General features: G+C 64.3%; 59 protein-coding genes and 1 riboswitch (1 of these 60 only partly in view). Of the genes, 26 read left to right on the top strand and 33 right to left on the bottom strand.

All coding sequences use genetic code 11. The annotated features are described in order from the left end of the window. The 3 genes from CDE01S_RS09170 to CDE01S_RS09180 all read right to left on the bottom strand — a co-directional run. Positions 1-844: HAMP domain-containing protein (locus CDE01S_RS09170; protein WP_157077088.1), on the bottom strand; the 844-nt coding region annotated here is incomplete at its 3' end. Positions 845-867: 23 nt separating this feature from the next. Further along, on the bottom strand, positions 868-1380 hold the full coding sequence (locus CDE01S_RS09175) for a chemotaxis protein CheW (RefSeq protein WP_084382824.1): 513 nt from the start codon (positions 1378-1380) through the stop codon (positions 868-870). A gap of 272 nt (positions 1381-1652) precedes the next feature. Beyond that, a complete protein-coding gene (locus CDE01S_RS09180; RefSeq protein ID WP_157077089.1) occupies positions 1653-2435 on the bottom strand; it encodes an IclR family transcriptional regulator domain-containing protein in 783 nt (260 codons plus the stop codon). Positions 2436-2605: 170 nt separating this feature from the next. On the opposite strand from CDE01S_RS09180, the gene pobA reads away from it, so the two are divergent. The 4 genes from pobA to CDE01S_RS09200 all read left to right on the top strand — a co-directional run bounded on the left by pobA (position 2606) and on the right by CDE01S_RS09200 (position 8071). After that, on the top strand, positions 2606-3790 hold the full coding sequence (pobA, locus tag CDE01S_RS09185; protein ID WP_066706274.1) for a 4-hydroxybenzoate 3-monooxygenase: 1185 nt from the start codon (positions 2606-2608) through the stop codon (positions 3788-3790). Between the two features lie 142 nt (positions 3791-3932). Next, entirely contained in the window at positions 3933-5048 is a 1116-nt protein-coding gene (locus tag CDE01S_RS09190) for a sensor histidine kinase (protein WP_066706277.1), read from the top strand. Further along, positions 5045-5419 carry a response regulator transcription factor gene (locus CDE01S_RS09195; protein ID WP_066706280.1) on the top strand — a complete coding sequence of 125 codons (375 nt, stop codon included), beginning with the start codon at positions 5045-5047 and terminating at the stop codon, positions 5417-5419. Before CDE01S_RS09190 ends, CDE01S_RS09195 begins: the two co-directional genes overlap by 4 nt. Positions 5420-5467: 48 nt before the next feature. Then, on the top strand, positions 5468-8071 hold the full coding sequence (locus CDE01S_RS09200) for a PAS domain S-box protein (protein ID WP_066706282.1): 2604 nt from the start codon (positions 5468-5470) through the stop codon (positions 8069-8071). Between the two features lie 41 nt (positions 8072-8112). On the opposite strand, the gene CDE01S_RS09205 is transcribed toward CDE01S_RS09200, so the two are convergent. Together CDE01S_RS09205 and CDE01S_RS09210 are read right to left on the bottom strand one after the other, a co-directional pair. After that, entirely contained in the window at positions 8113-8739 is a 627-nt protein-coding gene (locus tag CDE01S_RS09205; RefSeq protein ID WP_066706285.1) for a response regulator, read from the bottom strand. 157 nt (positions 8740-8896) lie between these two features. Beyond that, complete coding sequence (locus CDE01S_RS09210) at positions 8897-9682, bottom strand: HD-GYP domain-containing protein (protein ID WP_157077090.1); 786 nt, start codon at positions 9680-9682, stop codon at positions 8897-8899. 106 nt (positions 9683-9788) lie between these two features. On the opposite strand from CDE01S_RS09210, the gene CDE01S_RS09215 reads away from it, so the two are divergent. Beyond that, positions 9789-10658: a CoA transferase gene (locus CDE01S_RS09215; protein ID WP_066706288.1), complete on the top strand. Its 870-nt coding sequence runs from the start codon at positions 9789-9791 to the stop codon at positions 10656-10658. A 60-nt stretch (positions 10659-10718) separates the two neighbouring features. Here CDE01S_RS09215 and CDE01S_RS09220 read toward each other — a convergent pair whose 3' ends face one another. After that, a complete protein-coding gene (locus CDE01S_RS09220; RefSeq protein WP_066706291.1) occupies positions 10719-13061 on the bottom strand; it encodes a YgiQ family radical SAM protein in 2343 nt (780 codons plus the stop codon). A 128-nt stretch (positions 13062-13189) separates the two neighbouring features. Between CDE01S_RS09220 and CDE01S_RS09225 the strand changes: the two genes are divergently transcribed. From CDE01S_RS09225 to CDE01S_RS09240, 4 genes are all read left to right on the top strand, one after another. After that, positions 13190-14608 (top strand): coniferyl aldehyde dehydrogenase, encoded by a 1419-nt coding sequence (locus CDE01S_RS09225; protein ID WP_066706294.1) that lies wholly within the window; start codon positions 13190-13192, stop codon positions 14606-14608. 67 nt (positions 14609-14675) lie between these two features. Beyond that, positions 14676-15251 carry a chromate transporter gene (locus CDE01S_RS09230; RefSeq protein WP_066706297.1) on the top strand — a complete coding sequence of 192 codons (576 nt, stop codon included), beginning with the start codon at positions 14676-14678 and terminating at the stop codon, positions 15249-15251. Beyond that, positions 15248-15826 carry a chromate transporter gene (locus CDE01S_RS09235; RefSeq protein WP_066706299.1) on the top strand — a complete coding sequence of 193 codons (579 nt, stop codon included), beginning with the start codon at positions 15248-15250 and terminating at the stop codon, positions 15824-15826. The genes CDE01S_RS09230 and CDE01S_RS09235 overlap by 4 nt, the downstream gene beginning before the upstream one ends. A 14-nt stretch (positions 15827-15840) precedes the next feature. Further along, positions 15841-16674 carry a Rossmann-like and DUF2520 domain-containing protein gene (locus tag CDE01S_RS09240; protein ID WP_066706302.1) on the top strand — a complete coding sequence of 278 codons (834 nt, stop codon included), beginning with the start codon at positions 15841-15843 and terminating at the stop codon, positions 16672-16674. A gap of 28 nt (positions 16675-16702) precedes the next feature. On the opposite strand, the gene CDE01S_RS09245 is transcribed toward CDE01S_RS09240, so the two are convergent. The 5 genes from CDE01S_RS09245 to CDE01S_RS09265 form a co-directional block, all read right to left on the bottom strand. Continuing rightward, positions 16703-17152: a DUF2721 domain-containing protein gene (locus CDE01S_RS09245; RefSeq protein WP_066706305.1), complete on the bottom strand. Its 450-nt coding sequence runs from the start codon at positions 17150-17152 to the stop codon at positions 16703-16705. Between the two features lie 9 nt (positions 17153-17161). After that, a complete protein-coding gene (locus tag CDE01S_RS09250) occupies positions 17162-17371 on the bottom strand; it encodes a DUF3820 family protein (RefSeq protein ID WP_066706308.1) in 210 nt (69 codons plus the stop codon). Position 17372: 1 nt separating this feature from the next. Then, entirely contained in the window at positions 17373-17735 is a 363-nt protein-coding gene (locus tag CDE01S_RS09255; RefSeq protein ID WP_066706311.1) for a translation initiation factor Sui1, read from the bottom strand. A gap of 4 nt (positions 17736-17739) precedes the next feature. Then, on the bottom strand, positions 17740-17994 hold the full coding sequence (locus CDE01S_RS09260; RefSeq protein ID WP_066706314.1) for a hypothetical protein: 255 nt from the start codon (positions 17992-17994) through the stop codon (positions 17740-17742). Positions 17995-18057: 63 nt separating this feature from the next. Further along, complete coding sequence (locus CDE01S_RS09265) at positions 18058-18333, bottom strand: hypothetical protein (RefSeq protein WP_157077091.1); 276 nt, start codon at positions 18331-18333, stop codon at positions 18058-18060. Positions 18334-18636: 303 nt separating this feature from the next. On the opposite strand from CDE01S_RS09265, the gene CDE01S_RS09270 reads away from it, so the two are divergent. Genes CDE01S_RS09270 through CDE01S_RS09280 form a run of 3 tightly spaced genes read left to right on the top strand, consistent with a single transcriptional unit; the run spans position 18637 to position 21708 of the window. After that, a complete protein-coding gene (locus CDE01S_RS09270) occupies positions 18637-20604 on the top strand; it encodes an HD domain-containing phosphohydrolase (protein ID WP_066706318.1) in 1968 nt (655 codons plus the stop codon). Positions 20605-20648: 44 nt separating this feature from the next. Beyond that, positions 20649-21107, top strand: a complete 459-nt coding sequence (locus CDE01S_RS09275) for a nucleoside deaminase (RefSeq protein ID WP_066706322.1) — start codon at positions 20649-20651, stop codon at positions 21105-21107. Positions 21108-21111: 4 nt separating this feature from the next. Continuing rightward, complete coding sequence (locus CDE01S_RS09280) at positions 21112-21708, top strand: 3'-5' exonuclease (protein WP_066706325.1); 597 nt, start codon at positions 21112-21114, stop codon at positions 21706-21708. A 7-nt stretch (positions 21709-21715) separates the two neighbouring features. On the opposite strand, the gene CDE01S_RS09285 is transcribed toward CDE01S_RS09280, so the two are convergent. Further along, on the bottom strand, positions 21716-22018 hold the full coding sequence (locus CDE01S_RS09285; protein ID WP_066706327.1) for a hypothetical protein: 303 nt from the start codon (positions 22016-22018) through the stop codon (positions 21716-21718). 140 nt (positions 22019-22158) lie between these two features. Here CDE01S_RS09285 and CDE01S_RS09290 point away from each other — a divergent pair, with 140 nt between their 5' ends. The 3 genes from CDE01S_RS09290 to CDE01S_RS09300 are packed head-to-tail and all read left to right on the top strand — an operon-like array spanning position 22159 to position 23389. After that, the gene (locus tag CDE01S_RS09290; RefSeq protein ID WP_245636149.1) at positions 22159-22353 is read left to right on the top strand and encodes a hypothetical protein; all 195 of its coding nucleotides are present in this window, start codon (positions 22159-22161) and stop codon (positions 22351-22353) included. Between the two features lie 31 nt (positions 22354-22384). Then, on the top strand, positions 22385-22648 hold the full coding sequence (locus tag CDE01S_RS09295; RefSeq protein WP_066706336.1) for a DUF4389 domain-containing protein: 264 nt from the start codon (positions 22385-22387) through the stop codon (positions 22646-22648). Between the two features lie 15 nt (positions 22649-22663). After that, a complete protein-coding gene (locus tag CDE01S_RS09300; RefSeq protein WP_066706337.1) occupies positions 22664-23389 on the top strand; it encodes a DNA alkylation repair protein in 726 nt (241 codons plus the stop codon). A 10-nt stretch (positions 23390-23399) separates the two neighbouring features. On the opposite strand, the gene CDE01S_RS09305 is transcribed toward CDE01S_RS09300, so the two are convergent. The 6 genes from CDE01S_RS09305 to CDE01S_RS09330 all read right to left on the bottom strand — a co-directional run bounded on the left by CDE01S_RS09305 (position 23400) and on the right by CDE01S_RS09330 (position 29989). Further along, on the bottom strand, positions 23400-23798 hold the full coding sequence (locus CDE01S_RS09305; RefSeq protein WP_066706339.1) for a hypothetical protein: 399 nt from the start codon (positions 23796-23798) through the stop codon (positions 23400-23402). A 162-nt stretch (positions 23799-23960) separates the two neighbouring features. Beyond that, positions 23961-26036, bottom strand: coding sequence for an NADPH-dependent 2,4-dienoyl-CoA reductase (locus CDE01S_RS09310; protein ID WP_066706342.1), 2076 nt, complete (start codon positions 26034-26036; stop codon positions 23961-23963). 80 nt (positions 26037-26116) lie between these two features. Then, a complete protein-coding gene (locus tag CDE01S_RS09315; RefSeq protein WP_157077092.1) occupies positions 26117-26488 on the bottom strand; it encodes a hypothetical protein in 372 nt (123 codons plus the stop codon). A gap of 39 nt (positions 26489-26527) precedes the next feature. After that, positions 26528-26863 carry a hypothetical protein gene (locus CDE01S_RS09320; RefSeq protein ID WP_066706347.1) on the bottom strand — a complete coding sequence of 112 codons (336 nt, stop codon included), beginning with the start codon at positions 26861-26863 and terminating at the stop codon, positions 26528-26530. A gap of 115 nt (positions 26864-26978) precedes the next feature. Beyond that, positions 26979-28169: an aminotransferase-like domain-containing protein gene (locus tag CDE01S_RS09325; protein ID WP_066706354.1), complete on the bottom strand. Its 1191-nt coding sequence runs from the start codon at positions 28167-28169 to the stop codon at positions 26979-26981. A gap of 125 nt (positions 28170-28294) precedes the next feature. Continuing rightward, entirely contained in the window at positions 28295-29989 is a 1695-nt protein-coding gene (locus CDE01S_RS09330; RefSeq protein ID WP_066706357.1) for an alkaline phosphatase family protein, read from the bottom strand. A gap of 161 nt (positions 29990-30150) precedes the next feature. On the opposite strand from CDE01S_RS09330, the gene CDE01S_RS09335 reads away from it, so the two are divergent. From CDE01S_RS09335 to CDE01S_RS09345, 3 genes are all read left to right on the top strand, one after another. Beyond that, the gene (locus tag CDE01S_RS09335) at positions 30151-30957 is read left to right on the top strand and encodes an HDOD domain-containing protein (RefSeq protein ID WP_066706359.1); all 807 of its coding nucleotides are present in this window, start codon (positions 30151-30153) and stop codon (positions 30955-30957) included. Between the two features lie 54 nt (positions 30958-31011). Beyond that, entirely contained in the window at positions 31012-31650 is a 639-nt protein-coding gene (gene nth, locus CDE01S_RS09340) for an endonuclease III (RefSeq protein ID WP_066706362.1), read from the top strand. A 77-nt stretch (positions 31651-31727) separates the two neighbouring features. Then, positions 31728-32864, top strand: coding sequence for a GGDEF domain-containing protein (locus CDE01S_RS09345; protein WP_084382826.1), 1137 nt, complete (start codon positions 31728-31730; stop codon positions 32862-32864). A 13-nt stretch (positions 32865-32877) separates the two neighbouring features. Here CDE01S_RS09345 and CDE01S_RS09350 read toward each other — a convergent pair whose 3' ends face one another. The 15 genes from CDE01S_RS09350 to CDE01S_RS09420 are packed head-to-tail and all read right to left on the bottom strand — an operon-like array spanning position 32878 to position 47441. After that, the gene (locus tag CDE01S_RS09350; protein ID WP_066706367.1) at positions 32878-33423 is read right to left on the bottom strand and encodes a histidine phosphatase family protein; all 546 of its coding nucleotides are present in this window, start codon (positions 33421-33423) and stop codon (positions 32878-32880) included. Beyond that, a complete protein-coding gene (locus CDE01S_RS09355) occupies positions 33420-34217 on the bottom strand; it encodes an adenosylcobinamide-GDP ribazoletransferase (protein ID WP_066706370.1) in 798 nt (265 codons plus the stop codon). Before CDE01S_RS09355 ends, CDE01S_RS09350 begins: the two co-directional genes overlap by 4 nt. Positions 34218-34253: 36 nt before the next feature. Continuing rightward, entirely contained in the window at positions 34254-35306 is a 1053-nt protein-coding gene (cobT, locus tag CDE01S_RS09360; RefSeq protein WP_066706372.1) for a nicotinate-nucleotide--dimethylbenzimidazole phosphoribosyltransferase, read from the bottom strand. 23 nt (positions 35307-35329) lie between these two features. Beyond that, positions 35330-36799 carry a cobyric acid synthase gene (locus CDE01S_RS09365; protein ID WP_066706373.1) on the bottom strand — a complete coding sequence of 490 codons (1470 nt, stop codon included), beginning with the start codon at positions 36797-36799 and terminating at the stop codon, positions 35330-35332. Beyond that, complete coding sequence (locus tag CDE01S_RS09370) at positions 36796-37815, bottom strand: aminotransferase class I/II-fold pyridoxal phosphate-dependent enzyme (protein ID WP_066706375.1); 1020 nt, start codon at positions 37813-37815, stop codon at positions 36796-36798. Before CDE01S_RS09370 ends, CDE01S_RS09365 begins: the two co-directional genes overlap by 4 nt. Further along, positions 37812-38804: an adenosylcobinamide-phosphate synthase CbiB gene (gene cbiB / locus CDE01S_RS09375; protein ID WP_066706377.1), complete on the bottom strand. Its 993-nt coding sequence runs from the start codon at positions 38802-38804 to the stop codon at positions 37812-37814. Before cbiB ends, CDE01S_RS09370 begins: the two co-directional genes overlap by 4 nt. Beyond that, a complete protein-coding gene (bluB, locus tag CDE01S_RS09380) occupies positions 38804-39502 on the bottom strand; it encodes a 5,6-dimethylbenzimidazole synthase (protein WP_066706380.1) in 699 nt (232 codons plus the stop codon). Before bluB ends, cbiB begins: the two co-directional genes overlap by 1 nt. Before the next feature lie 7 nt (positions 39503-39509). Continuing rightward, positions 39510-40079 carry a cob(I)yrinic acid a,c-diamide adenosyltransferase gene (cobO, locus tag CDE01S_RS09385; RefSeq protein WP_066706384.1) on the bottom strand — a complete coding sequence of 190 codons (570 nt, stop codon included), beginning with the start codon at positions 40077-40079 and terminating at the stop codon, positions 39510-39512. Positions 40080-40090: 11 nt separating this feature from the next. Then, positions 40091-40861, bottom strand: a complete 771-nt coding sequence (locus tag CDE01S_RS09390; protein ID WP_066706387.1) for an ABC transporter ATP-binding protein — start codon at positions 40859-40861, stop codon at positions 40091-40093. Continuing rightward, entirely contained in the window at positions 40858-41877 is a 1020-nt protein-coding gene (locus CDE01S_RS09395; protein ID WP_066706389.1) for a FecCD family ABC transporter permease, read from the bottom strand. Before CDE01S_RS09395 ends, CDE01S_RS09390 begins: the two co-directional genes overlap by 4 nt. Further along, positions 41874-42731 (bottom strand): ABC transporter substrate-binding protein, encoded by an 858-nt coding sequence (locus CDE01S_RS09400; RefSeq protein ID WP_066706391.1) that lies wholly within the window; start codon positions 42729-42731, stop codon positions 41874-41876. Before CDE01S_RS09400 ends, CDE01S_RS09395 begins: the two co-directional genes overlap by 4 nt. Then, complete coding sequence (locus tag CDE01S_RS09405) at positions 42728-43333, bottom strand: bifunctional adenosylcobinamide kinase/adenosylcobinamide-phosphate guanylyltransferase (RefSeq protein ID WP_066706393.1); 606 nt, start codon at positions 43331-43333, stop codon at positions 42728-42730. Before CDE01S_RS09405 ends, CDE01S_RS09400 begins: the two co-directional genes overlap by 4 nt. Next, on the bottom strand, positions 43326-44135 hold the full coding sequence (locus CDE01S_RS09410) for a cobalamin-binding protein (protein WP_066706464.1): 810 nt from the start codon (positions 44133-44135) through the stop codon (positions 43326-43328). The genes CDE01S_RS09405 and CDE01S_RS09410 overlap by 8 nt, the downstream gene beginning before the upstream one ends. Positions 44136-44140: 5 nt before the next feature. After that, positions 44141-45505: a cobyrinic acid a,c-diamide synthase CobB gene (locus CDE01S_RS09415; RefSeq protein WP_066706396.1), complete on the bottom strand. Its 1365-nt coding sequence runs from the start codon at positions 45503-45505 to the stop codon at positions 44141-44143. A gap of 40 nt (positions 45506-45545) precedes the next feature. After that, on the bottom strand, positions 45546-47441 hold the full coding sequence (locus CDE01S_RS09420; protein ID WP_084382827.1) for a TonB-dependent receptor domain-containing protein: 1896 nt from the start codon (positions 47439-47441) through the stop codon (positions 45546-45548). Between the two features lie 71 nt (positions 47442-47512). Then, positions 47513-47751, bottom strand: a riboswitch (cobalamin riboswitch). A gap of 37 nt (positions 47752-47788) precedes the next feature. Between CDE01S_RS09420 and CDE01S_RS09425 the strand changes: the two genes are divergently transcribed. From CDE01S_RS09425 to CDE01S_RS09460, 8 genes are all read left to right on the top strand, one after another. Next, complete coding sequence (locus tag CDE01S_RS09425; RefSeq protein ID WP_066706401.1) at positions 47789-48019, top strand: cell division protein ZapB; 231 nt, start codon at positions 47789-47791, stop codon at positions 48017-48019. After that, a complete protein-coding gene (locus tag CDE01S_RS09430; protein ID WP_066706404.1) occupies positions 48016-48381 on the top strand; it encodes a cell division protein ZapA in 366 nt (121 codons plus the stop codon). The genes CDE01S_RS09425 and CDE01S_RS09430 overlap by 4 nt, the downstream gene beginning before the upstream one ends. A gap of 524 nt (positions 48382-48905) precedes the next feature. Further along, entirely contained in the window at positions 48906-49706 is an 801-nt protein-coding gene (locus tag CDE01S_RS09435) for a sulfite exporter TauE/SafE family protein (RefSeq protein WP_066706465.1), read from the top strand. Between the two features lie 55 nt (positions 49707-49761). Beyond that, positions 49762-50697: a methionyl-tRNA formyltransferase gene (locus tag CDE01S_RS09440; RefSeq protein ID WP_066706413.1), complete on the top strand. Its 936-nt coding sequence runs from the start codon at positions 49762-49764 to the stop codon at positions 50695-50697. A 559-nt stretch (positions 50698-51256) separates the two neighbouring features. Continuing rightward, complete coding sequence (locus CDE01S_RS09445; RefSeq protein WP_066706416.1) at positions 51257-52285, top strand: Bug family tripartite tricarboxylate transporter substrate binding protein; 1029 nt, start codon at positions 51257-51259, stop codon at positions 52283-52285. Positions 52286-52414: 129 nt separating this feature from the next. Beyond that, positions 52415-52936: a tripartite tricarboxylate transporter TctB family protein gene (locus CDE01S_RS09450; RefSeq protein ID WP_066706419.1), complete on the top strand. Its 522-nt coding sequence runs from the start codon at positions 52415-52417 to the stop codon at positions 52934-52936. Positions 52937-52970: 34 nt separating this feature from the next. Beyond that, positions 52971-54500 carry a tripartite tricarboxylate transporter permease gene (locus tag CDE01S_RS09455; protein WP_066706421.1) on the top strand — a complete coding sequence of 510 codons (1530 nt, stop codon included), beginning with the start codon at positions 52971-52973 and terminating at the stop codon, positions 54498-54500. A 14-nt stretch (positions 54501-54514) separates the two neighbouring features. Next, a protein-coding gene (locus CDE01S_RS09460) for a cytidylate kinase family protein (protein WP_066706467.1) crosses the window boundary here: on the top strand, positions 54515-55008 show its 5' portion. The gene runs 340 nt beyond the window's last position; only the first 494 of its 834 coding nucleotides appear in the window; it begins with the start codon at positions 54515-54517; its stop codon lies beyond the right edge, outside the window.

A 55008-nucleotide genomic window follows, 5' to 3' on the forward strand; every position in this document is an offset into this window, starting at 1 on the left:
TGTTGCCTTGGGCGATCTCGCTGGAGGCGGTGGCCACCGACTCGCTGCCCTGGCGGACGCGGGTCACGACTTGGGCCAGGTTGGACTGCATGGTTGCCAGGGCCTGCACCAGTTGTCCGATTTCGTCCTTGCTGGACGCCGTCAGAGGCTGGCTCAGGTCGCCATCACCGATGCGCTGGGCCGCCGCACGGGCAGCTTCCACGCCACGCGAAATGCTGCGCGAGAGATTCCAGCTCACCAGCGCCGCGAACACCATCACGGCCAGCAGCATCAGCCCGGCAAGCAGGTAGAGCTGGTGAAACAGCTGCTCGATCTCTTTGTTCGTGGCAGCCGAGTCAGCGACCAGTCCATCAAGCAACTGCTGGCCAGCGCGGATGTATTCATCGGTCACTGGCACGAACTTGCTCTTCACCAGTTCGCGGGCGCCGGCTTCGTCACCCGCCGCCTTCAAGGCATTGACCTGGTCGCGCGTCGCCAACCAGGTCTTGCGGACTTCGCCCACGTTGTCGGCGCGCTTGCGGGTCGCCTCGTCCTGAACCTTCTCCAGAAAGCTCTTTTGGATGGCGGTCGTGCCACGCGAAGTGGCTGCCATGGCCTCCTTGAAGAAGTCCAGCATGGCACCGCCATCCGAGTAGCCGACGGCCAATGACCGTGCCGAGTTCTGGCGCACATCGCCCTGCCACTGCCCAGCCAAAGACAACAGCTCCGACTGCAATGCCATGCGGCCGGATGCAGCCGAAACCTTTTCAATACGCCAGGCCGTCAGGGCGGCCAGCAGCAAAAACACCACCATGATGACGGCAAAACCGAGATTGAGGCGTGTCGAAATCTTCAAATTGTTCATTGTTGTTGTCTCCAGGAGCCCGGTTATTGAACGGCTTGCGAAATCAGGCCCATCTCGGCGCTGCTCATCAGTTTCTCGATGTCCAGCAGGATCAGCATGCGGTTCTCCAGTGAGCCAATGGCCAACAGGTGATCGCTGGCAACCGCCGCCGACAACTCCGGCACCGGGCGCAGCTGTTCAGGCGCCAGCGTGATCACGTCCGACACGCCATCGACCACCATACCGATGACCTGGTTGCCGATGTTGAGCACGATCACCACCGTGAAGCTGTCGTACTTGACTTCGTCCAGATTGAACTTGATGCGCATGTCGATGATCGGCACGATCACACCACGCAAATTGACCACCCCCAGGATGTAGGCCGGCGCATTGGCCATGCGTGTGGGTTGCTCGAAAGAGCGGATTTCCTGCACGCGCAGGATGTCGATCCCGTACTCCTCGGTGCCCAGCTTGAAAGCCAGAAACTCACGAACCGAGGTCATCGCTGCCGAGCCTTGTGCACGGTTGTTGGCTACTGCCGCTGTCTGCTGCTCCATAAAAACCTTTCAAATCCGGGAAAAGTCGGGCCTCCCCTTGCAACGGGGTGAGAACGATAAGAAGTAGTTGGTGTTATCGGCCAGGTTGGATTCAAGCTGAATACACAACCTGGTGTCTGCGCGACCGACCGGATTGCAGCCGAGGCCAGACACCCTCCTGAAGGGGGCAATTTTATTGAGAAGAGGCCATCCCGAGCCGCTTTCCGGGTCGTTGACCGAAGATCGACGACGTTTTTCAGCTTTGACAAAAAGTTATCTAAAGTTTTTCAAATCTAAATGATTAGACGCAATTCACGCGCAGCCTCCAACATCAAGGGCAGCAAGTCGCGCCGCATGGTGTCTGGGGCCAGCCGCGCCGTGGAAGACACGACATTGAGTGCCGCCACCGTCTGCCCTTGCAGATTGCGCAAGGGCACCGCCAGCGCATGCACCCCCAGCTCGTGCTCCTCACTGCTCAGGCAATAGTCGTCACGCCGCACCTGCTCAATCACGCGCCGCAGCTGCGGCCCGGCGGTGACGGTGTGCACCGTCAGGCGCGCCAACTGGCGCTGTTTCAACCAGTCATTGAAGACCAGTTTGGGCATGGCCGCCAGCAGGACACGGCCGGTGGAGGTCGCATGAACCGGCAAGCGCGCGCCCAGATGCAGCCCGTACGCCAGCACCGGCGCCAGCCCTTCCCCCCCGGCCTGCCGGATGTTGCCGCTGCGCGCCACGATGACCACCTCATCGCCATTGAGCACCACGGCCGAAAAGGACTCGTGCGTCTGCGCCGCCAGCCGTTCCAGCGTGGGCTGCAACACCCGCGGCAGTCGGGCCGAAGCCAGGTAGCTGCCGGAGAAACGCAGCACCTTGCTGGAAAGCCAGAAGTAACGCCCGTCGCTCTCAAGGTAGCCCAGGTGCGCCAGTGTCAGCAGGTGGCGCCTGGCCGCCGCACGCGTGATACCGGCCTTTTGTGCCGCCAGGGTGGCGTTGAGGCGTTGGCGCTCGGTATCGAAACTTTCCAGCACGGCCAGGCCTTTGACCATGCCCTCGATGAGATCGGCTTTCGCAATCACGGTTGACGTTCTTTCCGCGGTGTTCTGTCGGTGGTGTATCGGTCTGCTCGCCCCACCATTTGCGCGATTGTCGCGCAATCCAGGCGATGATCGCACAATTGACCTGAAGCAAGAAAGATTTTTGGCGCCCTGTCACCTAAGCTTCACCAACCGCTGTTTAGGAGATTCCCATGCGCACCCAAGTCGCCATCATTGGCGCAGGCCCGTCCGGCCTGCTGCTCGGTCAGTTGCTTCACAAAGCCGGCATCGACGCAGTCATCCTCGAGCGCCAGACCGGCGACTATGTCCTGGGGCGTATCCGCGCCGGCGTGCTGGAACAGGTAACCATCGACCTGCTGGACGAGGCCGGTGTCGGCCAGCGCATGCACCAGGAAGGCCTGGTTCACGGTGGCTTTGACATGCTGTTCAAGGGTGAGCGTCACCGTATCGACATGAACAAGCTCACCGGCGGCAAGAACGTCATGGTCTATGGCCAGACCGAGGTGACGCGCGACCTGATGCAAGCACGGACCGCCGCCGGCCTGACCACGATCTATGAGGCCGCCAACGTGGCGGTGCACGACTTCGACAGCGCCAAACCGCGCGTGACCTACGAAAAAGACGGCCAGCAGCATGAAATCACCTGTGATTTCATTGCCGGCTGCGACGGCTTCCATGGCGTCTGCCGAGCCAGCGCACCGCGCAACGCCATCAAGGAGTTCGAGAAGGTCTATCCCTTCGGCTGGCTTGGCGTGCTGTCGGACACGCCGCCAGTCCACGAAGAACTCATCTATGTGAACAGCCCGCGCGGTTTTGCCCTGTGTTCACAACGCAGCGAAACCCGCAGCCGCTATTACCTGCAGGTCACCCTCACGGACAAGGTGGAGCAATGGTCTGACCAGGCATTCTGGGATGAGTTGAAACTGCGCCTCGACCCGGAAGCCCGCGCCAAGCTGGTCACCGGCCCCTCGATCGAAAAGAGCATTGCCCCTCTGCGCAGCTTCGTGACCGAACCGCTGCGCTTTGGCCGCATGTTCCTGGCCGGTGATGCCGGCCACATTGTGCCGCCCACTGGCGCAAAAGGTCTGAATTTGGCGGCAACTGATGTTAAATACCTCTCCAATGCGATCATCGAGTTCTATCAGGACAAGAGCGAGGCTGGCATCGACAGCTATTCCGAGCGTTGCCTCAAACGTATCTGGCGCGCCGAGCGCTTCTCCTGGTGGTTCACCAGCCTGATGCACAACTTCCCCGAGAACGGCGCCATCGGCCAGAAGTTGCAAGAAGCCGAGCTGGACTACATCATTCATTCTGAAGCCGGCGCCCGCTCGGTCGCTGAAAACTACGTTGGGCTGCCACTGGACTTTGGCCAATAAGCCCCACCCCCCCACTGAAACCCTGGCCTAGGCCAGGGTTTTTTTATGCCTATGCCCCACCTTGGGGCATGGATTTTGGTTGAAATTTTGATTCTTATGAAATATTTGATATATTTGATACGAAGAAATCTGAATAGTAACTATGGCGGCCCAATTTCACCAAGCATCGGTTTATGCCTTGTTCGACGCCATGCCGATCCCCCTGTTGACCTTTGCCGTCAGTGGCGCAGTGACCTACGCCAACAGCGCGGCCAAACACCACCCAGGACGGCCCGTGGAGTCGATGAGCGGTCAGGCCGTCATCAAATCCTTGCTGGCCGATGCCACGCTGGGGAAACTCAAGCTGCCGTACAGCACGGAGGTGGAACTGGCCGACGGGCATCGCCTCAACGGCCAGTTCATGCCCGGCCCGGCGGGTCTGGACATCGCTTTTCTGGCCAGACACGAGGCGGGCGCTTCGCTGGAGACAAGCGCCGATGACCGGCAGATGCGGCTCAAGAGCATCATCGAATTGCTACGTGATGAGGTCAGCCCGCCCCTGACCTACCTTCAGCGTCAATTGCAGGCATTGTCGACCAACCCGGACAGCACGGCACTGGAAAAGGCCGCCCTGGCACTCGACCGCCGACTGCAGCGGCTGGCCGATGTGATCACGGTCTTTGGCGACGAGATCATGCACACCCACGATCGCATCGAGCTGCTGACCGTTTTTGAGGCCGTCCGTCGTGAGCTGACCGAACGCGCAGGAAAAATGGGCGTCAGCATTGACCTGCAGACACCGGAACAGACCCTGCCGCCGATCTACGGCAACGAAAAACTGATCCGACGTGCCCTCCATGAGTGCCTTGACAACGCATTGGTCCACTCGCGCAAGGAAGTCACCGGCGGCCAAGCCCTCAGTGTGGAGATCCGCTTCACACTGTCAGGCGAGCATGTGCTCGTCGCGGTTCGCAATCGGGGTGCGACGACGATGAAAGTGGCGGGCAACGACACCTTGCACCCCTTCGCAGCGGCCCCAAAGGGGAACACGGGCGAACCCGTCACCCGACTGGGCTTGCCCTTGGTACAGCGCATTGTGGGCTTGCACGGCGGCCAGATGCGCTTGAGCACCACTGAACAGGACACGGTTCAGGTCCTCATGGAGTTCCCCACCGGCGCACCACAGCGCGGTCAAGCCGAACTCAGCCTGGCCCAGGCCCAACGTTACGCCCAGGATCTGGCGCAACTCATGTCACGACGCAAAAAGGAGAAAACATGAAACGCAGTGTATTGATCGTCGATGATCAGCCTGACATCCGCAAACTCATCCTCATGACCATGGAGTCGGAGGACTTCACGTTGCACGAGACCGACAACGGCGTTGATGCCTTGCGACTGGCTCAGAACCTGCGCCCGGCTGTCGTCCTGCTCGACGTCATGATGCCCGGCGGATTGGACGGCTACCAGGTCTGCGAGAAGATCAAGTCGGACGATGCCCTGAAAAGCACCACCAAGGTGATTCTCCTGACAGCGCGCGGCCAGCGCACCGATGTGGAGCGAGGCCAGTCCGTCGGCTGCGATGCCTACCTGGTCAAGCCCTTCAGCCCGATCGAACTGCTTGACACGGTGGATCGCCTGGTCGCCCACTGAGCGACGGGTGTTACGACGGACCACGGACAACGCCCCCTGCGCACCGACATGAGCACCTCATGCCGTCAGGGTACCTGGTATACCCCACCCTACAGTCTTCGCACCGTCATCTTGCTGGCGGTATCGGTGGCAGCGCTGTTGTGGGCCGGGCTCTACAGCGTCATCAGCTACAACCGCCTGGCCAGCAAAACCCTGGCGTCCGCCGGGCGTTGGACCCAATCAGTTGCCAAACTGGCTGGCAACAGCAGTGCGAATGCACTGACACGAGGGGACCATGCTGCGGCGCTCTCCGCCATCCAGCAACTGCTGGTGCTGCAAGGCATAGAGGACATCGCCCTCTTCCACGGCGATGGACGGATCTGGATCCATGTCCGCAAGACTGAGGCACAACTCATTTCTGAAATCGGTGGCACCGAACAGATCAGCCCGCCAGCGGCCGGTGCGAAAACCATTGCGGCACATGTGACGGCGCACACCTACGAGTCATGGGATGTCATTGAGGGGAGTGCCGAGCCCCCCTTGGCGTGGGTACGGGTCCAGTTCAATCTGGATCGCCGTCGGGAAGCGCTTGACGGGCTGTGGCACGAATACCTGGCTGGTGCAGCCCTGGTCGTTGTCCTGGTACTGGTCAGCCTGCATATCATCCTCGGCTGGGCCTTGAGACCAATACGTGCACTCTCACAGTTTGCTCAAACCATGAGCAGCCACCTGGGACAACAGGTCGACACGGCATCAACCTGCCTGGAAGCCACGCAATTGGCAACGGCACTGAACCAGGTCAGCCGCGGCATGGTTCAGCAAATCGGACGTGTTCAGGCCATCGTGAACACCGCTGCTGACGCCATCATTGGTCTGGATGCCAATGGCCGGGTAATCTCAAGCAATCCGGCGGCCACCAGCATCTTCGGCCGCCCGCAGGAAGACCTGGCTGGTCGACCGCTTGAGCAGTGTGTGCCTGGTCTCAGCATCGAACAGGTGCGCGAGATGTTTGGCGATGCCCCCGACCTTCTCGGGCGGCCGCGGCGTATCGTCCGGCATGACTTCTTTGGCACACGTGCCGACGGCACCCTGTTTCCGGTGGAAATCTCACTGGGTGAAGTCCTGCAGAACGATCAGCTGCGTTACGCCGGCATCGTGCGTGATGTCACCGACGAGCGCGCCGCCCAGGAAACCTCCGACCTCTATGAGCGCGCACTGGCTGGCAGCCACAACGCCGTGTTCATCACCAATGCCAGGCAGGAAAGCCAACCCATCGTCTATATCAACGAAGCATTCCAGAAAATCACGGAGCTGCCGCCTCACAAAATACTCGGTCGCAATCTGAATCTCTTCCAGGGCGACAACCCGCATGATCCAGGCCTGCTGGAGCTCGACCGCGCCCTGCGAGAGCAACGCAACGCCAATGTCATGCTGCGACAGCGGCGCGAGAACGGTGACGCCCTGATTGCAGAAGTTTCGCTCTCCCCCGTATTGTCGGCACAGGGGGTGTTGACCCATTTTGTGGGCATCGCTTCAGATGTGACAGCCCGCGTGCAGGCAGAGCAGGCCATGGCTGATCGCAGTGCGCAGCTCGATGCCATCTTCAGCCTCAGCCCGGACGGTTTCGTCCTCTTCGATACCGACGAGCGCATGGTCTTTGCCAATCCGGCCTTTGAGCGCATGACGGGCATTCCGTGGATGAGCAACAGCCATCAAGGCATGCACTTGGACGAATTCGAGCAGACGCTGAACAAGCTGTGTGCCGTTGGCCACGGTTTGCCGCCGCGGCACAGCACCGGCAATGAGATGGAGCCCCGGCAGGCCAGGCTGCAACTGTTGCGCCCGCAGACCCGGGTGCTGCAGACCCAGTCACGCCGCAACATGGCCGGACGCAGGGAGACCATTCTTTATTTCCGCGATGTCACGCATGAAGACGAGGTTGATCGCATGAAGAGCGAATTCCTGGCGTCCGCCGCGCACGAGCTGCGCACACCGATGGTCAGCATCTTCGGTTTCACAGAGTTGCTGCTCAAGCGTCGTTTCGCGGCAGAGCGCCAGGCCGACATGCTGCAGACCATCCACCGCCAGTCGGGACTGCTCGTCAACATGATCAACGAACTGCTTGATCTCGCGCGCATCGAGTCCCGCCGTGGCCTGGACCTGCAAATCCGTGCATATCCATTGCGGGAGTTGGTCGACAACAGCATCAAGGGCCTGATGCGTCAGGAGTCGGACCGACAGGTCGGCGTGGACCACGTCCCTGATGTCCTCGTGCTGGTCGATCCGGAGAAGATACAGCTCGCGCTCAACAACCTGCTGGGCAACGCCTTCAAATACTCACCGCAAGGCGGCCAGGTCTCGCTTGCGGGGGAGATCAGGACGCGGGATCAGAAGCCCTATGCCGTACTGGAAGTGCAGGACCAGGGCATCGGCATGAAACCGGAGCAGCTGGAGCGTGCTTTCGAGCGCTTCTTCCGTGCCGACACCACCGGCAACATCCCCGGCACCGGTCTGGGCCTGAGTTTGGTCAAGGAAATTGCGGATCTGCACGGCGGCCATATCGAGCTCGCCAGCGAATTCGGGGTGGGGACGACCGCACGGTTGTGGCTGCCTCTGCCGCAGGAAACGCCCGCGGCCGGTGAAGCTGGTGCGGCCGATATCTACTCGATCTGAGGTTTACGACGACCGCCATGGCCGCCGCGAAAAGCTGAAGATCAGGCCTGCGCGGCCGGCTTCGGCTGCAAACTGCGGGCGATGGCTTCGATTTCCTGGAACGGCACCGGTTTCTGGAACACCAGCGTGCCTTCTGGCAGACCACCACGGTCAGCAATGTCGCCCTTGCTCAAGGCGGTGACAACGATCAGGACCAGATCCTCATAACCGGAATCAGGTCGCTTGAGCGAGCGCACCATCTGAAGGCCATCCATGCCCGGCATGTTGAGATCGGTCACGACCATATCGGGACGTACCTGACCGATACGAACCAGGCCTTCAAAGCCGTTGACGGCGGTGGAGAGTTCCACTGGGAAATCCCAGCCATCAACCACCATGGTGAACAGGTTCAGCAGATCCGCATCATCCTCCACCACCAGCAACTTCAGCGGCCGGGCCTGGGAAGCGGAGGCCTCGTTCTTGACGGCCGGCTGGGAGATCACATGGGAACGCTCGGCAATGAGTTTGTCCACTGCGCTGCGTGCGATGCGTCGGTGTCCTCCTGCGGTGCGCCAAGCCGGCAGCACCCCGGACTCAACCCACAGCTGCACCGTCCTGACAGCCACGCCCAAGGCTTCGCCAGCCTCGCGGGTCGTCATCAGGTCATCATTGGCCGGTGTTTTTCGCATATTTGGTGTTTTTAGTCTTCAAGTGACTGGCGCGATTGTATCCAATCGCCTACTGTAGCTACCCTGAAAACATGTAAAGGGCAAGCCAGAACCTCGATGGCCGTCGCAACAGAGCAACAGCCTGCCTGGTTGCCGGCACTCGGCGCACGGCCAGAGATCAGTCGCAGGCCTTGGCGCTATTGTTGATCTGCTCACGCATTTGCACGAACTGGTCAAGATGCGCAGCGAAGACGTCAAACATCTCGGGGTCAAACTTTCTGCCGCGCTGCATCTTCATCATGTCAAGTGCCCGCTCGTCGCTGAAAGCCTTGCGATACACGCGGTGCATGGTCAATGCGTCAAAAAAATCGATGATGGAAACCACTCGCCCACACCAGGGAATCTGCGTTCCGGCAATGCCGAAGGGATAACCCGAACCGTCCCAGTTCTCATGGTGTGTCAGCGCCACCTGGGCCGCCATGGCAAACAACGGGATGTCGGATTCGCCGATGATCTCGGCTCCGATCACGGCGTGGTTGTTCATGATGGCGCGTTCGGCCAAGGTGTATTCACCCGGCTTTTTGAGCACGGAGTCCGGGATGGCGATCTTGCCGATATCGTGCATGGGCGCCACCAGCGAGAGCATCTTCGCTTCTTCGTCCGAACGCCCGATCAGCCTCGCGAGCAAGCCTGAAAAACCGCCCACCCGGTCCATGTGAACGCCGGTATCGTCGTCGCGGTATTCAGCGGCACGTGCCAGCACGGTCAGCGAGTGCAAGTGTGCTTTTTCGATCTGCTTCAGTGCCGTTTCCTTTTCGTGCATGACGCATTTCAAATCGTCGGCATACCGCGCCAGCTGCGCCATCGCCGCCGTAGGATCGGCAAAGGCCAGAGCCTGAGGCTTGGTAAATCGTGGGAGAAGACCACTGAGGGTTGTCATAGGAAAACTCCCGTTGAAGCGCATGCCAAGGCTATAGTGATCGGAAGCAAGGTTTGCATGAAGTTGTTGGGCTACAAATCAAAAATCATTAACGATATTTTAATCATATTTATCAAATAAACTTGAAGAAATGAAAAAATTACAGCCTCTCAAGGGACTCCGCGTGGTGAGCCTGTGCCTGAACCTGCCAGGCCCGGCGGCCTTGCTGCGCTGTCGCCAAATGGGTGCCACATGCGTCAAATTGGAACCGCCAGCCGGTGACCCCATGCGCCACTACCAACGCAGCGCCTATGACGATCTGCACCAGGGTATTCGCATCCTGAGCGCGGACCTCAAGACAGCGGCAGGCCAGAAAACACTGCACCAGGCGCTGGCCAAGAGCGATGTGTTGCTCACCTCATTTCGCCCCTCCGCCCTCAGCAAACTGGGGCTGGACTGGAAAAAACTGCACAAGCTCTACCCTGCCCTCAGCCAGGTCGCCATCGTCGGGGCCGGTGGCGTGCGTGCGGAAGAACCCGGCCATGACCTCACCTACCTGGCGGAACACGACCTGGTCACCGGTCTGGACTTGCCGGCCACGCTGTACTCGGACATGGGTGGCTCCCTGCTGGCCAGCGAGGCGGTACTGCAGGCCGTCATGCACCAGCAGCGCCACGGCAAAGGCATTTTTCTGGAAGTCGCCCTGTCGGACGCCGCTGCCTGGCTGGCCGCCCCGCGGCGTTGGGGGTTGACGCAAACCAAGGGTGCCGTGGGCGGCGCCCATGCGGGCTACCGCGTCTACCCCTGCAAGGACGGCCGGGTGGCGGTGGCCGCACTCGAACCGCATTTCGCAGCCGCGTTGTGCCAGGCCGCTGGCGTGGCCGGCAGCGACATGCGCAGCATGCTGGCGCCTGCCACGCAAAAAGCGATTGCCGCCTTTCTGCTCACACAAACCCGTCGGCAGCTCGACCGGCTGGCACAGGCGCAGGACATTCCGCTGCACACGCTATCAAAACAATAGCTTCTTGCGCAGAAGAAACAAGGCCTAGAGGCCCATTTCACTCAGATCAAAGGAAACCGCTCACCGCGGCTTGCGCGCCGGCTTGCCCGGGCGTGCCGCGCTGCCGGTCTCACGCGGTGGCAAACCGGTGTGCTGCGTCAGGAGACGGCCCCTGCTTGGAACTGCTGCCTGACCGGCGCCGGACGGCTTGGCTGCCACCGGCGTGCTGTTCTTGCGGCGCGCGCTCTGGTAGCTGCCGTCGGTCAGTGGCTGGAAAGTCGGGATCAGGTGCTGCTTGCCATTGCCGATCAGATCGGCCCGGCCCATGGCTTTGAGCGCCTCGCGCAGCAGCGGCCAGTTGTTCGGATCGTGGTAGCGCAGGAAGGCCTTGTGCAGACGGCGGCGCTTTTCGCCACGCACGATGTCCACGCGTTCGCCCCGTGCATCCCGGTGCACGCCCTTGAGCGTGTTCAGCCCGGTGTGGTACATGGCCGTGGCGGTGGCCATCGGGCTCGGGTAGAAGGTCTGCACCTGGTCGGCGCGGAAGCCATTCTTCTTCAGCCACAGGGCGAGGTTCATCATGTCTTCGTCGCGGGTACCAGGGTGGGCCGCAATGAAGTACGGGATCAGGAACTGCTTCTTGCCCGCCTCGGCACTGAACTTCTCGAACATCTGCTTGAAGCGGTCGTAGCTGCCGATGCCCGGCTTCATCATCTTGGACAACGGGCCCTGCTCCGTGTGTTCGGGGGCGATCTTCAGGTAGCCGCCCACATGGTGCTGCACCAGTTCCTTCACATACTCGGGCGACTTCACCGCCAGGTCGTAGCGCAGGCCGGAGCCGATCAGGATCTTCTTGATGCCCTTGAGTTCACGGGCGCGCCGGTACATGTGGACCAGCGGGCTGTGGTCGGTGTGCAGGTTCTGGCAGATGCCGGGGTAGACGCAGCTCGGCTTGCGGCAGGCGGCCTCGATCTCGGGCGAACGGCAGCCCAGGCGGTACATGTTGGCAGTCGGGCCGCCCAGGTCGGAGATGACACCGGTAAAGCCCTTCACCTTGTCGCGGATCTCCTCCAGCTCGTGAATGACCGAGTCTTCCGAACGGCTCTGGATGATGCGGCCTTCGTGCTCGGTGATTGAGCAGAAGGTGCAGCCGCCGAAGCAGCCGCGCATGATGTTGACCGAGAAGCGGATCATCTCCCAGGCCGGGATCTTGGTGGCACCGTCATGGCTGCCGTTCTCGTCGGCGTACGCCGGGTGCGGGCTGCGCGCATACGGCAAGTCGAACACATAGTCCATCTCGGCCGTGGTCAGCGGAATCGGCGGCGGATTGAGCCAGACGTCGCGTGCCGTGCTGCCCTCGCCATGCGCCTGCACCAGCGCACGCGCATTGCCAGGGTTGGTCTCCAGATGCAACACGCGGTTGGCGTGGGCATAGAGCACCGGGTCGGACTTGACCTGCTCATAACTCGGCAGACGGATCACCGTGCGCTCGCGCGGTGGTCGCCGGGTTTTGCCCTGCAAGGCCGGGTTGGCGACAAAGGTCAGCGGCTGGATGGCCGGATTGGCCACCGGCTCTTCGCCCGCCTCCTTGGCGCACGTGCCGCCCTTGGCAGCGGCCTGCTCGGCCGTGGTTTGGTAGGGATTGATGTGGTCTTCGACGTGGCCCGGGGTGTCCACCTCGGTCGAGTCGATCTCGAACCATTCGGTGTCGGCCCCATGGGGCGACTCGCGGCGCACGAAGGCGGTACCGCGCACGTCGGTGATTTCCTGCACCGGCACCTTGGCGGCCAGCCGGTGCGCCACTTCAACCAGGGCACGCTCGGCATTGCCGTAGAGCAGCAGGTCGCATTTGCTGTCCACCACGATGGAGCGGCGCACCTTGTCGCTCCAATAGTCGTAGTGCGCGATACGGCGCAGCGAGCCTTCAATGCCGCCCAGCACGATCGGCACATCGTTGTAGGCCTCGCGGCAACGCTGGCTGTAGACGATGGCGGCACGGTCAGGCCGCTTGCCACCGACGTCTCCCGGGGTGTAGGCGTCGTCGCTGCGGATCTTGCGGTCCGCCGTGTAGCGGTTGATCATCGAATCCATGTTGCCGGCGGTCACACCCCAGAACAGGTTCGGCTTGCCCAGGGCTTTGAAAGGCTCGGCACTCTGCCAGTCAGGCTGGGCGATGATGCCGACGCGAAAACCCTGCGCCTCCAACACGCGGCCGATCACGGCCATGCCAAAGCTGGGGTGATCCACATAGGCGTCGCCCGTGACCAGGACGATGTCGCAGCTGTCCCAGCCGAGCTGCTCCATCTCGGCGCGGCTCATCGGCAGAAACGGGGCCGTGCCAAAACGCGCCGCCCAGTACTTGCGGTAGCTGGTCAGCGGCTTGGCGGCGCGCGGAAAAAAGGAGACGTCGACAGGGGCGTTCATGGGACCTCGGGTAACCGGCTAGTGTAAGGTTTTACGCTTGTCGGCATCGGCCTGGGGCTTCTCGGTGCACATCGGCTGCATGCCACCTAGAATCGAATCGCCCCAGCCCATTCCAGGAACGCCATCCCATGTCAGACCAACCCCGTGCCGAGCTTGTCACCCTGTTCCAGGCGCAGCAGGCCGCCTTTGCGCGCGACCGCCTTCCCAGCCTGGCCGTCCGGCTGGATCGCCTGGACCGGCTGCAGCGCCTGCTGACGCAGAACGAAGAGCGCATCGCCACGGCGATCTCGACCGACTTCGGCAACCGCTCGCGGCACGAAACCGCGATTGCGGAAGTGTTCATCGTGCTGGGGGGAATTGCCCACACGCGCAAGCACCTCAAGCGCTGGATGGCCACCCGCCGTGTCGCCACCTCGTTCCATTCACTGCCGGGTTCGAGCTGGATCACGCCGCAACCGCTGGGGGTGGTCGGCATCGTCAGCCCCTGGAACTACCCGCTGCAACTGGCCCTGGCACCTGCCGTCGAGGCTCTGGCTGCCGGCAACCGGGTTCTGATCAAACCCAGCGAACTCACACCCCACTTCTCCGAACTGCTGGCCCAGCTGATCCAGCAGCACTTTGCTGCCGACGAGTGCGCCGTTGTCACCGGCGATGCCGACCTGGCCCGCGAATTCGTGCGTCTGCCCTTTGACCATCTGTTCTTCACCGGCTCCACCGCGGTCGGCCGCCAGGTCGGCATGGCCGCGGCAGCCAACCTGACGCCGGTCACGCTGGAGTTGGGCGGCAAGTCACCGGTGATCATCGATCCCGACTGCGACCTGGAGGATGCCGCCCGCAAGATCGCCGCCGGCAAACTGCTCAATGCCGGCCAGACCTGCATCGCCCCTGACTATGCCCTGGTCCCGGCCGACCGGCTCGATGCCTTCGCACAGGCCCTGGTACGTGCCGCGCGCCGGCTCTACCCCACCCTGGCCGACAACAAGGACTACACCAGCATCATCAACCCACGTCACCAGGCCCGCCTGCAGGGTCTGGTCGACGACGCACAGGCCCGCGGTGCCCGCATCCTGCCCACCCATGAAACCGAAGAAGGGCAGGCAAGCACTCGCAAAATGACGCCGGTGCTGCTGCTCGACGTGAACGATGAGATGAGCGTGATGCAGGAGGAAATCTTTGGCCCGGTCCTGCCGCTGCGTCCCTATCTGAACCTGGAGGAAGCCATCGGCTACGTTAATGCGCACCCGCGCCCGCTGGCCCTGTACTGGTTCGGCCGCAACACCGCGCACCGCGACCAGGTGCTGCGCGAAACCATCTCGGGCGGCGTCACCCTGAACGACACCCTCTACCACGTGGCGCAGGAAAACCTGCCCTTCGGCGGCGTGGGGCCCAGCGGCAGCGGTGCCTACCACGGTGAAACCGGCTTCCACCTCTTCTCCAAGAACAGGCCGGTGTTCGCACAATCGCGGTTCTCGGGCGCCCGGCTGTTGCAACCACCCTATGGCAAGTTGGCCGACCGCATGATCCGCCTCTTGAGAAAACTGGTTTGAGCAGAAGCCTTCCCGCTGCTGGCTGCGTTTTGCTGCAGCCAGGCAGACGCCCCCTGATAATCACCTCATGCAACACCCTCCGGCAGCGCCACGAACGCAACCCCAGTCCCTGAGCGACCTGTTTGTCTCCTTCTCCGTGCTGGCCCTGCAGGGCTTTGGCGGTGTGCTGGCCGTGGCACAGCGCGAACTGGTGGAGCGCAAGCGCTGGATGACGAACGAGGAGTTCGTCGAAGAATGGGCCGTGGCCCAGATCATGCCCGGCCCCAATGTGATCAATCTGTGCATCATGATCGGCGGGCGCTACTTCGGCCTGCGCGGTGCCCTGGCTGCCCTGTCCGGCATGCTGCTGGCACCAATGCTCATTGTGTTGCTGCTGGCGCTCGTTTATGCCCAATACGCCAGCCATCCCGGTGTGGTCGGCGCGCTGCGCGGCATGGGCGCTGTGGCTGCCGGCCTGATTGTGGCCACCGGGCTCAAGCTGTTGCCGGCACTGCGCAAGAACGCGCTGGGCCTGGGTACCTGCCTGACGCTGTGTGTGCTGTGTTTTGTGGCGATTGCCATCCTGCGCTGGCCGCTGGCCTATGTGCTGCTCGGGCTCGGCTCCATCGCCTGCGTCCTCACGTACCGCAGGCTGGCACCATGAGCGAAGTCCTGCACCTGGCCTGGGCCGACTGGTTCCAGCTCTTCTTCCACTTCCTTTCACTCTCCCTGCTGGCCGTGGGCGGCGCCATCACCACCGCACCGGACATGCATCGTTTTCTGGTGGACCAGCAAGGCTGGTTGAGCGACAGCCAGTTCAACGCCTCCATCGCCATTGCCCAGGCCGCCCCCGGCCCCAACGTGCTGTTCGTCGCGCTGATGGGCTGGAACGTCGGTCTCAATGCAGGAGGCCTACTGCCGGCCTTGTTTGGCGTCCTGGTGTCGATGCTGGGCATCATGCTGCCCAGCTCTTCCCTGACCTACTTCGCTTCGCGCTGGAGCCATGCCAACCGCGAGCTGCGCTCCGTCCGTGCGTTCAAACAAGGCATGGCCCCGATCGTGATCGCGCTGCTGATTGCCACCGGCTGGATCCTGGCCAGCGCGCACGGCGAGCCGGCCCGGGACTGGCCGCTGTGGCTGACCACCGTCGTCACGGCCCTCATCGTCTGGCGCACGCGGCTGCACCTGCTGTGGTTGCTGGCAGCCGGCGCCCTGCTGGGCTGGTTCGGACTGGTTTAGGGCCTGTTCACACCATGCGCACGCTTAACCTGGTGGGTTGCGGCAGGGTCGGCAAGACCCTGGGGCACCTGTGGCACCGGCACCAGACGCTGTTGATTCAGGATGTCCTGACCACCGCGCCCGCAACCGCTCAGTCTGCCGTGGAGTTCATCGGTGCAGGCCGTGCCGTCAACTCACTGGCGCAGATGCGCGCCGCCGACTTCTGGCTGATCGCCGTGCCGGACCGGCAGATCGACGAGACCGCCCGTGCCATGGCACAGGCCTTCGCCGGCGTGCGGCCGGCCACGGCATTTCACGCCAGCGGCGCGCTCGGGGCCGCTGTGCTGGCCCCTCTGCGCGAACGCGGCTGGCACGTCGCCAGTGCCCATTGCATCCTGAGCTTTGCCACACCGGCCACGGCCGTGCAGCAAATTGCCGGCACGCCTTGCGGACTCGAAGGCGATGCAGCGGCCCTGCATGAACTGCGGCCGCTCTTTGCCGCTGTGGGGGCTGAATGCTTTGCGCTGGAGGCCGACAAGAAAGTGCTGTACCACGCGGCCGCCGTGTTCGGCACCAATTTCCTGCCGGTGCTGCAGGCCCTGGCGGAAGACCTGTGGCGCGACAGCGGCGTGCCGCCCGAGCTGCTGCCCCGGCTACGCACCTCGCTGCTGCGCAACGCGGTGGACAACGTGCTGGCCCTCGGTCCGGCGGGCGCCCTCACCGGCCCTGCCGCGCGAGGTGACACTGCCTTGGTACAACGCCAGGGGTTGGCTGTGAGCGCATGGAACCCCACAGCGGGTGAGGCCTACCGGGCCTTGAGCGAACTGGCCCAGCGTCTGGCTCGCGAAGGCCGGCTGCGTCAGGATTGAGCCGAAGGGCGTGCCGACCGCGCGGCGCTCACGCCTTGGGCCGGCCGAAATTGAGAATTCGCGTGGCCATCCAGGTTTCCGCCAGGAAACAGGAGAGCGCCAGCATGAAACAGAACACGCCAAACAGGAAACTCACAATCGCCCCGCTCTCGCCTTGAAAGGCGGTGGTCTCGCCCAGGAACAGCAGGATGATGGTCAGGCCGATCATGAAGGCGCACAGCGTGAGACAGCCGATGGTGCCGTTGGCCAGCAGGCCGCGCGTGCGCAAACGGGCCAGTTCCCAATGCGCCTCGCGAATGAATTCCGCGTCGGTGGACGACTTGAGCCGATCCTCCAGCACCCGGGCACGGTCAATGATGCGCGCCAGGCGACCGGCCACGGCGCCGATCATGCCCGACACCGCAGTCAGCAAAAACACGGGGGCCACAGCCAGCTGGATGCCGTGGATCACGGTACTGGGATCAACAAAAAGACTCATAAGCGGATTCTATTTGCGCAACGGCGCAAGCAAGGACGACAGGCCATTGTGGTCAATCTCGTGCATCAACGCCAGCAGGCGGCCGATATCGCCCGGCGGAAACCCTTCACGCGCAAACCAGTTGAGGTAGTTGCCCGGCAGGTCGGCAATCAGGTGGCCTTTGTACTTGCCATAGGGCATCTGCGTCGTCACCAGACGTTGCAGCTGATGAACGTCCATCTCAGCCACCCGCCCGCTTGACCGTCCAGCCCTGGGCTTGCAGCGCAGCCACCACCTTGTCGCAGTGGTCGCCCTGCACTTCAATCACACCGTCCTTCACCGTGCCGCCGGAACCGCAGGCCGCCTTGAGCTTCTTGCCCAATTCGGTGAGCGCTGCTGCATCCAGCGCCACCCCGGTGACCACTGTCACCGCCTTGCCACCACGGCCCTTGGTCTGACGCGAAACACGCACAATGCCATCCCCCGCCGGAACAGGCTTCTTGAGATGGCACACACACTGGGCCACCGGCTGGCGGCATGCCGGGCACATGCGCCCGCTGTCGGTGGAGTAAACCAGGCCACCGGTACTGCGATGCTGCTTCATCGGCTCAGTCCGGCACGAACTTGGCATTGAAGGTGGCCACGTCGGCTTCGTTCTCGAAGGTCACCAGCTGTCCCTGTTTCATGTCGCTCAGGCGGCAGGCGGCAAACAGGCTGTACCGGCCCTTGAGGTGCATGCTAGGCAGGTCGATCAAGGCATAGGGGTACGGAACGAAGACTTCGTGCTCGAACACCACGCGATGCACGTTGCGTGGCGAGGGGAACAGCTTGTAGGTGTCGGTGGTGATCGCTAGTGAAGACATCGGATTTCATGCGCCGGCACATGCGCTGGCAGAAGGCAGGAAACCCAGATTGGAGCACGATTTTTATCGCCTTGCGGCTGGCGCCTCCCACTGTGTCGTGAACCGCGCCATGACCACCGATTCATCAACCTCACTTGCATGCCCCATCGCGGGCAACGCGACATGGATTTCCTCGATCTTCAGTCGTACCAGATGTAAAAGTTCGTTCAGTTCGCGCGCATCCTTGTGCGCTGCTCCATGCGACGTGTTGGCAAAAACTTGCCCCATTTTCTGAACCGTGACGAAGAGCTCATACAGCTCCCGGATGGTTTCATGTCGATCCGTCTGGTACCCGTGCATGGCATCACCTCCGCTGATGAAGCCGCGTGCCGCCCCGGAGCTGTAACAGCTACATCTCCTCGCCAACATGCACTGCCATCTCTGATGGACTTTCGCAGTGCAACACGCGCTGACCTGCCATGGTAGGCCCATCAAAACCAATTACCATCCCCCAAATGGGGGGCTCGCTCGAACGCTTTGGGGTGTGTTCCAGGTGCTATAAGACTTCCTTGATCGTCGCTCTTATCCCAGGAGGACGACTTTTGCGGCGTCATGCGCGTCACGCGCGCATCCTGTTGCACAGATTCAGGAGAGGGGGGTGCGATGCAACTTACAGAAATCGTCCTGCATTCAACCAGCATCATTGTTGTTGTCATCGCAGCCATATTGGCACTGCAGCTCATCCGCCTGTCCGGCAAGACAAATACCTGGATCTACCTCTCTGTCGGCATTCTCTTGCTGGCAATTGCCAGCTTCGAGCAGTACCTTGAACACACCGGCATTTCGGCCGGACTTTTCACCAACCATGTCTTCATCGACGCCCTGCGTTTAGGCACATCGGTCCTCATGCTGGTCGCCGTCATCTCCGGCATCTCCATTTTTCGTGAACGCAAGATGGGGCTGGAGCTGATCGACAAGCAGATACAACGGCTGCAGCACGCCCCACCAGAGTCAGAGATCGGAATGACCGACAGTGAACGGGCCACCCGCCAAGCGCTGATCCGCTCGGGGAGAAGCGGGGTTTCCGTGGTCACTGCATTGCAGTATCTGCGGGACGAGGAACAACGGATCACCCAGATGCTGAAAGACTGGCAGGCGACCTTTGACGCCATCACCATCCCTGTCTTTGTCTACGACCGCTCCTACCGCCTGATCCGCGCCAACCGCGCCTACCTCGAGCGTGCAGGCGCGACCATGCAAGACATCATTGGCAAGCCTTACTTTGACGTCTTTCCCAAATCAGGCAGCCCAATCATCGACCCGCCCCAGAACGCAGGACGAGGAATTTCGGGCAGTGACATCCGCCTGGCCACGGGTGAAATCTTTACCTCCAGGAATTACCCCATCTACAGCGAAAACGATGAATACCGCTACACCCTGCACACGCTTGAGGAAGTGACGGTGGTCAAGCAAGCCGAGAAGTCGATCAGAAGAATCCGGCTGTCGCTCCAGGTCGTTGCCAACTGCATCCGCGCCATGCTCAGAGAAAGCGATGAAGCACAAATGCTGCACACCATCTGCAAGATGGCTGTCAACAGCGGTTTGTACCGCACGGCCTGGATCGGCCGTGCGGAGCAGGATGAAAAGAAAACACTGAGCCTGCTGGCCTCCCATGGGCATGCGCAAGACCCCAGTCAACTGCCAGATTCAACCTGGGGCGACACCGAAGACAGCCGCACGCCCATGGGCGTGGCCATCAGCACCGGCAAGACCAGTGTCGTGCAGGATCTGGCACATGATCCGAAATTCAGTGCCTTCCGCCGCTTCGCGGTCAAAAACCACCTGGCCTCTGCCGTCAGCCTGCCGCTCTACCAAGGCGACACGATTTGGGGCGGCATCACCTTCTATTCCGACGAACCGTCTGCCTTTTCAGAGGAAGAGATCGACGCCCTCGAAATCTTGGGCGCGAGTGTGGCCTTCGGCATCACGGCACTCCACAGCGGGCCGGCCAACCAAACCGGCTTGCTGCCCACCACGCAGGGCGTCGGCAAATCAACAGCCTCGCTTGAAAAAATCATTGTGGCGCTGGAGGCCGTCATCGAAGCGCGCAGTCATTACGGCACGTCGAATCAGCGTTATGTCGGCGAGATCGGAATGGCCATCGCCATGGAAATGGGACTCACGCATGAACAGGCCTACGGCATACGCCTTGCCGGCATCGTGCACGACATCGGAGAAATCAATGTCCCGGAAGAAATTCTTTGCAAAACCGGTGAACTGACACCCGACGAATATGCGCAGATCCAGAGCCATCCGCAGGCCGGCTACGACATCCTGAGCAAGCTGGACCTGCCGTGGCCGCTGGCGCAAACCGTGTTGCAACACCACGAACGGATGAATGGCTCCGGCTATCCGAATGGCCTTTCGGGCGAACAGATCCAGCTGGAAGCCAGGATCATCGCCGTCGCCGACACCCTTGTCGCCATCGCCTACCAGAGCCCGAATCATCCCCATCTGGGTATTCCAGCCGCCTTGATCGAAGTGGAAAAAGGCAAGGGAACGTTGTTCGATCCGGCCGTTGTTGACGCGGCCGTCAGACTGTTCCGCGAGAAAAATTACCAGGCGCCCTGAGCCCGCCATTCCCTGGCGTTTCTACCTATTCAGCCCCCAAACCCATGAACACAGATCCTTTCCTGCAAGCAGCCATTGACGAAGCCCGGCTCGGTCTGGCCGAAGGCGGTATCCCGATCGGCTCGGTCATCGTGCACCAAGGTCGCATCATCGGCCGCGGCCACAACCGGCGGGTGCAGCGCGGCAGTGCCATCCTGCACGGCGAGATGGATGCCTTCGAGAACGCCGGCCGCCAGCCCGCCAGCGTCTACCGCGAGTCCGTGCTCTACACCACGCTGTCGCCCTGCAGCATGTGCAGCGGCGCCATCCTGCTCTACGGCATCCCGAAAGTCATCATCGGCGAGAACCAGACCTTCCTGGGTGAAGAAGCCCTGTTGCGCTCGCGCGGCGTTCAGGTGGACGTGGTGCAGGACGCCACGTGTATTGCGCTGATGCGCGGCTTCATCGCCAGCAAACCGGAGTTATGGAACGAAGACATCGGCGTGGATAAGGCCTCACACTAAGCACATGCACCCCACTCCACCGATTCCCGACAAAGAGCAGATCGCCCTGCTGGATCCCTTCGAACGCCTTGGCCTGGATCGCATTGCGCTGATCCACTCGCCGGCACAGGCAGAAAAAGCCTGCGAGGAACTGGCCGCCAGCGCCCACTGGGGTTTTGACACCGAGTCCAAACCCACCTTTCGCAAGGACGAGGTGTCCGACGGGCCGCACATCGTGCAGCTCGCCACGCTGGACAAGGCCTGGGTGTTCCAGCTGCACGATGCCACCTGCCGCGCCATGGTGGCCGAACTGCTGGCCCTGCGCGGCGTCACGAAAGCCGGCTTCGGCCTGGGCGACGACCGCAAGCGTATCACCGCCAAACTCGGCGTCGAACCCGCCGATGTGCTGGAGCTCAACACGGTGTTCCGCCAGCAGGGTTACCGCAAGGAAATGGGCGTCAAAGGCGCTGTGGCGGTGCTGTTCAACCGCCGTTTCATCAAGTCGAAAAAGGCCACCACCTCCAACTGGGCCAACCCGCGCCTGAGCGAAGCGCAGTTGATGTACGCGGCCAACGACGCCTGGGCCGCCATCCGCGTGTTCCACGCCCTGGGCCTGGGCTGAACAAGCCCTAAATACGGATCTCGTACATCGCATCGCCCATGTAGCGGTGTGGCCCGAACACGGCCACCACCGCCGCCGTTTCGGCCGCCTGCCATTGCTCGACGATCTCACGCTCGGCATCGGTCAGCACATCGGGGGACGGTGCCTCGCCGTAGGTGGCCACAATGCGCAGGTAAGCGCTGTAGACCGGCGCCACCAGACTGGCATCGCCCAGCGACGCTTCCAGTACTTCGCGAAAGCGTTGCTCGGCTGCGCGGCGTTGCGCGTCGGAGGCACCATCGGCATCAAACAGGGTCAGGGTGTAACTCATGGAGGCGCCAAGCTTAACCGCGTTCCAGGCAGGCACCGCAGCCGCGCCTGGTTGTGTACAGTGGAGCCCTCAAGGCAAGACAGGTGAAACGTATGGCGACGCGGGCAAACGCAAAAGCAAGCGAATGGGCAGGCAAGGTGATGGCACTGCTCAAAGTGGGCAACACGGCGGCGGCCATTGCGCAGATCAAGGTGGCGCCGAGCGTGAAAGACCTCAAGCAACTGCAGAACAGCATCACCGCAGCCAAAGTCACCGGCCGCTGGCCCGACGTGGACGTGGCCATCATCGAAAACCTCGCCCTGCTCTCGGCGCCGCGCCTGCACCGCTCGCCCTGATACTTTGCGCCAGCACCCAAGGGAGAACCGCATGAACAACACCCCCACCACCGCCCCCCAACGCAACATCTGGCTGCGTGCCGTGCTGATGCTCCTGATGGGTATCGGCTTTCAGCTGGCTGCCACCTTGCTGGGTGTGCTGGCCGTCGTGCAGTTCGTGCTGGCATTGATCCATGCGCCCAACACGCGCTTGAGCCAATTCGGCCGCAGCCTGGGGCAGTACCTGCGCCAGATTGCCGACTTCGTGAGCTTCACAACGGAAGAAGTGCCGTTCCCGTTCAGCGACTGGCCATGAGCGCCTGAGGGCACCATGCCGGCCGCTGACAACCCTCGCCTGGCAGCAGCCCTCGCCCTGCTGCAGGAAAACGCCCGCCCCGAGGCACTGGAAGGCCTGGCCCGCTTCGGCATCACCGGCGACCAGCGCCTGGGCCTGTCCATGCCCGTCATCCGCCGCATCGCCCGCACCTTGGGGCACGACCAAACCCTGGCACAAGCCCTGTGGGATACCGGCATTCCCGAGGCCCGCATCGTCGCCGGCCTAGTGGCCGAACCGGCTCAACTGAGCTCGCGCCAGATGGACGCCTGGGCCCAAGGCTTTGCCTCCTGGGATGTGTGCGACCAGGTCTGCGGCAGCGCCTTCCTGGCTTCGCCGCTGGCCTGGCGTAAAGTGCGGGCCTGGGCCAGCCACCGCGACGAGTTCGTGCGCCGCGCCGCCTTCGCCCTGCTGGCCACACTGGCGGTGCATGACAAACAGGCCAGCGATGAAGACTTTGCAGCCGTCCTGCCCTTGATCGAGGCCGCCGCCAGCGATGAGCGCAACTTCGTGAAAAAAGCGGTGAACTGGGCGCTGCGCAACATCGGCAAACGCAACCCGGTACTCAACGTGGCGGCCATCGCCACAGCGCGCCGCATTCAGCAACAAGGTTCACGCCCGGCGCGCTGGATTGCCAGCGATGCCCTGCGCGAGCTGCAAGGCGAGGCCGTTCAGACTCGGCTGAAGACCCAGAAACCTCCCGCGACGCGCGGGCGCCATTGATCGGCGGGCCTCAGGCCGCTTGAGCGCGACGACGCAGCAACCAGGCCACGCCCACCAGTAATGCCAGCCACACCCCGGTGCGTAGCGCCATGGCCAGAACGCTCTGCTCGGCCACACCCTGCCCCGCCTGCAACAGGAAGCCGGCACACGCCAGCACCAGCAAATTGAGGCAAGCAATCGTCAGACTGGCAGGCAGGGCGCGCGGCAGATGGCGCCAGATCAGGACTGCCGTGGCCACGTACGCCAGGCCCATGCCCGTGTTGTAGAGCAGCAGCGGCCGGAAAACCACATAACCGGGATCGGCCCCGCCCAGCACCCGCCCACCAGAAAACAGCGTGGCTGCGCCGAACAGAAGGGCCACAAGGGCCAGGATGAACTGCAGGGACTTCTGCGGACGAAAGGAAAACATGGCTGGCGGTCTGTTGAACGGAGACGGCGCCGAGTATCCATGTCCACAGGGTCGGCGGCACTGATATTTCTCAAACGTGGTGCACGTCAACCAAGACCGTTTGCCGCCGATGCACGACCAAGCGCCTGGAAACCGCTGCTGGCCCGTGACTGGTGACAAGCCCTACAACCGCGCCGCCAGCCGCGCCGCCTGGTCGATGGCGCGCTTGGCATCCAGCTCACCGGCCTCCAGTGCGCCGCCCACCAGATGCACGGTTTTGCCCTGGGCCTGCAACTCATCCGCCAGCGTGCGCAGCGGCAACTGGCCGGCGCACAGCACCACGGTGTCGCACGGTAGCCAGGTCGGGTTCTCGCGCTCCTGGCCGTAGCTGATCAGCAAGCCTTCGTCGTCAATGCGTTCGTAGTTCACGCCGCCGATCATCTTTACCTGCTTCATCTTCAGCGCGGCGCGGTGGATCCAGCCCGTGGTCTTGCCCAGGCCGTCGCCCAGCTTGCCGGCCTTGCGCTGCAGCAAGGTCACCTGGCGTGCCGGCGGGCTCACCTGTGGACCTTCCGGGCGCAAGCCGCCGCGGGCCTGGGCCGGGTCGGTCACGCCCCACTCGGCCTGCCAGGCCGTCAGGTCGAGTGTGGTGGAGTGGCCGTCGGCTACCAGGAACTCCGCCACATCAAAGCCAATGCCACCGGCACCGATGATGGCCACGCGCTGGCCCACCGACTTTTTATGCTTGAGCACGTCGATGTAGCTCAGCACCTTGGTGTGCTCCTGGCCCGGGATCTTGGGGTCGCGCGGCGTCACGCCGGTGGCCACCACCACCTCGTCAAAACCCGCCAACTCCTGCGCCTGCACGGCCTGGTTCAGGTGCAGCTGCACGCCCGTGGTCTCCACCCGCCGCGCCAGGTAGCGCAGCATCTCGTGGAACTCTTCCTTGCCCGGCACCACCTTGGCCATGTTGAGCTGACCGCCGATCTCGGGCGCTGCGTCAAACAGGTGCACCTCATGGCCGCGCTCGGCCGCCACCGTGGCGGTGGTCAGGCCGGCCGGGCCGGCACCCACCACGGCAATGCGTTTGCGCTGCGTCACCGGGCGGTACACCAGTTCGGTCTCGTGGCAGGCGCGTGGGTTCACCAGGCAGCTGGCCAGCTGGCTCTTGAAAATGTGGTCCAGGCAGGCCTGGTTGCAGGCAATGCAGGTGTTGATGTCGGCAGCGCGGCCCTGCGCCGCCTTCTTCACAAACGCCGCGTCAGCCAGCAGCGGGCGCGCCATTGACACCATGTCGGCACAGCCCTCGGCCAACACCGCTTCCGCCACCTCGGGCGTGTTGATGCGGTTCGACGTCACCAGCGGCGTGTTGATGCCAGCGGCTGCAAACTCGGCCTTCATCTTCTTCGTCACCCAGGCAAAGGCCGCGCGCGGCACGCTGGTGGCAATGGTCGGCACCCGGGCCTCATGCCAGCCGATGCCGGTGTTGACGATGCTGGCACCGCCCTGCGCCACCGCCTTGCCCAGCGTCACGATCTCGTCCCATGCGCTGCCACCGGGCACCAGGTCGATCATGGAGAGGCGGTAGATCAGGATGAAGTCCGACCCCACCGCCTCGCGCGTGCGCGCCAGGATTTCGATGGGCAGGCGCATGCGGTGGCTGTAGTCACCACCCCATCCGTCGTCGCGCTGGTTGGTGTGTGCGGCGAGGAATTGGTTGATGAAGTAGCCCTCGGAGCCCATGATCTCCGCCCCGTCGTAGCCGGCCTCGCGTGCCTTCACGGCGCAGTTGACGAAAGCGCGGATCTGCCGTTCCACGCCGCGCGCCGACAGCTCGAACGGCTTGAACGGCGAGATGGGCGACTTGATGCCAGAGGGCGCTACCGCCAGCGGGTGGTAGGCATAACGCCCGGTGTGCAGGATCTGCAGCGCAATCTTGCCGCCGGCCTCGTGCACCGCGCGCGTGACCACCTGATGCCGGCGCGCCGCGCCCGAAGTGGCCAGCGTGCCGGCAAAGGGCTTGGCCCAGCCGGCGATGTTGGGGGCAAAACCACCGGTGACGATCAGGCCCACGTCGCCCTCGGCGCGTTCACGGCAATAGGCCGCCAGCTTGCTCAGGTCGCGCCCGTCTTCCAGCCCGGTGTGCATGGAGCCCATCAGCACACGGTTCTTGAGCTGGATGAAACCCAGGTCCAGCGGGGCCAGTAGGTGCGGATACAGCGCTTGGCCGGGCTGCGGCGGGGTCAGGGTAGAAGACATGGGTTGCTTGCTTGAGATGATCAACGTTGCCGGATCATAGGCGCAGCAACAGCAAACAAGCCCGGCGCGAAACGCCCCGCTCAGTCGCGCGTCAGCTTCAACTCGATGCCGTTGCGGAAGGCAGAGACCTGCTTGTCATCCCCCAGCACCAGCTTGAGCCTGAAGTCTTCGCAGAAATCAACTACCGAGGTCAGCGCGACCTTGAACACCATGGCCTTGTCGCTTTTTTCCACGACGGTCATGGGTGCAGTCGCCTTGGCACAGGCATCGGACTTCGGCCCTGCGGGGTAGTTCTTCCAGGTGCCGCCGGTGTCGGTGATTTCGAACGTTGAGCTTTTCACCAGCAACTTGGGTTGCGGGCCAATGCTCCATTTCCCAAGGAAGGGGTTGGCTTCCTGCGCGTGCGCAGTCAGCAGGAAGAACGACAGGCCAAGCATCAGAAACGATCGCAAGATAGGTCTCCTTCAGTGAATACCAACGACCAGTGAAGGTCAGAGCTTCGCATACTCCAGCACTTCCTGCCCCATCAGCGTGCAACTGCCGCCCATGGGCGCGTAGATCAGCCGCATGCGGTAACGCGCCTTGTAGATGTAACCCCAGACCTCCAGCACCTGGAAGCGCTGCTGCTCATTGGCGGGGTTCCTGAGCGAAGGCAGCTCTTTCACAGCCTTGTCGATCTCGATGCGGTCGTCACCGTCGGCATGGAAGCTGAGGAGCTTGCGCGCCTGCTCGATGGCGGGGGCGGCGCAGTCGGGGGATTTGGCGAAGGTGATCCCTGCAAAGGCTAGCAGGACACAGGCGACGAATGTGCGACTTGTTTTCTTCATTGTTGGCTATTACCAAAACATCTCAACCCATCGGGTTTGTCGAGCCTTAAATGGCCCCCGCGCCAGGCTAGAACGCCCTGACGCGAAGTCAATTTAGCGATGCACAAATTGCCTGTTAAATCGCCCGCCCCAAGCGCCTCACCCCCTCCTCAATCTTCGCCACATCCGCGGTGGCAAACGAGAGGCGCAGCGTGGCGTGATCCGGGTTGCTGGCGAAGAATGGCGCGCCGGGCACAAAGGCCACGCCCTTGTCGATGGCGCGTTTGGCCAGCTCGCCGGCATCCTTCAACTTGCCGTTGGCACCCGTGAGGCGGGCCCAGAAGAACAGGCCGCCGCCGGGTTGGGTGAATTCGATGGCCTCGCCGAGTTCGCGCTTCAAGCTCTCGCCCATCACGCGGGCGCGCTCGGCATACACCTCACGCACATGGGCCAGGGTGGCGGGCATGCGGCCGGCTTTCAGGTACTGGGCGGCGGTGGCCTGGGCGAAGGTGCTGGTGTGGGCGTCGCTGAACTGCTTGCACATGGTGGCGCGGGCCAGCAGGTCTTGCGGGGCGATCATCCAGCCCAGGCGCAGGCCGGGGCTGAGCACCTTGCTCAAGGAACCGCAATGCACCAGCCAGTCGCGGCTGCCGGGTACTTGCGTGCTCAGAGCCAGCAGACTGGGCGGCGGGGCTTCGCCGAAGTAGAGGTCGCCATAGGGATCGTCCTCGATCACCACCGTCTGCGTGCGCACCGCCATCTCCAGCACCTGCTTGCGGCGCGCCAGGCTGAGCGTGGCGCCGCTGGGGTTGCCGAAGGTGGGAATCAGGTAGATGAACTTGGGCTTGTGCTCGGCCACCAGCTGTTCGAGTTCGTCGGCCTTGACGCCATGCGCGTCGATGGGCGCGGCAATCACCTGCGCGCCATAGAGGCGGAAGCACTGGATGGTGGCGAGGAAGGTGGGGCCTTCGACAATGACCTTGTCGCCGGGGTTGATGAGGGTCTTGCCAATGAGGTCCAGCGCCTGCTGGCTGCCGGTGGTGACGATCAAGCCTTCGGGCTTGACGTCCTGGGCGCCCTTGCTGGCCATGAAGGCGGCCAGCTGCTGGCGCAGCGGGTCGTAGCCTTCGGTGGCGCCGTATTGCAGCGCGCCGCCGGGCTCTTCGCTCAGCGCCTTCTCGGTGGCTTCGCGGATGCCGGCCACGTCGAACATGGCGCTGTCGGGGAAACCACCGGCAAAGGAGATGATGCCGGGCTTGCCCAGCAGCTTGAAGAGTTCGCGGATGGCGGAGGTTTCAACGTTGTTCAGGCGGTCGGCGAATTGCATGGTTTTCTTCAATTACGAAACAAAGGTCTGGCACCAATGGTAGCCAATGCCGGCAGGCAGCACAGACGCTATCAATTCAATAGCTGCCCGCACATATTCAACAAGGCACAGTGGCCAATTTGGCCTTAATTCGGCAGCGGCAGCGGTTGGCCTTCGGCTGTTGCCGGTGCGGCCACCCCCAGCCAGCGGGCCACGGTGGGGGCGATGTCCACCACACCCACGCGGCTGTCCACGCGGCCGGGTTTCACCCAGCGCGGGCCCCAGGCCAGGATGGGCACATGGGTGTCGTATTCGTAGGGCGAGCCATGGGTGGCCGTGCCGGTGCCGAACATCCAGTACGGCTTGAGGATGTACTGCACGTCACCCGAGACCAGCGGGTGCCAGGACTTGCGCATGGGCTCGAAAAACGGCCGGCCGGGGGCACTGCCGCTCTCCAGCTCGCGGCGGGTGTAGGCAGCGGCAAAACCGGGCTCGGCCAGCAGCAGGCGGCGCGCTTCTTCGGCCAGCGCGTTGGCGTCCACCTTGGTTTGCGCCAGCAGTTGCCTGTTGAGCAGCAGCGACGAGCCGGAGTAGCTGACCCAGTTGCCGGGGCCGAAACGTTTTTCCAGGCCCTCGTTCACACGCGTCAGCACCTGGCCGCCGTTGACACGGCCGGCATCGCGCCCCTGCGCCTGGCTGTATTCCGGCGCAGGCATGAAGCCGTGGTCGGCGGTGAGCATGGCGATGTAGTTGTCGCGGCCGACGGTGGCGTCGAGGTCGGCAAAAAAGGCTTGCAACAGGCGGTCGAGCTGCAGCAGGTGGTCGTGCGACAGGCGCGACTCGGCGCTGTACTGGTGGTTCACGTAGTCGTGGCCCGACAGGCTGATGGACAGGATGTCGGGCACGTCGTCCTGGCCCAGGCCTTCGCCGGCGATGGCGGCGCGCGCGAATTCGAGCGACATGGCGTCCACAAACGGGCTGCGCAGCAGCTGGCTGTAGAAGGCCGGGCCGGGGGCGTCGTCATTGGGCGCGCCCATCAGCATGGGCAATGCGCCGCCGCGCGGGCCGTACCAGCGCTGGTTGTCGGGCAGCGAGCGGGCGTAGGCGGCCTCGTCCAGCAGCGGCTTCCACTGCGTCTTGAAATAACCGTCGGCCAGTTTGCGGCCATTGAAAGTATTGACCCAAGCCGGGTGCTGCTGCATGTAGTACGTGCTGGAGGCGAACTGGCCACTCTGCGCCATGTACATGTAGGCAGTGCCCGTCTTGCCGGCGGGCAGGATGGCGCCGCGGTCCTTGCCGGAGACGGCAATCACCTTGGCGCGCGGGTCGGCGCGCTTGAGCACGTCGCCTACGGTTTCCACCCGCAGGTTCTTGGGGCTGGTGCCGTCCAGTGGCTGGGTTTTGTGACCGATGTAGGTGGCGCTGGTGTCGCCGGTGCAGTACTCGCGCTCGCCGGTCTGGGCGTCGCGCCATTCGTTGCCGATGATGCCGTTGCGATGGGTGTAGGCACCGCTCAACACGGTGGCGTGGCCGGCACCGGTGCCGGTGAAGGCATGGCCGTAGTGGGCCTCGGAGAACCAGGCGCCGCGCTCCAGGAAGCGGGCCAGCCCGTCGGACGCCAACTGGTCGCGGTAGCCGGTGATCTGGCGCTGCGGCAGGCCGTCCACCACCAAGAACACCAGCAGCTTCGGCTTGGGTTCGGGGGCCGGGGTCGGAGTTGAGGCACAACCGGCCAGCACGGCGGACAGCAGCAGGGCCAGGGGCCAACGCAGGGAATGCGGGAGATAACGGGAGAACGCGGGTTTCATGGTGGCAAAAACAGACAGATTGACGAGGATCATCCCATGAAAACAAATGCTTTCAAAGAAAGGGTTGACGCTGCCGGAAAGTGCGGTTTTTGTAGGCCAGAATACGCACTTGCAACCGATGCCGGCCTGCCCTGCCCTTGCGCGCTGCGACGGTTGCCCTGGAAGCGCCAGCGATAGCCCCTACTGGAATCTTCATGTCCGATTTCTCCGCCTTCTTTCAGTCCGTCAAGCTGCCGGTGATGCCCGAGGTGGCGCACGCCCTCATCCGCACGCTGCACGAAGAAGACATTGTGCTGGGCGATGTGCGCAACATCGTCGCCAAGGACCCGACCCTCACCGCCAAGGTGCTGCGCGCCGCCAACAGCGCCGCCATTGGCCTGCGCCGCGAGGTTGGCACGCTGGATGCCGCCATCTCGATGATCGGCATGGCACAGGTGCGCACACTGGCGCTGACCGCCTGCATGAATGTGGCCTTCCCGGTGGCACCGGGCCTGAACCGGACCGAATTCTGGATGAACTGCATGGCCTGTGCCGGTTACGCCCAGTGGCTGGCCCCGGCCGCCGGCGTTGACTGGCAGCAAGCCTGGCTGGCCGGCATGATGGTGCGGCTGGGCGAGCTGATCATTGTGCAGACGGTGCCCGACACCCTGACCGACATCGAGCGGCAACCCCAGATTCCCGGCGACCGCTGGAAACGCGAGCAGCACGTACTGGGTTTCACCGAAGCCCAGGTCACGGCCGAACTGGCGCGGCGCTGGCGCTTTCCAGCCGGCATCGTGCAGGGGCTGGACACCGCCTCCGACCCGCTGGCGGCGGTGCCCTTCTGCCCACTGGGCGGCGTGGTGCACCTGGCCGGCTGGCTGGCCGACATGGCGTTCACCGAACCCGAGATCCTGGACGCGCTGCCGCATGCGGTGATTGCCAAGCTCGACCTCGACCTCGACTGGATGCACAAGCACATGCCGCAGCCCGACAGCTTTCTCGACATCACGTCCCTGTAAGATCGCTCGCAGGGGCGGACCATCCGGGCGCCCACGTTCTCTGTCACGCGCCTCATGAAACCGCCCGCCATTGCCGCCTTCTTTGCCACCCTCAAGGCCGCCAACCCGCAACCCGTCACCGAACTCGAATACACCTCGGTGTTCGAACTGCTCACCGCCGTGCTGCTGTCGGCCCAGGCCACCGACGTCGGTGTCAACAAGGCCACACGCAAGCTCTTTCCCGTGGCCAACACACCGCAGAAGATCCTGGCCCTCGGGCTGGACGGGCTGGAGAGCTACATCAAGACCATCGGCCTGTACCGCAGCAAGGCCAAGCACCTGATGCAGACCTGCCGCATCCTGGTGGACCAGCACGGCGGCCAGGTGCCGCGCAGCCGCGAGGCGCTTGAGGCCCTGCCCGGCGTCGGCCGCAAGACCGCCAACGTGGTGCTGAACTCGGCCTTCGGCGAGCCCACCATGGCGGTGGACACGCATATCTTCCGCGTCGGCAACCGCACCGGCCTGGCGCCGGGCAAGACACCGTACGAGGTGGAAATGCAGCTGCTGAAGCGGGTGCCGGCCGAGTACCTGATCGACGCACACCACTGGCTGATCCTGCACGGCCGCTACGTCTGCCAGGCGCGCAAGCCGCAATGCTGGCTGTGCAGCGTGGCCGCGTATTGCGACTTCACGCCTAAAACCGAAGCACCCTGAGCACTTTCCACGAACACGACGAGCGCTTGAGCCGCGGCGCAAATCGGCCACAATGAGCGCAACAGGGTGGAATAAGCATGACGACCGTTGATCCAAGAACCGTGGTTCTGTTGACCAGCATCATGACCGCGCTGATGGCGGTGGTGCTGTTCCTCCAGTGGCGCCGCTTCCCCGGTTCGATCCGCGGCTTGGGCAACTGGACCGGCGCGCCGCTGGCCCTGTGCTCCACCACCCTGCTGGGTGCCTTGCGTGGCCGCGTGCCGGACCTGCTGACCATTGCCGTTCCCAACATGCTGCTGTTCGTTGGCTTGTACCTGGCATACCTCGGCAGCCAACGCTTTCTGAACCGGCCCACAGCGGTACGGTACTGGAGCGCCTTCATCGCCCTGCTGTGCCTGCCGGTGCTGTGGTTCAGCGTGATCGAGCCTGATTTCCGGATCCGCCTGCTGGTCGTGGCGCCCCCCTTGGCCCTGCTGTTTTTGCTGCACGCCCATTTGATCTACCGCCATGCCCGCCCGGGTCTGGCCCGCCTGCTGCTGCTGACGGCGCTGATCTGCGGCGCGCTGAACCAGCTCGTGCGCATCGTTGTCATTGGGCTGCTGCCAGTGGAGCGCACCGCGTTCGACCCGAGCACGCCGCATCCGGTCTTCCTCATGGCCTATGTGCTGATCACCCTGCTGATGACGGTCAGCCTCATCCTGATGGCTGCCGAGCGGCTGCGTACCGAATCGCGCCACCTGGCGGCGCGCGACGCGCAAACTGGCGCCTATACCCAGCACCACATGAGCGAGGCCTGCCAGCAGGAACTGGCGCGCAGCCGTCGCCAGGGCCACACGCTGGCACTGCTGCTGATCGACCTTGATCACATCCAGCACATCCGCAACACCTACGGCCAACTGCGCAGCACCCAGCTGCTGGCCGACTTCGTGGCCCGTGTCAGGCCACTGCTGCGGCAGCCGGATCTGCTGGGCCGCTTTGACAGCGAGGGGTTCATGCTGCTGTTGCCGGAAACCCCGCTGGACGAAGCGCTGCGGGTGGCCGAACGCATCCGCACCCTGGTGGATCAGCCGGACGCGGTGCCGCACGGCAGCGTCAGCATTGGCGTCACCACCAACCGGCACGACAACGACACACTGGACACGCTGCTGACCCGGGCCGACAAGGCGCTGTGCCATGCCAAGGACAAGGGCCACAACCGGGTCGAGTCGGCCTGAAATTTCCGTCGCCCTAGAGCGGCTGTTGATGCCACTCGCCAAAACCCGGCGCGTGCCGCGGCCACTGCTCGGCATGTTCCAGCCGCTCGATGCCTTGTGCCAGCAGGGCCATGGCACGGATCACGCCGGCATGGGTGACCCACACCGCATCGCCACCCTGCTGCAAGGTCTCGGCGCGCACGGCGGCCACGCGCTGCAGCAACTGGTTCACGCTTTCGCGGCCACCGAACGGGTGGGCGCCGAAGTCGGTCGTCCAGGCATCGAAGGCGCTTTGGGGGATGCTGTCCCAGCGCTGGCCTTCCCAGCAGCCGAAGTCCATCTCGGCCAGGCGTGCATCGCGTTTCAGCATCAAATCGGGCCGAAGGCCTTGTATCTGTTGCGCCAGACGCTCACATCTTTGTAGCGGCGACGTGATGAGCGCGACACCCGGCGGCAACTGCGGTGCCAGCTGGGCGGCGCAGGCCTGCGTGGCGGCCTCATCGGCCGGCAGGTCGCTGGCGCCGTAGCAGACGCCTGCCGCCACCAGCGGTTGCGCATGGCGCACCAGCCAGAGTCTCATAGGCTCAGTGCCAGCCCGAAGTAGACCGCCAGCTCGCACACCTGCTGTGTGGCGCCCAGACAGTCGCCGGTGAACCCCTGCAGGCGGCGCACAAAGAGGCGCCACATCCAGAGCCAGGCCAGCACCGCCACCAGCACCGGCACGAGCCAGTTGACGTCCGGATAGCACCACTGCAGCAGGGCCAGGGCGGCCAGCAGCCACACCGACGCCGCCAGCAGGCTGGCGCCACTGATCTGCTCCGCCAGCGGCTTCGACTTGGAGCGTGCCGTGTCGCCCACATGCGGCAGCAGCCGGATCAGCAGCAGCGGCAGGAAACGCGACACCACATGCGCGGCAAACAGGCCGGCACAGGCCAGTTCCAGATCAACCTCGCCGAGCAGCGTCAGCAAGGACACCTTGGTCAGCAGCGCCAGCACCAGCGCCAGCACGCCGAAGGCGCCAACGCGCGAGTCCTTCATGATGTCCAGCGCCCGCTCGCGTTCGTAGGCACCGCCCAGGCCATCGGCCACGTCGGACAGCCCGTCTTCGTGGAAGGCACCGGTCAGCAGCACCGTGAGCACGGTGCTGAGTGAGGCCGCCACCAGCGGCGTCGCTGTCAGGTCGGGCAACAGCAGCAGCACCGCGGCGTAGCCGAGCGCGGCCACCACCCCCACCAGCCAGCCGATGCCGGGGAAATGCGCCGCGCTCTCGCGCAGCATGGCCGGGCTGTAACCGACCCACGCCGCCAGCCGCCCCGTGACCGGGATGCGGGTGAAGAACTGGATGGCCAGCAGGTAGTGGCGAATGAAGTTCATGGAACAGGGTTTTACCCTAATCGCCCAAGCACGGGATCAGGCCGACTTTTCCGACACACCCGCCGACTCGAAGCTGGCCATGTCGCGCAGCATGACGCAGGCGGACGTCAGCAGCGGCCAGGCCAGTGCCGCGCCCGAGCCCTCGCCCAGTCGCAGACCGAAGTCGAGCAGTGGCTGCTGCGTCGCACTGGCGCCCAGCTGCGCCAGCATCAGTGCATGGCCGCGCTCGCCGGAGCGGTGGGCGAACACGCAGCGCTGCAGTACCTGCGGCGCCAGCTTGCTCGCCACCAGCACGGCCGAGCTGGCAATGAAGCCGTCGACCACGATGACGCGCCGCTCGGCCGCCGCCTGCAGCACCGAGCCCACCATGGTGGCAATCTCGAAACCGCCGAAAGCCGCCAGCACGTCCAGCGGCGCTTTGGCGTCCGGGTGCTTGAGCAGCACCTCGCGCAGCACCGTGATCTTGCGCGCAATGGCCGCGTCATCCAGGCCGGTGCCGGCGCCGGTGCAGTCGGTGATCTCCAGCCCGGCCAGGCGCGACAGCAGCAGCGAGGCGGCCGAGGTGTTGCCGATGCCCATCTCACCCAGCAGCAGCGCGTTGCCGGGCAAGCCTTTCACGAGCTCGACACCGTTGGTCAGCGCCTGGGCGCATTGCTCCGACGTCATGGCCGGCCCGGCCGCCGAATCAGCGGTGCCGGGCGCCACCTTGCGAATCAGCAGCGATGCACGCGGCGCGAAATCATGGCGCACGCCGCAGTCCACCACGGTGAGCGCCATGCCGTGCTGGCGCGCCAGCACGCTCACACACGCGCCGCCGGCGAGGAAGTTCTCCACCATCTGCCAGGTCACATCGCTCGGATAGGCCGACACGCCCCGCGCGGCCAGGCCGTGGTCGCCGGCGAACACCACCATCTGCGGCGCTTGCAACTCGGGCGCCTCGGTACCCAGAATCAGGCCGAGCTGCAGGGCCAGTATCTCAAGACGGCCGAGCGAGCCCAGCGGTTTGGTCTTCTGGTCGATCTTGTGCTGCAGGCGCTGGGCCAGGGCGGCGTCGGTGATGTCAGGAATGTTCGGCAGGGTGAAGGTCATGTCGTTCTCGTTGGAAAAATCGTTCAGCGTCGGATCAGCGCGTCCAGCACGCCGGGTTCGAAGTGCTCGTCAATGAAGTCGGCCATGCGCTCGAACACGGCATCCAGCGTCGGCACCTGGGCGCCGTGCCGGCCGAACAGTGCCTGCAGCGCGGCCGCGTCTTCAAACAGGCCATGCAGGTAGAGACCGAGCACATTGCCGGCCGGGTTCTGCCAGGCCAGATGGGGGATGAGCCGACGCGCCACATCGCCCTTGGCCGCCATGGCCGGGTGTTGCGCCGTCTGGCCGTGGTGGATCTCGTAACCCTGCACCGAGATGCCCGAGAGCGCCACCCACGGACCGATGACGGGGGCAAACGTCGCCCGCGTGCGCTGCACCGTCTTGGCCGGCTCGAAGGCGGTGACCAGCGGCAGCAGGCCCAGGCCCGGTGCGTTGCCGTCGATGTCGTGCGGGTCGATCAGCGCCTCGCCCAGCATCTGCAGGCCGCCGCAAATGCCCAGCACCGCCCCACCCCGCTGCGCATGGGCGGCAATGGCGCGATCCAGTCCTTGCGCGCGCAGCCAGGCCAGGTCGCTGCTGGTGTGCTTGGAGCCGGGCAGGATGACCCAGTCAACACCCTGCAGCTCCGCCGCACTGCGCACCCATTTGAGGCGCACGCCGGGCACGTTCTTGAGCGGCTGGAACTCGTCGAGGTTGCTGATGCGCGGATAGGCGACGACAGCAATGGTGGTCGTGATCTCGCCGGAGCCTGTATGCCGGTCGTCAAAAACACCATCCTCCTCCGGCAGGCCGTGCTGGTGCCACATCGGCAACGTGGCCACCGTCGGAACGCCCGTCTTTTCCTGCAGCATCTGCGGCGCCGGTGCCAGCAAGGTCGCATCACCGCGGAACTTGTTGAGCACAAAACCCTGGATCAGCGCACGATCGACCTCCGGCATCAAGGCCCAGGTGCCATAGAGATGGGCAAAAGCACCGCCGCGGTCGATATCGGTCACCAGCAGACAAGCGGCGTTGGCATGGCGCGCCACGCGCAGGTTGACGATGTCGCTGCCCGAAAGGTTGATCTCCGCCGGCGAACCGGCGCCTTCGATCACCACCACGTCGTTCTCGGCCATCAACTCGTCCAGCGCACGCGCCACCGTGGGCCAGACCTGCTCGCTGCGGCCACGCCAGTCCATGCGTGTGAGTGCCTCATCCACCTGGCCGAGCAGCACCACCTGGCTGTGCGTGTCGCGCTCGGGCTTGAGCAGCAGCGGGTTCATGCGCACCTCGGGTTCGGCCTTGGCCGCCAGGGACTGGAAGTACTGGGCGGAACCAATCTCCCCGCCCCCACCTGAGCCAGCCACCACTCTCGCGTTGTTGCTCATGTTCTGCGCCTTGAACGGCGCGACCTTCAAGCCCTGGCGCGCGTAGTAGCGACACAGCGCCGTGGTGAGCCAACTCTTGCCGGCACCGCTGGTGGTGCCCAGCACCATCACTGCTTTGGCTGTCATGTGCTGGCCCTTTCCTGTACGCGTACGCTCATCCAAGCCTGCTGCAGTGCGTCCTGCGCCTGTGGCGCCAGCACGCCCAGACGCACGTGGCCGGGCAGACCAAACGAAGTGGTATCGCGCAGTTTGATGCCCTGTGCCCGCAAGGCGACCAGGGCCTGCGTCAGCGCCTCGCCTTGCAACTCAGGCCGGGCGCAGAAGTAGTTGGCATGGCTGGGCAGGCAGGTCCAGCCCAGCGCCTCGCATGCGGCCAGTTGGCGGGCCTTCCATTCGTGCAGCGTGGCCAGACTGTGCTGCAACCAGGCCTGCACCCCAGGCTGCAGCCAGGCCTGCAGCAAGGCCACGCCATGCGCGCCCACCAGCCAGGATGGCGCCAAGCGCTCCAGTTGCGCCACCGCCTCCAGTGCGCCGAGTGGTGCGATGACATAGGCGGCGCGCACGCCGGTCAGGCCGAGCGCCTTGTTTGGTGTCCACAGTTGCCAGACGCGCAGCAGTTGCTCCTGTGTCAGGGCCAATGCGCCGCTCAGGCGCAGCGGCTCGTAGGCACGGTCCAGCACCAGCACGGGTGCCGTCGCCACCAGTCCGGCCAGACCCGTCTGCGGCTGTCCCAGCGGGCTGGACGGGTCGCAGGCCCAGGCCAGTTGCGCGTCCTGCGCCAACTCGACCCGCCTCAGGCCCCAGGCCTGCGCGGCGCTCGCGTAGTCGCCATAGTGCTGCGGCGGCAGCCAGACGCCGCGGCCACCCGAACCGTCCGTTTGTTGTGCCACCCAGGCGCTGACGCGGAAGATGAATTCGCTGGCGCTGCCGGCCAGCAGCACGCGTTCCGGCGCCACACCGTGCCAGGCCGCCAGCTGCACGCGCAGCTCGGTGTAGGCCGCGTCCGGGTAGCGCGTGGCATCGGCGCCCTGCACGGCGGCCAGCGCCTGCGGGCACGGACCGCAGGCATTGCTGTTGGTGGAGAAGTCATGCAGCGGCACGCCCTGGGCATCCGGGCCGCCGTGGATACGCAGCGCACTCATGGCTGTACCTCCTGCACCGAAAACGCTATCAAAATAATAGCTGCTGTCGCAAACATGGCAAGGGCCAGAACCACTTTCGAACCTAAAGATGCCGCCTGCCCCGTGTCGCCCGCCAGCGGCGCGTGGCCCTGGCTGTGCAGCGCATAGACGCCGGGCTTGTGCAAGCTCACGTCCAGCGCCAAGGCCATGGCCGCCATCGGCCAGCCACTGTTCGGTGATGGCGTTCGCCCCGCTTCGCGGCGCAGCGCACGCAGCGACAGGCCACCGTTCACCAGCGCCAGCAGCAAGGCCGTCAGGCGTGCCGGCAGCCAGGACAGCACATCGTCGGCGCGCGCCGCCCATTTGCCGGCCCAGGTCCAGTCGCGCCCGTTGTAGATGCCGCGGTAACCCCACATGGCGTCGGCGGTGTTGGCAAAACGGTAGAGCGCCGCGCCGGGCAGGCCCAGCAGCACGAACCAGAAGATCGGTGCCACCACCGAGTCGTTCAGGTTCTCGGCCAGCGACTCGATGGCGCTCTCGCGCACCTCGGCCTCGCTCAAGGCCAACACATCACGGCTGACCAACCAGGCCAGACGCGCACGCCCGGCCGGCAGTGATTCGGCCAAGGCGGTCTCCACCGCCAGCACCTCGCCGCGCAGCATGCGCCAGGCCAGCAAGGGCTTGAGCAGCAGGCCCAGCAGCACCAGGCCGAGCCATACCGGCAATTGCCATGCCAGTTGCTGCAGTGTGATGGACGCTATCAAAACAAGAGCGGCTCCCGCAATCCAGGCCAGGGCACCAAGCCCAAAACGCTGGTAATCGGCAGTGCCCGGCTGGGCCTGCTGCGGCGCGATGAAGGCGCCGACCCAGCCCAGGTAATTCCCCATCCACACCACTGGGTGCCAGCGTGCAGCGGGCTCGCCCAGCCAACGGTCGATGGCCAGCGCCAGCCACAGGGCGCCGACGAGCAGCAGCATCGAAGACAGGGAGAAGGCGCCGATGGACAGCATCACGGTGCCTCGGCTGCAAACAGACTGGCGCCCTGGCCCCAGCGGTCGTCGAACACCAGCCCGGCCAGCGCCTCGCGCTGCGCCCACTGGTCCTGGCTCAGCATCGGTTCGCTGTAATAACCCTGCACCGGCCCCAGGCACAGCAGCGCAATCGGCGCGGCCCCGGGCGGCAGGCCCAGCAGCTGCGCCACCGCGGACGGATCGAACAGCGAGACCCAGCCCATGCCCAGCCCTTCGGCGCGCGCGGCCAGCCACAGGTTCTGGATGGCGCAGGCGGCCGAGGCCAAGTCCATCTGCGGCAGCGTGCGGCGGCCGAACACATGGCGCTCGCGCCCGTCGGCCAACGCCACGGTGAACAGCTCGGCCGCTTCCAGCACACCCTCCACCTTGAGCTTCATGAACGCGTCTTCCCGCTCGCCCAAGGCTCGCGCGGTCTGCACCCGCTCCTGCTCCACCAGCGCGTGCAGCTGCTGGCGCAAGACAGGCCGCGTGATGCGGATGAAGCGCCACGGCTGCATGAAACCGACGCTGGGCGCGTGGTGCGCCGCCTGCAGCAGGCGCTGCAGCACCTCGGGCGCCACGCTGCCACCGGCGAAGTGGCGCATGTCGCGCCGCTCGAAGATGGCCCGGTACACCGCCGCCGCATCAGCCGCGCTGAACGGTTCGGCCGGTACCAGGGTGGCGGGGTCGCGCGTCATGTCCGGGCTAGTCTTCAATGCCGCGTTGTGCCGGGATGCCGGCCTTGAACGCGTGTTTGATGAGTGTCATTTCGGTCACGGTGTCGGCCAGCTCGATGATCTCGGGCGGGCAGCGGCGGCCGGTCAGCACCACGTGCACGTCCTTCGGCCGCGCGCGCAGCGTCGCCAGCACGTCATCGAGCGGAAGCCAGCCGTAGATCAGCGGGTAGGTGATCTCGTCGAGCGTGACCATGAAATACTCGCCGCCCAGGATACTGGCCTTGGCGCGTTCCCAGCCGTCGCGTGCCAGTTGCGCCGAGTGCTCCAGGTCCTGGCTCTTCCAGCTGAAGCCGTCGCCCAGCCCTTCGATCGGGATGCCGAGCTGCTCGAACATGCGGTGTTCGCCGAAGCGTGCCGTCGGCACCTTCATGAACTGGTAGATCTTGACTTTCTTGCCGCGGCCGTGCGCGCGCAGCGCCAGGCCGAAGGCGGCCGTGCTCTTGCCCTTGCCGTCGCCGGTATTGACGATGACGAGGCCACGGCGTTCGCCTTCAGGTTTGTCGTAGCGCTTTTCGGTCGGGGGAGCTTCGATTTCCATGGTCTGTCCGGTTATGAGAGTTTGGGCAGCGAGAGCCATTGCCCCGCTACCTGTTGGATGTGGATGCGGTTGTCGAACACCTGCTCCAGTGCGCGGTGGGTGGCCGCATCAGCGCAGGCGCCGTGGTGCGCCACGCGGCCGGCGGCCATGATGACCAGCTCGTCGGCCTGCAGCGCCAGCGACAGCTCGTGCAGCACGCTGACCACGGTCTTGCCGTTTTTGACGAGTTCACGCACCAGCAGCAGCCAGTCCACCTGGTGCGGCGGGTCGAGGTTGGCCAGTGGCTCGTCCATCAGCAGCACTTCGGCCTGCACCGCCAGCGCACGTGCCAGCAGCACGCGCTGGCGCTCGCCGCCGGAGAGATGGCTCAGGGGGCGTTCGCGCCAGTCCCAGGCCTGGGTGGCGCGCAGCGCCTGTTCCACCGCGGCATGGTCGGCCACGCTGGGTGGTGCCAGCCAGGGCTGGTGCGGCAGGCGGCCCAGCAAGGCGACGTCGTAGGCGGTCAGGTCGTCGGCGCTGCTTTCGTTCTGGCCCAGCCAGGCCAGGTGCCGTGCCTTTTTGCGCGCGTTGAAATGCCCGTCGGGGCAACCCAGCAAAGCCACCTCGCCGGTGTGCGGCAACAGGCCGGCCAGTGCCTTGAGCAGCGTGGACTTGCCGGCGCCATTGGGGCCGACGATGCTGGTCCAGCGCCCCACGGGCAAATCCAGGTCGATGCCGTGCAGGACCTCGACGTTGCCCAGGCTGGCCCGGATGGCTTGCGCGCAAATGGCACTTTGGTTCATAACATCCGACCCCGCTGGTTTTGCCGGTGCATCAGCCACAGCAGGTAGCCGCCGCCCAGCACCGCGGTCAGCACACCCACCGGCAATTCAGCCGGCGCAATCAGCCCCCTTGCCAGCAGGTCGGCCGCCATCAGCAGCACGCCGCCCATCAGGCTGGCCAGGAAGGTGAGACGGCCGTGCGTGGTCTTGACCAGCGAGCGCACCAGGTGCGGCGCGGCCAGGCCGACGAAGGCGATCAGCCCGGTCTGCGCCACCGCCGTGCCGGTGGCCAGCGCCAGCAGCGCGATCAGCGCGGCGCGCAGCGGTGCCAGCTTCAGGCCCAGGCTGGCGGCGGTGGCTTCGCCCAAGGTCAGGCCGTCGAGCACGCGGCTCAAACTCCAGGCCAGCACCATGCACAGGCCCCAGACGACGGCCATCAGCACGCAGGCGCTCCAGCCCACATAACCGGTGCTGCCAAGCAGAAAGGCCTGCATGGCCTGCAGCACCTCGGGCACCAGCAACATGGTGAGCGAGCTCAGGGCGCCGAGCACCACACCGACGATGACGCCGGCCAGCAGCAGGCGCAAAGTGTGCTGCACGCCACGCGCCAGCACCAGCGTGAGCAGCACCGCGCCCACGGCGCCGACGAAGGCGGCACCGGTCAGCCCCAGGCGCACCAGCCAGTGCGTGGCCAGCGGCGAGACACCGAACAGGGCCAAAGCGATGGCCACACCGAGCGAAGCGCCGGAGGCGCTGCCCAACAGATACGGGTCGGCCAGCGGATTGCGGAACAGGCCCTGCGCCACCGCGCCGGCCAGGCCCAGCAGCGCACCGGCCAGCCAGGCGCCCAGCGTGCGCGGCAGGCGGATGTCCCACACGATCTGCCAGGCCACCGGGTCGTGCAGCGCCTGGGTCACGTTCTCGAAACCGGTGCTGCCGACACCGGCGCCCAGCAGCACACCGGCAACGGCCAGCAAGGCCAGCACCACGCCCCACAAGGTGGCGCGGCGCTGCTGCACGGTCACGGCGGCGTTCATCGTGCGCCCCCCTTGTCGGCCAGGCACTGGGCCATCAGACGCGCACCTTCAGCCATGCGCGGGCCGGGGCGGATCAGCACGTCGGCCTGCTCGGCCGGGAAAATGCAGATGCGCTGCTCGCGCACGGCGCGGATGCCGGCCCAACCCGGGCGCTGCGGCAGGCCGGGCACGTTGCGCTGGCTGATCATGATCACATCCGGGTTGGCACGCACCACGTACTCGGGGTTGAGTTTGGGGAACGGCCCCAGACTGGTGGGCACAACGTTCTTCACGCCCAGGCGTGTCAGCGTCTCGCCGATGAAGGACGACTCGCCAGCCGCATAGGGGCCGCGGTTGACTTCGAAATAGATGCGCAGGTTCTTCGCCTGCGCCGGCAGCGACTGCGCCGCCGCCGACACGCCGGCATCGATGTGGCGCCAGACACGCTGCGCGTCGTTGACCGCCAGCAGAACGCCCACCCGCTCCAGCACACGTTGCACGTCGGCATGGCTCTTGGTCTCCAGCGCGGCCACCTTGAGGCCCAGCGCTTCGAGCCGCTCGCTGGCGCGCGACGAGACCGACATCAGCACCAGGTCGGGCTTGAGCGCGACGATGGCCTCGATGTTGGGGTCCAGCCCGCCGCCAACCTGCGGCAAGGCACGCACGCTGGCCGGGTAATTGGAATAACGGTCCACCCCGACCAGGCGCTGGCACTGGCCAAGCTCGCACACGGTTTCGGTCAGCGAAGGTAACAGGCTGACGATGCGCTGCGGCGGCTTGGGCAGCGTGACCTGTGTGCCGCGGTCGTCGGTGATCTGCAAGGCCAGGGCCGGCCAGCAGAGCCACACCAGCACCCAAAGCAGAAGATGTTTCATGCCGTCCCCTTCAAGGTCAGCGGCAGGCCGGCGGCCATCAGCGTGACGCGCGCGCAGGCCTGCGCCACGTCCTGGTTCAGGCGGCCCAGCGCATCAACAAAGGCCCGCACTTCGCGCCCCAGGGGAATCACGCCCAGGCCGATCTCGTTACCCACCAGCACCAGCGGCCCCGGGGCGCTGCGAATTGCTCCTAAAAGCATAGCTATGGGCGCAGACGCATCGGGGGCTGGAGGTCGATTTGACTCAAAATTTTCATCCACCGGAAGCTCAAACGGCATCAGCCAGTTGGTCAACCATAGCGTCAGGCAGTCCACCACCAGCAAGTTGTCGGGGTGGCTGTGCTCGGCAATGGCCTCTGCCAGTAAGCGCGGCTCTTCCAGCGTCTGCAGGCCGGGCACGCGCTCGGCACGTTCGCGCTGGTGGCGGGCGATGCGCTGGTGCATCTCCTCGTCCCAGGCCTGACCGGTGGCGATCAGCGTGGCCTTGTGTTGTGGCGATGCGGCCAGCCACGTCTTCGCCAGCCATTCGGCGCGACGCGACTTGCCGCTCTTCTGGCCGCCTAGGATCAGCTCGCTACGGGCAATGGACAGTGCGTCAACCATGGGTCTGGCTCCATTGCTTGATGATGTGGTGCAGTTGTTCGACGCCGTCGGTCAGCGCGGCCGGGCCGGGTTGCAGGATGTCGGCCGACTTGATCTCGAACAGCTGGCCATGCTTCACTGCGTTGACGTCCTGCCAACCAGCGCGCGCCGCCACCTTCTCGGCGCGGAACTTCTTGCCGCACCAGGAACCGATGATGATGTCCGGGTTGCGGCGCACGATCTCGGCGGGGTCGGCAATGATGCGCTGCTTGCCCATGGCCTGCGTCGCCAGTTCGGGAAAGATGTCGTCGCCACCGGCAATGCCCATCAGTTCCGACACCCAGCGGATGGCGCTGATGTGCGGTTCGTCCCATTCCTCGAAGTAGATGCGCGGGCGGCGCGGCAACTGGGCCGCCGCCTGCCGGATCGCATCCAGCTTCGCCTGCATGTCGTGGATCAGTGCCAGCCCACGCTCGGCCGCCCCCACCATGGCCGCCACCTGGTACAGCATGGAAAAGATCTCGGCCACGCTGCGCTGGTTGAACACCGTGATGGGGATGCCACGGCGGATCAGTTCGGCGGCGATGTCGGCCTGCAGATCGGAAAAGCCGAACACGCAGTCCGGCTGCAGTGCCACGATGGACTCGATGCGGGCGTTGAGGAAGGCACTGACCTTGGGTTTTTCCTCGCGTGCCCGGCGCGGCCGCACGGTGTAACCCGAAATGCCGACGATGCGGCGCTCCTCGCCCAGCAGGTAAAGCCATTCCGTCGTCTCCTCGGTCAGGCAGACGATGCGTTGCGGGCCGAGCGTGCTGACGGCCATCAGACTCATGCACTCAGCTCCTGCGGCACGCGCTGCAAACCCTGGCTGAACAGGCGCGCCACCAGGGCCGGGCTCGACGGGAACCAGGCGTGGAAGTAGCTCGCGCCCACCGAGCTCTGCACATAAACCGCCTCGCCATCCTGCGCCGTGGCATTGCCTTCGGGCCGCGAGGTGCGGACCAGCGGCAGCAGCGGCGTGTCGCTGGTGGAGTAATGAAAGGTGTGGCCACGCAGTTGCTCACCATCGATCAGCAGTTGCTGCGACCCCAGGCCAGCCAGCCGTTTCTGCATGGTCACCTTGCCCGGCAGCAGGCCCCACATGATGTGACGCTGGCCGTCCTTGTCCACCAGTTCATCAAAGAGCACCATCATGCCGCCGCACTCGGCCCACACCGGCTTGCCCTGCGCCACGTGGGCACGAAGGCTGTCGCGCAGCGCGTAGTTGGCACTCAGGCGCTCGGCGTGCAGCTCGGGGTAACCGCCGGGCAGCCAGACCGCATCGCAGGCCGGCAAGGCGCGGTCCGCCAGCGGCGAGAAATACGTCACCAGGGCACCGAGCGCCTGCAGGCACTCGATGTTGGCGGCATAGATGAAGCAGAAGGCCTTATCCATCGCCACCGCCACCGTCTTGCCCAGCAACGGCTGGCTGCGCGACACGGCATCCGCCGCGGGGAAGTTCACGATCCAGCGCTGCAGCTCGGCCGTGCCCATGCGGCCCAGCGGGGTGTCGACCAGCGCATCGGCGGCGGCATCGAGCCGCTCCATCGCATCGCTCAACTCGGTGGCCGCTACCAGGCCCAGGTGACGCTCAGGCAGCGTCAACGCCGGGTTGCGCATCAGCGCGCCAAGCCACTGGTCTGGCTCGCGCAAGCTGCCCTGCAGCATGTCGGCATGGCGTTCGCTGGCCACGCGGTTGGCCAGCACGCCGGCCAGGCGCAGACCTTCGCGGTAATGCTGCAGGCCATAGGCCAGCGCGCCGAAGGTGCCGGCCATGGACGAGGCATCGACCACCGCCAAGATGGGCAGGCCAAAGCGCTGCGCCAGATCGGCCGCGCTGGGTTCCCCGTCAAACAGGCCCATCACCCCCTCGACGATGATCAGGTCGGCCTCCTGCGCCGCCGCATGCAGGCGGGCACGACAGTCGGCCTCGCCGGTCATCCACAGATCGAGCTGGTGCACCGGTGCGCCGCTGGCCAGGGTGTGCCAGAACGGGTCGAGAAAATCCGGCCCGCACTTGAACACGCGCACGCGCCGCCCCTGGCGCGCATGCAGGCGTGCCAGCGCCGCGGTCACCGTGGTCTTGCCCTGGCCGGAGGCCGGGGCCGCAACGAGGATGGCGGGGCAGGCAATGGAAGATGCGGGCTGGTTCATGGTGCGGTGTATGGTAGTCGCAGGCAGGTTCACGGGATGGCTAGCGCAGCGGCGCCCATTTCAGGGCGACGTACAGGCTGCGCCCGCTCGTGGCGTAGCCGCTGGCGAGCTGGTAGGGGGTGTCGGTCAGGTTGTCGATGCGGGCCAGCACCGTCCAGTCCTTCTCGATCCGGGTACTGGCGAAAAGGCTGGCCAAGGCATAACCGGGCAGCAGAATCGTGTTGTTGGCCGGATCGTCGTAGCGATCGCCCGACAACTGCAGATTGCCGCCGACCATCCAGCGGCCCCAGCGGGTATCAGCGGCCAGATTGGCGTGCTGGAAAGCCCGGCGCCCCAGCGGCTTGCCGGTGATGCTGTCACGCGGGTTCTGCACGTCGAGCGAGGCTTGCAGATTAACGTCGGCCACGCGCTGCCTGAGCGACACGGTCATGCCGGCGTATTCGGCCTGTGCCGTGCTGACGTAGCAGCCGGTGCCGTTGGCACAGCCGGTCGCCGAGTTGGAGTACGTGATCAGGTTGCTGACCAGGTTGCGATAGAACACCCAGTCGAACTGGCTCGTGCCCTGTGCGAAACGCAAACCCACTTCCTGGTTGGTGCTGCTTTCCGGCTGCAGCCCGGCCAGGCCGTAGATGCTGAAGCGCTGGTACAGGGTCGGCGCCCGGAACGCCGTGCCGACCGACGCGGTGGCACGCCATTGCGACGTCAGTGCATAGGCGTAGGCGGCGCTGCCGGTGTCCTTGCCGCCGAATTCGCTGTCCTGGTCGTGGCGCGCATTCAGTTGCAGCGAATGCTGCTGCTGGCGCCAGCCATAACCCAGCGCCAAGGCGTCCTGCGAGCGGTCGCGCACGATGGCGGTGCGGGGGTTGACCGTCAGGCCGTTCTCCAGATAATCGGCCCGGCGCTCCAGTACGGCCGTCAGTTGATGGGCACCGACGCGCCACTCGTTCTGCCAGAGATAACCATTGAGCCGCGTCATCGTCAGGTAGGTCGACGCCAGGCCCGTCGGCCGGGTCTCGTACTGGTCGCGCGATTCGGTCAGGCTGACCAGCGTGCTGTAGCGGTCGCTCCATCTGGCGCGCCAGTTCAGGCCCTTGGTTTGCAGCAAATGCAAGGCATGGTCGTCGTACGTGGATCTGGGTGCCGTGTTGGCGCTGTCGTACTGCGCATCCGTGTTGCTCGACAGCACGCTGGCCTCGAGACGGTGCGCATCGTTGAGCTGCCAGCCCATCCGGCCGCTGACCGATTCGCTGGTGTAGCCGTCGTCGTCCTGGTTGTAGGGCTTGGTGGGCGGCGCCGGCAGCAGACGTACGTTGAAGCCGCTGCTGGCCTCGCGCGCCAGGCTGAAGGCGTAATCGACCTGGCCCTGGGTCCCGCTGAAGCCGGCCTCCCATTTGCGCGTACCGTAGGTGCCCAGGCCAACGCCGGCAAAAGGCGTGAACGGCCCCTGCCCTTTGCGCGTGAAGATCTGGACCACGCCGCCCAAGGCATCGGAGCCGTAGACCGCGCTGGCCGGGCCGCGCACGATCTCGATCCGGTCGATCTGCGGCAACGGGATCGCCTCCCAGCTGGCGCCGCCGGTGGACTGGGAATCGACGCGCACGCCATCGACGAAAACGGCGGTGAAACGCGTCTCCGCGCCGCGCAGATAGAGGCTGGTGGAACCGCCCGGGCCGCCGTTGCGCGCCATCTCGACGCCGGGCACGCGCACCAGCACGTCGCCGATGCCGGTGGCGCCGCTGCGTTCGATCTGGTCGCGGTCAATGACCGTGACATCGGCCACCAGATCGGCCAGCGGTTGCTCGGTGCGGGTGGCTGTCACCATGGTTTCCGCCAGCGTGCTGCTGCGGGTCTGTGAATGGGAAATGAGCGAAGAAAATGCGGCGGATGCAGCCAACGCCAGCCAGGCGAGCCGCTTCGCGATGAGAACAGTTGTCATGAGAACAGAAGAACATGGATGCCCTCCCCGGCTTCCCCGCCAGGGCATGGACGTCACGGCTATGCGCCAAGCGCACAACCACCGTATTGGCCGGTATCCGGGCTGATGGAAACAACCTTCATCGCCTTCCCGGATGCTTGGTTCACGCATCCAGTGGCTGTTTGATGAAAGCGGAATCGCGAGCGATTCGTCCACTTACCGTTGCGGGGGCAGCGCAGGTTAGGTTTGCCGTGGCCGGCTCTCCCTCCTGCTTCCCGTTGAACTGCGGCGTGTGAACCACACCGCGAGCACCAACGGGCAGGATTTTACGTCAGGCCGCTTGCGCTGAGCCTACAATCCCTTGATCTATGTCGAACCCGCCCCAAATCGAGCAACTGATCGAGCGCGTGGAGCGCCTGCTGGTGCGCCACGAGGAGTTGCAACGCACCAACGCCCTGCTGGCCGCACAGGTCGACGCCCTCACCAGTGAACGTGACTCGCTCAAGTCGCGCCTGAGCGCTGCGCGCGCCCGTGTGGATGCCCTGCTGGAGCGTCTGCCGGAGGCCGTCGGCGCCGATTCGAACAAGAACACGGCATGAAACAACTCGAAGTCCAGATCATGGGGCAGAGCTATCTGCTCGGTTGCCCCGAAGGCGGCGAAGCCCGTCTGCTCGATGCCGTCGAGCGCGTCGACAGCGCCATGTGCAAGATCCGCGACAGCGGCAAGGTCAAGGCGCGTGACCGCATTGCCGTGCTCGCATCGCTGAACCTGGCGTTCGACCTGTCGGAACGCGCCAGCGCGCCGGTGGCAGCGGCGCCTGCTACCACCACGTCTGCCGCCCCTGCTCCCGCGCCAACGGCGACCGCCGCGACACACACAGCAGCCCACCCGGATGACGCCATTGCCGCGCTATTGCAACGCCTCGACGCCGTACTGGGCGAAGATGGCCGCCTGATCTGAAACACCCCCAGGCTTCGCGCACTGCGTGTCGCTACGCCAGACAGGCCCGCGCCAGAGGCTGTGGCTCTTCGGCCTGTCCGAGCCTGCGCAGGCAGGCTAGGAGCCGCAGGCCTCAGCCCCTTGCAGGGGGCAACGCCAGCGGCCCGGCAAAGCCGGTTCCAAGGCGTTCCCCGTTTGCTCATCCAGACCGCCTCCATCGCACCATCTGACAGCTCACACCAAGCGAACTACAATTCACCTGTCTGCAATGCCGCCGGGCTTTATATTTCCTTGAACCAATGCTCATTGAGCCCGGGCTTGGAATATCGCCTGGCTAGCGTGATCGTCTCGCGTCAGATGAACCCAAAGCCAACGCTGACCTCGCCCACCTGAACCCCGGTTCAGGATGCCGGTCCGGCGGCACTTGCAGACACCTTTGCGCTTCGTTTTCCCAGTCCCTCCACACGTCCCGGGCCGGGGTGCCTGAGCCCGGCTGCATGCGGTTGCTCTTGCCCGTACCGAACGCCAGCCGTCCGTACCGCATGATGTTTCTTGAACCACAACTGATCATCGAACTGGCCCTGATGGGCATCTGTGCCGGCTTCCTGGCTGGCCTGCTGGGCATCGGCGGCGGCATGATCATGGTGCCCTTCATGACCATCATCCTGGAGTCCCAGGGATTTCCGGCGGACTACGTGGTCAAGATGGCGGTGGCCACCTCGCTGGCCACCATCTGTTTCACCTCACTCTCCTCGGTGCGCGCGCACCACAAGCGCGGCGCCGTGCTCTGGCCGGTGGCACGTGTGCTGGCACCGGGCATCCTGGTGGGCTCGCTCATCGGTGCGCAGATCGCAGTGGCCCTGCCAACCAAGGTCCTGGGCATGGTGTTCTCGCTCTTCATCGCCTTCTCGGCCACGCAGATGTTCCTCGACCGCAAGCCCAAGCCCACACGCACCCTGCCCGGGCCGGCCGGCATGTTCGGCATGGGCGGTGTGATCGGCCTGCTGTCCTCCGTGGTGGGCGCCGGCGGCGCCTTCGTCTCGGTCCCGTTCATGACCTGGTGCAACATCAAGATCCACCAGGCGGTGGCCACATCAGCCGCCCTGGGTTTCCCGATCGCCCTGGCCGGCACGCTGGGTTACATCCTGGCGGGCCAGTCCCTGCCCGACATGCCGCCCGGTGCCTTTGGTTATGTGTATGTGCCCGGCCTGCTGGTGATCGCCACCGCCAGCATCAGCACCGCGCCGCTGGGTGCGCGCACGGCGCACAGCATGGACATCCGTCCGCTCAAGCGCGCCTTCGCCGTGGTGCTCTATTTGCTGGCCGCCTACTTCCTGATGCGTTGATAATCGGCGCGTTCAGCATCCAGCCGCCACAGAATTCCAAGAGGGGACTCGCTTCATGAGAATCGCATTCATCGGCCAGCAGGACTTTGGCAAGGCCGCACTGGAGGCCTTTGTGGCACGCGGCGACGAAATCGCCGGCGTGTTCTGCAAACCGGAAAAGCCGGGCGAGAAACCGGACGCCCTGCGCGCCGCCGCCGAGGCGCTGGGCCTGAAGGTGTTCCAGTTCGCCAGCCTCAAGAGCCCCGAAGCCGAGCAGGCCATGCGCGAGTTGCGGGCTGACATCGGCATCATGGCCTTCGTGCTGCAGTTCGTGCCGCAGTCGTTTGCCAACATTCCGACGCACGGCACCATCCAGTACCACCCCTCCTTGCTGCCCCGCTACCGCGGCCCCTCCTCCATCAACTGGCCGATTGCCCGCGGCGACCGCGAAACCGGCCTGACCATCTTCCGTCCCACCGATGGTCTGGACGAGGGTCCGGTCATCCTGCAAAAAACCTGCCCGATCGGCCCCGACGCCACCCTGGGCGAGGTCTATTTCAATGCCCTGTTCCCGCTGGGTGTGGCCGCCCTGCTGGAAGCCGCCGATCTGGTGGTGGCTGGCCAACACCAGGAAGTCGTGCAGGACGAAAGCCAGGCCAGTTACGAAGGCTGGTTCAAGGCCGATGAGGCCCGCATCAACTGGGCCAACCACGTCGACCAGGTCTACAACCTGATCCGCGCCTGCAACCCGGCGCCCGGTGCCTGGACCGAACTGGCCGGCAGCCGGGTCTCGATCTTCGATTGCCGCAAGCACCTGACCCGGCGCTTTGCCGACGTCAGCGGCAAACCCGGTGAGATCGTGCAGATCACGGAAACATCGATCTTCATCAATGCCCAAGGCGGCCAGATCGAAGTGCTCAAGCTGCGCCCTGACGGCGGCAAGAAGATGGGTGCGGCGGACTTCGCCCGCGAACACCGGCTGACTGCGACGGCCACGTCATTGGACATATAAGAGCCAGGTGATGATTACAGTCAGCTGAATTGACTGTACATACGCCCTCTCCTTTTTTACGATTCGAACCACGCCGCGATACACGCGGCGTGAGGTGAGTCAGAAAAAGGACGACGATGGCGAGGATCACAACAGGCCAAAGGCCAGCACAGCACCGAGGGCACGCTGGAGCGGCATGCACAGGCCTTGGCTTCGGCACGACACATGCCCGCTACACGCGCTCCTGCCAGACGCACCGTCGGGCGCGAATCAAGCCACTGTCACGCACGCAGCCCCGTCATACCCTCTACCTTGCAGAACAGCTGCATGGCACACGTCATGCGTTTTCGCACGCATCACTGCAGACCAGTGCCTTTGTTGCCTACCGCGCGCACCACGCTGACGCATAAGCATTACCCCCATTCACGGAAACCCTAGGTTGGACACAAATTTTTGAAAAGTTGACCACCATCAAGAGAATTTATTCCGAATAATTCCACCATCTGCCTGTGCGAGATTCCAGCAAGAGAATTGATAGACAGATGGAAACCTGACAGTACTAACTAAACGAGGAGACATCATGGTCAAAGCCATACATGCAAGGTTGAGTTCGAGCCTGGTCAAGGCCGCCACAGGGTTGATTGCCATTGCGGCACTGGCAGCCACCACAGCGGCAAACGCCGCCTGGGAACCCACCAAGCCGGTTGAGTTTGTCGTGCCCGCAGGCACCGGTGGTGGCGCAGACCAGATGGCTCGCCTGATGCAAGGCATCATCGTCAAGCACAAGCTGATGAACCAGTCGCTGATCGTCGTGAACAAATCCGGCGGTGCCGGCGCAGAAGGTTTCCTCTCCGTCAAGGAGGCCAAGGGCGACCCGCACAAGATCATCATCACGCTGTCCAACCTGTTCACCACCCCGCTGGCCACCGGCGTGCCCTTCAACTGGAAAGAAATGACGCCCGTGGCCATGATGGCGCTCGACCAGTTTGTGCTGTGGACGAATGCCGAGAAGCCTTACAAGTCGGCCAAGGAGTACATCGACGCCGTCAAGGCCGCCGGCCCGAACAAGATGAAGATGGGCGGCACCGGCTCCAAGCAGGAAGACCAGATCCTGACCGTCGGCATGGAAAAGGCAACCGGCACCAAGTTCATCTACGTGCCCTTCAAAGGCGGCGGCGAAGTGGCTGTTCAGCTGGTCGGCGGCCACATCGACTCCAGCGTGAACAACCCGGCAGAGGCCGTGGCCCAGTGGCGTGCCGGCAAACTGCGTGCCCTGTGCGTGTTCGACGACACCCGCATGCCTTACAAAGCCAAGGTCACCGACACCCAGTCGTGGAACGACATCCCGACCTGCAAGGAAGCTGGCGTGCCGACCGATTACGTGATGCTGCGCGGCATCTTCGCGGCCCCCGGCATCTCGGCCGACCAGCTCGCCTACTACGTGAACCTGCTCAAGAAAGTCCGCGAGACACCGGACTGGAAGGAGTACATGGAAAAAGGCGCGTTCAACCAGACCTTCATGACCGGTGCTGATTTCAACAAGTGGCTCACCGCCGCCGAAGAAACCCACCGCACGCTCATGAAGGAAGCTGGCTTCCTCGCCAAGTAAACCCATGGCCCGGCAACTCCCGGGCCTGTTTTCCCCGACACATACCTGCTTGGAATGCGCGTCAGTTGATGCTGACAGCCATTCCAGGACAGGTGCCGGCCAAAAATATCGTTTCGCCAAACTTTCGTCATGGACCCGAACATGAACTCACACGAAGACAGTCGCTCAGGGCTTGCCACCCACACCGTTGACGCCATTGTCGCCATCCTGGTGCTGATCCTGGGCGGCGTGATCATCTACGGCAGTCGCCAGCTCGGCTCCGAATGGACCACCGACGGCCCCGGCTCCGGTTATTTCCCCTTCTACATCGGACTGATCCTGGTGATCTCGGCCTTGGGCATCCTGTACCAGTCACTCGCTGGCAAGGAGAAGAACACGGAAATCTTTGTCGATCGTGAACAGCTGGGTCGCGTCTTTTCGGTGCTCATCCCTGCTGCCGTCTATGTCGGCGCCATCCAGGTGATCGGCATCTACGTCGCATCAGCGATCTACATCGCGTTGTTCATGGTCATCCTTGGCAAGTTCAGCTGGATCAAGAGCGTGACGGCAGCACTCGTCGTCAACGTCGTGTTTTTCATGATGTTCGAGGTCTGGTTCAAAGTGCCGCTGTTCAAGGGCGCCTACGACCTGCTCAGCTTCCTGGGTTATTGAGCACGGACCTGTCCGGCACTACGGAGACAAAAAAATGGAAGAACTCAACGCACTGTTTCATGGGTTTGCCGTCGTCATGACGCCCATGAACTTTCTTCTGATGGTGGTGGGCATCGTGCTCGGCGTGCTGATCGGCGTGCTGCCGGGACTAGGCGGCGCCAATGGCGTGGCCATCCTGCTGCCGCTGACCTTCAGCATGAACCCGACCTCGGCCATCATCATGCTGTCCTGCATCTACTGGGGTGCCCTCTTCGGCGGCGCCATCACCTCGGTGCTGTTCAACATCCCGGGAGAACCCTGGTCGGTGGCCACCACATTCGATGGCTATCCCATGGCGCAACAGGGCCGAGCGGGTGAAGCGCTGACTGGTGCTTTCACCTCTTCCTTTGTCGGCGCTTTCGTGGCCGTGGTCATGATCACGTTCCTGGCACCGCTGGTGGCCAAGTTCGCGCTCAAGTTCGGACCACCCGAGTTCTTCTCTGTCTATCTGCTGACCTTCTGCAGTTTCGTCGGCATGGGCAAAGGCTCGCCGTTCAAGATCCTGGCGTCCATGTGCATCGGCTTCGGTCTGGCTGCCGTCGGTATGGACACCGTCACGGGCCAGCTGCGCCTGACCTTCGGCTGGCATGAACTGATGCGCGGCTTCGACTTCCTGATTGCCGTGATCGGCCTGTTCGGGATTGGCGAGATCCTGCTGTCCATGGAAGAAGGCCTGGCCTTCTCCGGCAAGAGCGCCAAGATCGACCCCAAGGTCGTCCTGCAGACCTGGAAGCAACTTCCCAAGTACTGGGCCACCTCGGTCCGGGGCTCGCTGATCGGCATCTGGATGGGCATCACCCCCGGCGGTGCCACCCCTGCATCCTTCATGAGCTACGGCATCGCCAAGAAGATGTCCAAGGACGGCGCCAAGTTCGGCACTGGCCAGCTCGAAGGCGTGGTGGCGCCCGAAACGGCAGCGCACGCCGCCGGCACCAGCGCCCTGCTGCCCATGCTGGCACTGGGCATCCCCGGCTCGCCAACGGCCGCTGTGCTGCTGGGCGGCCTGCTGATCTGGGGCCTGCAACCCGGTCCGCTGCTGTTCGTCGAACAGAAGGACTTCGTCTGGGGCCTGATCGCCTCCATGTACCTGGGCAACCTGGTCGGTCTGCTGGTGGTGCTGACCACCGTGCCGCTGTTCGCCTCCATCCTGCGCATTCCGTTCTCGATCATCGCACCGGTGATCATCGTGATCTGCGCGATTGGTGCCTACACCGTGCACAACGCCATGCTCGACATCTGGTTCATGCTGCTGTTCGGTGTGATCGGTTATGTCTTCAAGAAACTCGACTACCCGCTTGCGCCGCTGGTGCTGGCACTGGTCCTGGGGGACAAGGCGGAAGACTCGTTCCGTCAGGCCATGCTGGTGTCGCAAGGCGAGTTGTCGATCATGTTCTCCAACCCGCTGGTCGGCTCGATCACGACCCTGGCTCTGGTGCTGCTGTTGTGGCCGCTGATTTCCAAGCTGATCGCACTGATCAAGCCACCGAAGCAGGATGAATTCGCCGCCGAGCGGCCTGTGGATTGAAGGAGAAACAGACCATGCCCGTTATCGCAATGACCCAGGAAATGGGTTCACTCTCCAAAGATGTCGCCATGGAGCTGGCCGCCAGCATGAACCTGGCCGTGATGCGCCACGAAGTGGTGGACCATGTGGCCGGAAAGATGCATGTCTCCACCAGCCTGATCAACCGCCTGCGCGAAGGCAAGGCCGGCATCATCGAGCGTGTCACCACCGACACCGAGCGCGTGGCGCTCTACAGTGCCGAGGAAATGTTCGAACTGGCCAACAAGGGCAATGTCGTCCTGCGCGGCTGGGGCGCCACCTGCCTGTTGCGCCCGGTGCAGCATGTCGTGTGCGTTCGCATCACACGTTCGTTCGGCAAGCGTGTCGAATGGCTGATGAACAACCTGGAAACAGACGATCGCGAATTCGCCGAGAACGAAATTCGACGCAGCGATCACGCACACGCCAGCCGCATGCATCAGCAATTCGGCGTGACCTGGGGCGACCCGGTGCTCTACGACCTGGTCCT

The organism is Curvibacter delicatus NBRC 14919 (assembly GCF_001592265.1).
GTDB classification, from domain to species: Bacteria; Pseudomonadota; Gammaproteobacteria; order Burkholderiales; family Burkholderiaceae_C; genus Hylemonella; species Hylemonella delicata.

Excerpts from the sequence above, each read along its gene's own strand:
- CDE01S_RS09285 (WP_066706327.1), bottom strand. The coding sequence starts at position 22,018 with ATGAGTTACACCCTGACCCTGTTTGATGCCGATGGTGCCTCCGACGCG.
- CDE01S_RS09335 (WP_066706359.1), top strand. The coding sequence starts at position 30,151 with ATGTCCGATTTCTCCGCCTTCTTTCAGTCCGTCAAGCTGCCGGTGATG.
- cobO (WP_066706384.1), bottom strand. The coding sequence starts at position 40,079 with ATGGAAATCGAAGCTCCCCCGACCGAAAAGCGCTACGACAAACCTGAA.
- CDE01S_RS09395 (WP_066706389.1), bottom strand. The coding sequence starts at position 41,877 with ATGAACGCCGCCGTGACCGTGCAGCAGCGCCGCGCCACCTTGTGGGGC.
- CDE01S_RS09330 (WP_066706357.1), bottom strand. The coding sequence starts at position 29,989 with ATGATCCTCGTCAATCTGTCTGTTTTTGCCACCATGAAACCCGCGTTC.
- CDE01S_RS09420 (WP_084382827.1), bottom strand. The coding sequence starts at position 47,441 with ATGACAACTGTTCTCATCGCGAAGCGGCTCGCCTGGCTGGCGTTGGCT.
- CDE01S_RS09275 (WP_066706322.1), top strand. The coding sequence starts at position 20,649 with ATGAACACAGATCCTTTCCTGCAAGCAGCCATTGACGAAGCCCGGCTC.
- CDE01S_RS09200 (WP_066706282.1), top strand. The coding sequence starts at position 5,468 with ATGAGCACCTCATGCCGTCAGGGTACCTGGTATACCCCACCCTACAGT.
- CDE01S_RS09270 (WP_066706318.1), top strand. The coding sequence starts at position 18,637 with ATGCAACTTACAGAAATCGTCCTGCATTCAACCAGCATCATTGTTGTT.
- CDE01S_RS09300 (WP_066706337.1), top strand. The coding sequence starts at position 22,664 with ATGCCGGCCGCTGACAACCCTCGCCTGGCAGCAGCCCTCGCCCTGCTG.
- CDE01S_RS09250 (WP_066706308.1), bottom strand. The coding sequence starts at position 17,371 with ATGGACGTTCATCAGCTGCAACGTCTGGTGACGACGCAGATGCCCTAT.
- CDE01S_RS09425 (WP_066706401.1), top strand. The coding sequence starts at position 47,789 with ATGTCGAACCCGCCCCAAATCGAGCAACTGATCGAGCGCGTGGAGCGC.
- CDE01S_RS09430 (WP_066706404.1), top strand. The coding sequence starts at position 48,016 with ATGAAACAACTCGAAGTCCAGATCATGGGGCAGAGCTATCTGCTCGGT.
- CDE01S_RS09450 (WP_066706419.1), top strand. The coding sequence starts at position 52,415 with ATGGACCCGAACATGAACTCACACGAAGACAGTCGCTCAGGGCTTGCC.
- pobA (WP_066706274.1), top strand. The coding sequence starts at position 2,606 with ATGCGCACCCAAGTCGCCATCATTGGCGCAGGCCCGTCCGGCCTGCTG.
- CDE01S_RS09350 (WP_066706367.1), bottom strand. The coding sequence starts at position 33,423 with ATGAGACTCTGGCTGGTGCGCCATGCGCAACCGCTGGTGGCGGCAGGC.
- CDE01S_RS09260 (WP_066706314.1), bottom strand. The coding sequence starts at position 17,994 with ATGTCTTCACTAGCGATCACCACCGACACCTACAAGCTGTTCCCCTCG.
- CDE01S_RS09265 (WP_157077091.1), bottom strand. The coding sequence starts at position 18,333 with ATGCACGGGTACCAGACGGATCGACATGAAACCATCCGGGAGCTGTAT.
- CDE01S_RS09255 (WP_066706311.1), bottom strand. The coding sequence starts at position 17,735 with ATGAAGCAGCATCGCAGTACCGGTGGCCTGGTTTACTCCACCGACAGC.
- CDE01S_RS09280 (WP_066706325.1), top strand. The coding sequence starts at position 21,112 with ATGCACCCCACTCCACCGATTCCCGACAAAGAGCAGATCGCCCTGCTG.
- CDE01S_RS09325 (WP_066706354.1), bottom strand. The coding sequence starts at position 28,169 with ATGCAATTCGCCGACCGCCTGAACAACGTTGAAACCTCCGCCATCCGC.
- bluB (WP_066706380.1), bottom strand. The coding sequence starts at position 39,502 with ATGACGCGCGACCCCGCCACCCTGGTACCGGCCGAACCGTTCAGCGCG.
- CDE01S_RS09175 (WP_084382824.1), bottom strand. The coding sequence starts at position 1,380 with ATGGAGCAGCAGACAGCGGCAGTAGCCAACAACCGTGCACAAGGCTCG.
- CDE01S_RS09190 (WP_066706277.1), top strand. The coding sequence starts at position 3,933 with ATGGCGGCCCAATTTCACCAAGCATCGGTTTATGCCTTGTTCGACGCC.
- CDE01S_RS09305 (WP_066706339.1), bottom strand. The coding sequence starts at position 23,798 with ATGTTTTCCTTTCGTCCGCAGAAGTCCCTGCAGTTCATCCTGGCCCTT.
- CDE01S_RS09355 (WP_066706370.1), bottom strand. The coding sequence starts at position 34,217 with ATGAACTTCATTCGCCACTACCTGCTGGCCATCCAGTTCTTCACCCGC.
- CDE01S_RS09220 (WP_066706291.1), bottom strand. The coding sequence starts at position 13,061 with ATGAACGCCCCTGTCGACGTCTCCTTTTTTCCGCGCGCCGCCAAGCCG.
- CDE01S_RS09295 (WP_066706336.1), top strand. The coding sequence starts at position 22,385 with ATGAACAACACCCCCACCACCGCCCCCCAACGCAACATCTGGCTGCGT.
- CDE01S_RS09210 (WP_157077090.1), bottom strand. The coding sequence starts at position 9,682 with ATGCGCTTCAACGGGAGTTTTCCTATGACAACCCTCAGTGGTCTTCTC.
- CDE01S_RS09365 (WP_066706373.1), bottom strand. The coding sequence starts at position 36,799 with ATGACAGCCAAAGCAGTGATGGTGCTGGGCACCACCAGCGGTGCCGGC.
- CDE01S_RS09415 (WP_066706396.1), bottom strand. The coding sequence starts at position 45,505 with ATGAACCAGCCCGCATCTTCCATTGCCTGCCCCGCCATCCTCGTTGCG.
- CDE01S_RS09410 (WP_066706464.1), bottom strand. The coding sequence starts at position 44,135 with ATGGCCGTCAGCACGCTCGGCCCGCAACGCATCGTCTGCCTGACCGAG.
- nth (WP_066706362.1), top strand. The coding sequence starts at position 31,012 with ATGAAACCGCCCGCCATTGCCGCCTTCTTTGCCACCCTCAAGGCCGCC.
- CDE01S_RS09400 (WP_066706391.1), bottom strand. The coding sequence starts at position 42,731 with ATGAAACATCTTCTGCTTTGGGTGCTGGTGTGGCTCTGCTGGCCGGCC.
- CDE01S_RS09390 (WP_066706387.1), bottom strand. The coding sequence starts at position 40,861 with ATGAACCAAAGTGCCATTTGCGCGCAAGCCATCCGGGCCAGCCTGGGC.
- CDE01S_RS09345 (WP_084382826.1), top strand. The coding sequence starts at position 31,728 with ATGACGACCGTTGATCCAAGAACCGTGGTTCTGTTGACCAGCATCATG.
- CDE01S_RS09215 (WP_066706288.1), top strand. The coding sequence starts at position 9,789 with ATGAAAAAATTACAGCCTCTCAAGGGACTCCGCGTGGTGAGCCTGTGC.
- CDE01S_RS09235 (WP_066706299.1), top strand. The coding sequence starts at position 15,248 with ATGAGCGAAGTCCTGCACCTGGCCTGGGCCGACTGGTTCCAGCTCTTC.
- CDE01S_RS09405 (WP_066706393.1), bottom strand. The coding sequence starts at position 43,333 with ATGGTTGACGCACTGTCCATTGCCCGTAGCGAGCTGATCCTAGGCGGC.
- CDE01S_RS09445 (WP_066706416.1), top strand. The coding sequence starts at position 51,257 with ATGGTCAAAGCCATACATGCAAGGTTGAGTTCGAGCCTGGTCAAGGCC.
- CDE01S_RS09245 (WP_066706305.1), bottom strand. The coding sequence starts at position 17,152 with ATGAGTCTTTTTGTTGATCCCAGTACCGTGATCCACGGCATCCAGCTG.
- CDE01S_RS09435 (WP_066706465.1), top strand. The coding sequence starts at position 48,906 with ATGTTTCTTGAACCACAACTGATCATCGAACTGGCCCTGATGGGCATC.
- CDE01S_RS09225 (WP_066706294.1), top strand. The coding sequence starts at position 13,190 with ATGTCAGACCAACCCCGTGCCGAGCTTGTCACCCTGTTCCAGGCGCAG.
- CDE01S_RS09455 (WP_066706421.1), top strand. The coding sequence starts at position 52,971 with ATGGAAGAACTCAACGCACTGTTTCATGGGTTTGCCGTCGTCATGACG.
- CDE01S_RS09440 (WP_066706413.1), top strand. The coding sequence starts at position 49,762 with ATGAGAATCGCATTCATCGGCCAGCAGGACTTTGGCAAGGCCGCACTG.
- CDE01S_RS09320 (WP_066706347.1), bottom strand. The coding sequence starts at position 26,863 with ATGAAGAAAACAAGTCGCACATTCGTCGCCTGTGTCCTGCTAGCCTTT.
- CDE01S_RS09370 (WP_066706375.1), bottom strand. The coding sequence starts at position 37,815 with ATGAGTGCGCTGCGTATCCACGGCGGCCCGGATGCCCAGGGCGTGCCG.
- CDE01S_RS09195 (WP_066706280.1), top strand. The coding sequence starts at position 5,045 with ATGAAACGCAGTGTATTGATCGTCGATGATCAGCCTGACATCCGCAAA.
- CDE01S_RS09240 (WP_066706302.1), top strand. The coding sequence starts at position 15,841 with ATGCGCACGCTTAACCTGGTGGGTTGCGGCAGGGTCGGCAAGACCCTG.
- CDE01S_RS09230 (WP_066706297.1), top strand. The coding sequence starts at position 14,676 with ATGCAACACCCTCCGGCAGCGCCACGAACGCAACCCCAGTCCCTGAGC.
- CDE01S_RS09205 (WP_066706285.1), bottom strand. The coding sequence starts at position 8,739 with ATGCGAAAAACACCGGCCAATGATGACCTGATGACGACCCGCGAGGCT.
- cbiB (WP_066706377.1), bottom strand. The coding sequence starts at position 38,804 with ATGCTGTCCATCGGCGCCTTCTCCCTGTCTTCGATGCTGCTGCTCGTC.
- CDE01S_RS09290 (WP_245636149.1), top strand. The coding sequence starts at position 22,159 with ATGGCACTGCTCAAAGTGGGCAACACGGCGGCGGCCATTGCGCAGATC.
- cobT (WP_066706372.1), bottom strand. The coding sequence starts at position 35,306 with ATGACCTTCACCCTGCCGAACATTCCTGACATCACCGACGCCGCCCTG.
- CDE01S_RS09310 (WP_066706342.1), bottom strand. The coding sequence starts at position 26,036 with ATGTCTTCTACCCTGACCCCGCCGCAGCCCGGCCAAGCGCTGTATCCG.